This window comes from Bacteroides sp. 519, from assembly GCF_010500955.1.
Taxonomy (GTDB): domain Bacteria; phylum Bacteroidota; class Bacteroidia; order Bacteroidales; family Bacteroidaceae; genus Bacteroides.
Genome location: NZ_QVMJ01000007.1, coordinates 1 through 57,671 on the forward strand (window position 1 = coordinate 1; position 57,671 = coordinate 57,671).

41 protein-coding genes (1 of these 41 running past the window's edge) are annotated in these 57,671 nt (G+C 38.9%); 22 read left to right on the top strand and 19 right to left on the bottom strand.

Translation table 11 applies throughout. The features are described from left to right. Nucleotides 1–158: 158 nt before the first annotated feature. The gene (locus D0T85_RS08260; RefSeq protein WP_163212138.1) at nt 159–2,186 is read left to right on the top strand and encodes a beta-L-arabinofuranosidase domain-containing protein; all 2,028 of its coding nucleotides are present in this window, start codon (nt 159–161) and stop codon (nt 2,184–2,186) included. 100 nt (nt 2,187–2,286) lie between these two features. Here the strand turns inward: D0T85_RS08260 and D0T85_RS08265 are convergent, their stop codons facing one another. The 7 genes from D0T85_RS08265 to D0T85_RS08295 form a co-directional block, all read right to left on the bottom strand. Further along, nucleotides 2,287–4,278, bottom strand: coding sequence for a glucosamine-6-phosphate deaminase (locus D0T85_RS08265; protein WP_163212140.1), 1,992 nt, complete (start codon nt 4,276–4,278; stop codon nt 2,287–2,289). A 208-nt stretch (nt 4,279–4,486) separates the two neighbouring features. Further along, nucleotides 4,487–5,299, bottom strand: coding sequence for an amidohydrolase (locus tag D0T85_RS08270; protein WP_163212142.1), 813 nt, complete (start codon nt 5,297–5,299; stop codon nt 4,487–4,489). 5 nt (nt 5,300–5,304) lie between these two features. Continuing rightward, nucleotides 5,305–5,850 (bottom strand): 1-acyl-sn-glycerol-3-phosphate acyltransferase, encoded by a 546-nt coding sequence (locus D0T85_RS08275; protein WP_163212144.1) that lies wholly within the window; start codon nt 5,848–5,850, stop codon nt 5,305–5,307. A 90-nt stretch (nt 5,851–5,940) separates the two neighbouring features. Then, nucleotides 5,941–6,210 (bottom strand): hypothetical protein, encoded by a 270-nt coding sequence (locus tag D0T85_RS08280; RefSeq protein ID WP_163212146.1) that lies wholly within the window; start codon nt 6,208–6,210, stop codon nt 5,941–5,943. Nucleotides 6,211–6,368: 158 nt separating this feature from the next. Further along, on the bottom strand, nt 6,369–7,082 hold the full coding sequence (locus D0T85_RS08285; RefSeq protein WP_203558436.1) for a hypothetical protein: 714 nt from the start codon (nt 7,080–7,082) through the stop codon (nt 6,369–6,371). A 669-nt stretch (nt 7,083–7,751) separates the two neighbouring features. After that, nucleotides 7,752–8,411: a hypothetical protein gene (locus D0T85_RS08290; RefSeq protein ID WP_163212150.1), complete on the bottom strand. Its 660-nt coding sequence runs from the start codon at nt 8,409–8,411 to the stop codon at nt 7,752–7,754. 121 nt (nt 8,412–8,532) lie between these two features. After that, nucleotides 8,533–10,023: a glycoside hydrolase family 10 protein gene (locus tag D0T85_RS08295; protein WP_163212619.1), complete on the bottom strand. Its 1,491-nt coding sequence runs from the start codon at nt 10,021–10,023 to the stop codon at nt 8,533–8,535. 111 nt (nt 10,024–10,134) lie between these two features. On the opposite strand from D0T85_RS08295, the gene uvrA reads away from it, so the two are divergent. Then, nucleotides 10,135–12,894: an excinuclease ABC subunit UvrA gene (gene uvrA, locus D0T85_RS08300; RefSeq protein WP_163212153.1), complete on the top strand. Its 2,760-nt coding sequence runs from the start codon at nt 10,135–10,137 to the stop codon at nt 12,892–12,894. Nucleotides 12,895–12,992: 98 nt separating this feature from the next. Here the strand turns inward: uvrA and D0T85_RS08305 are convergent, their stop codons facing one another. The 3 genes from D0T85_RS08305 to D0T85_RS08315 are packed head-to-tail and all read right to left on the bottom strand — an operon-like array spanning nt 12,993 to nt 15,148. Continuing rightward, nucleotides 12,993–13,472 (bottom strand): hypothetical protein, encoded by a 480-nt coding sequence (locus D0T85_RS08305; RefSeq protein WP_163212155.1) that lies wholly within the window; start codon nt 13,470–13,472, stop codon nt 12,993–12,995. A gap of 1 nt (nt 13,473) precedes the next feature. Then, complete coding sequence (locus D0T85_RS08310) at nt 13,474–13,716, bottom strand: hypothetical protein (RefSeq protein ID WP_163212170.1); 243 nt, start codon at nt 13,714–13,716, stop codon at nt 13,474–13,476. Next, complete coding sequence (locus D0T85_RS08315) at nt 13,709–15,148, bottom strand: carbon starvation protein A (protein WP_163212172.1); 1,440 nt, start codon at nt 15,146–15,148, stop codon at nt 13,709–13,711. The genes D0T85_RS08310 and D0T85_RS08315 overlap by 8 nt, the downstream gene beginning before the upstream one ends. 105 nt (nt 15,149–15,253) lie before the next feature. Between D0T85_RS08315 and D0T85_RS08320 the strand changes: the two genes are divergently transcribed. Both D0T85_RS08320 and D0T85_RS08325 read left to right on the top strand, forming a co-directional pair. Continuing rightward, nucleotides 15,254–16,708, top strand: coding sequence for a glycoside hydrolase family 10 protein (locus tag D0T85_RS08320; RefSeq protein WP_163212175.1), 1,455 nt, complete (start codon nt 15,254–15,256; stop codon nt 16,706–16,708). Between the two features lie 29 nt (nt 16,709–16,737). Beyond that, nucleotides 16,738–17,172, top strand: a complete 435-nt coding sequence (locus tag D0T85_RS08325) for a DUF6078 family protein (protein WP_163212177.1) — start codon at nt 16,738–16,740, stop codon at nt 17,170–17,172. Between the two features lie 137 nt (nt 17,173–17,309). On the opposite strand, the gene mfd is transcribed toward D0T85_RS08325, so the two are convergent. Next, the gene (mfd, locus tag D0T85_RS08330; RefSeq protein WP_163212179.1) at nt 17,310–20,684 is read right to left on the bottom strand and encodes a transcription-repair coupling factor; all 3,375 of its coding nucleotides are present in this window, start codon (nt 20,682–20,684) and stop codon (nt 17,310–17,312) included. A gap of 130 nt (nt 20,685–20,814) precedes the next feature. On the opposite strand from mfd, the gene D0T85_RS08335 reads away from it, so the two are divergent. The 5 genes from D0T85_RS08335 to D0T85_RS08355 all read left to right on the top strand — a co-directional run bounded on the left by D0T85_RS08335 (nt 20,815) and on the right by D0T85_RS08355 (nt 31,073). Continuing rightward, on the top strand, nt 20,815–22,785 hold the full coding sequence (locus tag D0T85_RS08335; protein ID WP_163212181.1) for a hypothetical protein: 1,971 nt from the start codon (nt 20,815–20,817) through the stop codon (nt 22,783–22,785). A gap of 157 nt (nt 22,786–22,942) precedes the next feature. After that, complete coding sequence (locus D0T85_RS08340) at nt 22,943–23,962, top strand: hypothetical protein (protein WP_163212183.1); 1,020 nt, start codon at nt 22,943–22,945, stop codon at nt 23,960–23,962. Beyond that, nucleotides 23,949–24,854, top strand: coding sequence for a hypothetical protein (locus tag D0T85_RS08345; protein ID WP_163212185.1), 906 nt, complete (start codon nt 23,949–23,951; stop codon nt 24,852–24,854). The genes D0T85_RS08340 and D0T85_RS08345 overlap by 14 nt, the downstream gene beginning before the upstream one ends. A gap of 12 nt (nt 24,855–24,866) precedes the next feature. Continuing rightward, entirely contained in the window at nt 24,867–27,626 is a 2,760-nt protein-coding gene (locus D0T85_RS08350) for a tubulin-like doman-containing protein (protein WP_163212187.1), read from the top strand. A 3-nt stretch (nt 27,627–27,629) separates the two neighbouring features. Then, nucleotides 27,630–31,073 carry a C1 family peptidase gene (locus D0T85_RS08355; RefSeq protein ID WP_163212189.1) on the top strand — a complete coding sequence of 1,148 codons (3,444 nt, stop codon included), beginning with the start codon at nt 27,630–27,632 and terminating at the stop codon, nt 31,071–31,073. Between the two features lie 7 nt (nt 31,074–31,080). Here D0T85_RS08355 and D0T85_RS08360 read toward each other — a convergent pair whose 3' ends face one another. The 3 genes from D0T85_RS08360 to D0T85_RS08370 all read right to left on the bottom strand — a co-directional run bounded on the left by D0T85_RS08360 (nt 31,081) and on the right by D0T85_RS08370 (nt 32,503). Next, nucleotides 31,081–31,383 (bottom strand): hypothetical protein, encoded by a 303-nt coding sequence (locus D0T85_RS08360; RefSeq protein ID WP_163212191.1) that lies wholly within the window; start codon nt 31,381–31,383, stop codon nt 31,081–31,083. A gap of 164 nt (nt 31,384–31,547) precedes the next feature. Next, nucleotides 31,548–32,030: a PepSY-like domain-containing protein gene (locus tag D0T85_RS08365; RefSeq protein ID WP_163212193.1), complete on the bottom strand. Its 483-nt coding sequence runs from the start codon at nt 32,028–32,030 to the stop codon at nt 31,548–31,550. Between the two features lie 32 nt (nt 32,031–32,062). Next, the gene (locus D0T85_RS08370; RefSeq protein WP_163212195.1) at nt 32,063–32,503 is read right to left on the bottom strand and encodes a PepSY-like domain-containing protein; all 441 of its coding nucleotides are present in this window, start codon (nt 32,501–32,503) and stop codon (nt 32,063–32,065) included. Nucleotides 32,504–32,670: 167 nt separating this feature from the next. On the opposite strand from D0T85_RS08370, the gene purL reads away from it, so the two are divergent. The 6 genes from purL (at nt 32,671) to D0T85_RS08400 (ending at nt 44,905) form a co-directional block, all read left to right on the top strand. Next, nucleotides 32,671–36,378, top strand: a complete 3,708-nt coding sequence (purL, locus tag D0T85_RS08375; protein WP_163212197.1) for a phosphoribosylformylglycinamidine synthase — start codon at nt 32,671–32,673, stop codon at nt 36,376–36,378. A 134-nt stretch (nt 36,379–36,512) separates the two neighbouring features. Further along, nucleotides 36,513–40,490: a two-component regulator propeller domain-containing protein gene (locus tag D0T85_RS08380; protein WP_163212199.1), complete on the top strand. Its 3,978-nt coding sequence runs from the start codon at nt 36,513–36,515 to the stop codon at nt 40,488–40,490. Between the two features lie 3 nt (nt 40,491–40,493). Further along, nucleotides 40,494–41,030, top strand: a complete 537-nt coding sequence (locus D0T85_RS08385; RefSeq protein ID WP_163212201.1) for a chromate transporter — start codon at nt 40,494–40,496, stop codon at nt 41,028–41,030. A 44-nt stretch (nt 41,031–41,074) separates the two neighbouring features. Then, the gene (locus D0T85_RS08390) at nt 41,075–41,623 is read left to right on the top strand and encodes a chromate transporter (protein ID WP_163212203.1); all 549 of its coding nucleotides are present in this window, start codon (nt 41,075–41,077) and stop codon (nt 41,621–41,623) included. Nucleotides 41,624–42,902: 1,279 nt separating this feature from the next. After that, nucleotides 42,903–43,265: a BlaI/MecI/CopY family transcriptional regulator gene (locus D0T85_RS08395; protein WP_163212205.1), complete on the top strand. Its 363-nt coding sequence runs from the start codon at nt 42,903–42,905 to the stop codon at nt 43,263–43,265. A gap of 14 nt (nt 43,266–43,279) precedes the next feature. Beyond that, the gene (locus D0T85_RS08400; RefSeq protein ID WP_163212207.1) at nt 43,280–44,905 is read left to right on the top strand and encodes a M56 family metallopeptidase; all 1,626 of its coding nucleotides are present in this window, start codon (nt 43,280–43,282) and stop codon (nt 44,903–44,905) included. Here D0T85_RS08400 and D0T85_RS08405 read toward each other — a convergent pair. Next, nucleotides 44,886–46,085, bottom strand: coding sequence for a hypothetical protein (locus D0T85_RS08405; RefSeq protein WP_163212209.1), 1,200 nt, complete (start codon nt 46,083–46,085; stop codon nt 44,886–44,888). The two genes, D0T85_RS08400 and D0T85_RS08405, sit on opposite strands and share 20 nt — an antisense overlap. Nucleotides 46,086–46,148: 63 nt before the next feature. Between D0T85_RS08405 and D0T85_RS08410 the strand changes: the two genes are divergently transcribed. The 4 genes from D0T85_RS08410 (at nt 46,149) to D0T85_RS08425 (ending at nt 49,902) form a co-directional block, all read left to right on the top strand. After that, nucleotides 46,149–46,799: a LysE family translocator gene (locus tag D0T85_RS08410; protein ID WP_163212621.1), complete on the top strand. Its 651-nt coding sequence runs from the start codon at nt 46,149–46,151 to the stop codon at nt 46,797–46,799. A 4-nt stretch (nt 46,800–46,803) separates the two neighbouring features. Next, on the top strand, nt 46,804–47,352 hold the full coding sequence (locus D0T85_RS08415) for a DUF4924 family protein (protein ID WP_163212211.1): 549 nt from the start codon (nt 46,804–46,806) through the stop codon (nt 47,350–47,352). Between the two features lie 53 nt (nt 47,353–47,405). Continuing rightward, on the top strand, nt 47,406–48,263 hold the full coding sequence (gene rfbD / locus D0T85_RS08420) for a dTDP-4-dehydrorhamnose reductase (RefSeq protein ID WP_163212213.1): 858 nt from the start codon (nt 47,406–47,408) through the stop codon (nt 48,261–48,263). 70 nt (nt 48,264–48,333) lie between these two features. Further along, nucleotides 48,334–49,902 carry a peptide chain release factor 3 gene (locus tag D0T85_RS08425; protein ID WP_163212215.1) on the top strand — a complete coding sequence of 523 codons (1,569 nt, stop codon included), beginning with the start codon at nt 48,334–48,336 and terminating at the stop codon, nt 49,900–49,902. A gap of 114 nt (nt 49,903–50,016) precedes the next feature. Here D0T85_RS08425 and D0T85_RS08430 read toward each other — a convergent pair whose 3' ends face one another. Together D0T85_RS08430 and D0T85_RS08435 are read right to left on the bottom strand one after the other, a co-directional pair. Beyond that, nucleotides 50,017–51,294 carry a HAMP domain-containing sensor histidine kinase gene (locus D0T85_RS08430; protein WP_163212217.1) on the bottom strand — a complete coding sequence of 426 codons (1,278 nt, stop codon included), beginning with the start codon at nt 51,292–51,294 and terminating at the stop codon, nt 50,017–50,019. Continuing rightward, nucleotides 51,291–51,968, bottom strand: coding sequence for a response regulator transcription factor (locus D0T85_RS08435; protein WP_163212219.1), 678 nt, complete (start codon nt 51,966–51,968; stop codon nt 51,291–51,293). The genes D0T85_RS08430 and D0T85_RS08435 overlap by 4 nt, the downstream gene beginning before the upstream one ends. A gap of 280 nt (nt 51,969–52,248) precedes the next feature. Here D0T85_RS08435 and D0T85_RS08440 point away from each other — a divergent pair, with 280 nt between their 5' ends. The 3 genes from D0T85_RS08440 (at nt 52,249) to D0T85_RS08450 (ending at nt 55,556) form a co-directional block, all read left to right on the top strand. Further along, the gene (locus D0T85_RS08440; protein ID WP_163212221.1) at nt 52,249–52,551 is read left to right on the top strand and encodes a GNAT family N-acetyltransferase; all 303 of its coding nucleotides are present in this window, start codon (nt 52,249–52,251) and stop codon (nt 52,549–52,551) included. Nucleotides 52,552–52,585: 34 nt separating this feature from the next. Next, on the top strand, nt 52,586–52,804 hold the full coding sequence (locus D0T85_RS08445; RefSeq protein ID WP_163212223.1) for a (4Fe-4S)-binding protein: 219 nt from the start codon (nt 52,586–52,588) through the stop codon (nt 52,802–52,804). A gap of 136 nt (nt 52,805–52,940) precedes the next feature. Continuing rightward, nucleotides 52,941–55,556 (top strand): transglutaminase domain-containing protein, encoded by a 2,616-nt coding sequence (locus tag D0T85_RS08450; RefSeq protein ID WP_163212225.1) that lies wholly within the window; start codon nt 52,941–52,943, stop codon nt 55,554–55,556. Between the two features lie 105 nt (nt 55,557–55,661). On the opposite strand, the gene tdh is transcribed toward D0T85_RS08450, so the two are convergent. Together tdh and D0T85_RS08460 are read right to left on the bottom strand one after the other, a co-directional pair. Beyond that, nucleotides 55,662–56,690, bottom strand: coding sequence for an L-threonine 3-dehydrogenase (gene tdh / locus D0T85_RS08455; protein WP_163212227.1), 1,029 nt, complete (start codon nt 56,688–56,690; stop codon nt 55,662–55,664). Between the two features lie 83 nt (nt 56,691–56,773). Next, a protein-coding gene (locus tag D0T85_RS08460; RefSeq protein WP_163212229.1) for a DUF3857 domain-containing protein crosses the window boundary here: on the bottom strand, nt 56,774–57,671 show its 3' portion. The gene runs 2,864 nt beyond the window's last position; only the last 898 of its 3,762 coding nucleotides appear in the window; the start codon falls outside the window, past its right edge; the stop codon is at nt 56,774–56,776.

The following is a 57,671-nucleotide window of genomic DNA, read 5'->3' on the forward strand; positions in this document are numbered from 1 at the left end:
AAATCAATAACTTCTTGATTTTATAACAGAATTTCAAAGATCGTTTTTTATTTTCAATTTCTTTATGTCAGTTGGCACAAAGAAAGGAGGAGGTGCCCGTAGGGCGGAGGAGGAGAATTTACAATCTTATTTATTGAATTTCTTTTTATACCATTATTATGAAACAACTAATTATTATCGCACTTCTTTTATCTTCCTTATCAGTTAGTGCATCGGGCAGAATCGCCCCTCCTGATTATCCAAACAACCGTTATCCTTTGGTACAGAAACCCTATCTGGATTTACCATTGGGATCAGTGAAAGCCAAAGGTTGGCTACATGAAATGCTTGTCCGCCAGAAGGCCGGAGCAAGTGGCCACATGGATCAACTGTATCCTCACGTAATGGGCCAACGTAACGGATGGCTGGGTGGAGATGGCGATCAGTGGGAACGTGGACCGTACTGGATAGATGGTTTATTACCCTTAGCCTATATACTTGACGATAAGGAATTACAGGCAAAAGTTCAACCATGGGTAGAGTGGGCATTAGAAAGTCAAAAGGCGAATGGATTTTTCGGACCGAATAAAGACTATCCCCATGAATCCGGTATTCAGCGGGATAACGCCCATGACTGGTGGCCCCGGATGGTAGTATTGAAGATTCTTCAACAATATTACTCGGCAACCCAGGACGAACGCGTTATCAGTTTTATGAGCAGATACTTCAAGTATCAGTTAGAAACACTACCCGAAAAACAATTAGGCAACTGGACTTTTTGGGCAAGATACCGTGCAGGCGATAATTTAGATATCATATATTGGTTGTATAACATAACCGGCGAAACTTTCCTGCTCGATTTGGGAAAATTAATACACAGCCAGGCACATAACTTTATACACATGTTCTGTTGTACAGACGATTTGAAGAAGTTCAATACCATCCACTGTGTAAATCTGGCTCAGGGAATAAAAGAACCGGCCATTTATTACCAGCAAGATAGTAATAAGGAATACCTGCATACACTAAAAAAAGGTTTTGCCGATATCAAAATGTTCAACGGACAGGCTCAGGGCATGTATGGAGGCGATGAAGGACTGCATGGCAACAACCCCACACAAGGCGTAGAGTTATGTTCGGTTGTAGAAATGATGTACTCGCTGGAAAAAATAATAGGCATAACAGGCGATCAGGACTATATGGAGCATCTGGAAAAAATAGCCTTCAATGCTTTACCAACACAGGTAACCGATGATTTTATGTACAAACAATATTTTCAACAGGCTAATCAGGTAATGGTAACGCGGCATCACCGTAATTTCTATGAAGATACTAACCATGGTGGTACTGATATTGTTTTTGGTACTCTGTCGGGATATCCTTGTTGTTTCTCGAATATGCATCAGGGATGGCCTAAGTTTGTTCAGAACCTTTGGTATGCTACACCCGATAATGGTTTGGCAGCCTTGGTTTATTCTCCTTCGGAGGTAACGGCCAAAGTTGGTGGTGGTATAACCGTAAAAATGGTGGAAGATACCTATTACCCAATGAATGATAAAATACGTTTTACCTTAAATATAGAAACCAAACGTATTAAAACTGTAAGTTTCCCCTTCCATATACGTATTCCTTCCTGGTGTGAAGAAGCTGTTATCACCATAAATAACCAACCTTATAGAACAGTAAAAGGTAATGTTGTGGAAGTAATCGACCGTGAATGGAGTACTGGAGATATTGTGGAACTACACATGCCAATGGGTATTCAGATTGATGATACCTGGCACGAAAAATCCATCACAGTACAAAGGGGACCACTGATGTATGCTTTAAAGATTGAAGAAGAGTGGACTAAAAAAGACTTCACTGATAACGAAAAGAAACAATATGGTGAATCGTACTGGGAAGTAACTCCTAAAACACCTTGGAATTACGGAATACTTCAATTCGATAAGAATAAAACTAAAGAGGTATTTCAGGTTAGTGTAAACGAGGAGAAAATGAAAGCTGCTTATTTCTGGAATCTGGAAAATGCTCCAATAGAAATGAAAGTAAAAGCTAAAACAATACCCAACTGGAAGCTTTATAACGAAATGGCTGGTCCAATACCGTTTTCGGTAAGATGGGAAAACGAACCGGTTAAAGAAATTACTTTAATACCGTATGGATGTACCACATTGCGTGTATCGCAGTTTCCGGTGGTAAGGTAGCTAGTAGTTAGTAGTTAGTAGTTAGTAGCTAGTAGTTAGTAGTTAGTAGTTAGTAGTTAGTAGCGATGCCGCATGGATTCTACTAACTACTAACTACTAATTACAACGGCACATACTCCACAAACGCCTCCATAGCCTCGTACGAAGCAAGTCCTAAATCATCGTACAATGCAGCAGTAGCCCTGTTTCTGTCTTCCGAACGTTGCCAGAACAAACGTTCGTCATTACCAAGGAACGGAGCGCTTTCCATTTGCGATTGATGTTTCAGGATGGAGTTACGTTTAGCGCGCAATTCTTCCGGACTGATAGGTACAGCCATTTCAATGTTTTCAATTTCCCATTCGGCCCAAGCACCACGGTACATCCATATACGACAATCTTTCAACCATTTGGCGTTTGCCTCTTTTTCAATATCAATAGCTGCCAGAGCGGCATCCAAACATACACGGTGTGTACCATGAGGATCGGCAAGGTCGCCGGCAACAAATATCTGATGAGGCTTCACCTCACGAAGGAATTTAAGAATAACCTCTACATCGGCTTCGCTGATCGGATCTTTTTGAATCTTACCGGTTTCATAGAATGGTAAATCAAGGAAATGGCAGCGGTTAAGCGGAATATTGTTATATGTACATGCTGTACGAGCTTCACCACGACGAATTAACCCTTTCAGTGTTAAGATGTCTTTGCTATCCAGATCACCTTCTTTCTTTTCTTTAAGATATTTACGGATCTCAGTATATTTCTCGTTGATACTGGCATTACCACCGTTATCGAAGAGTTGGTTAAAGCCATTTATAAAGTGTAGGAAACGAATAACTTCTTCATCGCCAACAGCAATGTTACCAGATGTTTGGTAAGCAACATGCACTTCATGCTTCTGTTCAACCAGTCTGCGAAGGGTACCACCCATCGAAATAACATCATCATCGGGATGCGGAGAGAAGATTACCACACGTTTGGGGAAAGGCTTGGCACGTTCCGGACGATAGGTATCATCGGCATTGGGTTTACCTCCCGGCCATCCGGTAATGGTATGTTGGAAGTCATTGAATATCTTGATATTCACATTGTATGCCGAACCATACAGAGCAAGAAGCTCACTCAATCCATTCTCGTTATAATCCTTATTGGTAAGCTTAAGTATGGGTTTCTTTACAATAGAACAAAGCCACACAATTGCACTACGGATAAGTTTATCGTTCCAGTCGCACGAGGTAACCAACCACGGACGTTGAATACGTGTAAGATTGCTTGCAGCCGACAAGTCGATAGCTACATGTGCATTGTTGTGCGTTTGCAGGTACGATGCCGGAATAGTATCCGTAACATTACCTTCCACACTGGCTTGAATCATCTGAGCCTTGTTTTCGCCCCATGCCATGAGGTATATTTTCTTGGCGCCCAGAATGGTAGAAATACCCATGGTAATAGAACTTACCGGAGTAGCATCAATGTTACCAAATGTTTTGGCAGCATCATTTCTAGAATCAATATCCAAAAGAATTAAGCGGGTAACAGAGTTGATACGCGAACCCGGCTCATTGAATGCAATATTACCAACACGGCCTATTCCAAGAAGAGCAACATCAATACCACCAAAACTTTCAATACGTTGTTCGTATAAGCGGCAATATTCAAAAATAGTGTCTTTAGGAGTTGTACCGTCGGGACTGAATATGTTTTGCTTATCAATGTCCACATGGTTCAGCAGCATTTCTTTCAAAGAGTTCAGGTTACTGTTAACTGCATCCGAAGTTAACGGATAGTATTCATACAAATTGAATACAATAACGTTACGGAAACTCAGTGCTTCTTCTTTGTGTAAACGTACAAGTTCGGAATATACGCCACGTGGTGATTCGCCACCAGCCAGCGCTAATACACAAAAACGTCCACTCTTTTGTTTATCGCGGATTGTTTCGGCAATATCAGCAGCAATGTGTTTGGCACCCTCTTCAACCGATTCGTAAATGTCTGTAGGAATTTTCTCTAAACGGGTCAGAACTGACCTCTCAAATGCATTCTCGGGTTTGTAATATTTAGGGGAAACCCTGTTGAGAGTGATTTGAGAACTAAGGTTTGTTTTCATAAAATTTAGTTATGTAAGATTAAGTCAATAAATAATCTCGAATTTGCAAAGATATTAATAAGTTTTTGAGTTTTTGAGTTTATTATGGTTAATTTAGACACGGATTGCACGGATGACACGGATTTTAAAACACGGATTTAATTCATATAATTGCAAGCATTTACCCCGACAGGGGTAATATGTGCATAACCTCTCTTTTCCTCTGATATTAAATCCGTGTTTTAAAATCCGTGTCATCCGTGCAATCCGTGTCTAAAATAATCCAGCTATCAGCATCTTTCCATACCGGAAACTTCTCGCGGAATGTCTGTAGAGATTGCAAATCTATTTCAATTGTTTCAATGGCTTCTTCGTTATCTTGTACTTTTCCTAAAAGCTTTCCTTTGGGAGAATACAATACACTTCCACCCTGATAATTAAGGTCATTACCATCTGTTCCAACGCGGTTTACTCCACAAACATAACACATGTTTTCCAGCGCACGGGCTGGCAGGAGAGTATCCCATACAGACTGGCGCGACGAAGGCCAGTTTGCTGTATAAACAAGTAAATCGTACTCATTGTTTACATTTCTGCTCCATACAGGGAAGCGTAGGTCGTAACAAATCAGCAGGCAGATGTTCCACCCCTGATAATTAACGATCAGTTTTTGGTTGCCGGCAGCAAAATGGTTAATCTCATCGCCCATACGGAAAAGGTGATGCTTATCGTAATAGCAAGCATCTTTATTAGGAGTAATAAAGAATCCCCGGTTATAGTATTTATTGTTTTCGGTAGCAATAAAACTTCCGGTAATGGCCGTTTGGTAGTGCGATGCCAGTTCTTTTAAAGTACGAATAGTGTTTCCGGTTACCGGTTCGGCCAGTTGTTCACTGTTCATTGAGAACCCGGTAGAAAACATTTCGGGGAGTATAACAAGGTTGGTTCCTTCTTGTAAAGATTCTAATTTCTTTTGTAACCGGTTTAGATTCTCTTCTATATTCTCCCAGATTATATTTGTTTGGAATAGTGAGACTTTCATAAAAATCAATAAGCAAAATTCTCCGGATGCTTTCCATGGAAACCCTTGAAATAGCTCTTAATTTCAATCATATCCTTATCAATATCTCCCGAAGGGAAAAGCGATTTTCCGGCAGTTATTGTTTTGGTTTTATAATCAATACCAATAAGTACAATAGGAACCTGTGCTTTTAAAGCAATATAATAGAATCCTTTTTTCCACTCAGAGTTAGCTTTCCGTGTACCTTCGGGGGTAATGGCCAAATCAAATGTCTTTTTTTCGCTAAACACTTTTGCCATTTGGTCTACCAGCGAAGTTTTCCGGTTTCGGTTTACCGGAATACCTCCTATGGCTTTGAATATGAGCCCCATAGGAAAGAAAAACCACTCCTTTTTCATCATAAAACTAGCTTTTTTACCAATGGTTCCATAGTATAACTTGCCTATAAACAAATCAAGGTTAGATGTGTGCGGTGCAGCACAAATAACAGACTTATCATATTTTGGAACCGTGAAAACAGCTTTCCAACCCAGAATTTTAGTATAGATAAAACTATAGATTGCTTTCTTCATTCTTTATGTTACGATTAAATAGAACAAAAGGTTAAAAACCAGAAGCAATTCTTCTGACTTTTAACCTTTGTTGTTCTTAGGTGTATTTTATCAATTTAATTTTTCTAAATCATCAATAATAGCATTGACTTTAGCATTAAAATCTTCACGGAATTTTTTATAGAACGCTCTTATATTCCCCGATTCTGTATGGCTGATGCGGCTAATAAATTCATCCTGCATAAGAAGGATATCGCCCATTAACTTATCGGCTTTAACTTGATCGGTTCCCGGAATAAATTTGCTTTTCATTAAGCACTCGGCGAACAGTTCGCCTGCAATATAATTTACATTTTTTTTGAGTTCTCTTCTGCTTGCCATAGTTTTTTTCTTTTAAATGAGTTATACTATTCGCACCAAAGATATATACTTTTTATGGGTTTTGCGAATATTGGTGAGTTAAATTCAAATAATCCGGTCCAAAGTCTTAATAAAAAGAGTTTCATTATTACCTTTATTTAAAGTAACTCATTCGTATGTCAGATATCATTTGCTATTTTAACTGGGGTTCTCTTGGTGTACCACGTCTTCCTGTCATTAAGACTGACAAACACAGAATCAATGGAATACCCTATTAATAGTATTGCATCCAACTCGATAGTTGCTATATCATATCCATTGCGGCCTGTACGGTTTATCTTGCACCAAGTTGATGCATTTACAATAGAATCGGCCTCCAGCCAATCATATTTTAACCTTGAAGAATGTTCCTTATTTTGATTATATGGGTCTGTTGCGTATAGTTTGAGGTCAATCGAATCTACCTGATCCAAAGACTCTGTTGCTTTTATATAAAACCGAATATTCTTACCATTACTCACTGAATCTTGCCTTACAATTGAGACAATCTCATTCTCCAGAAAGATTGTAGGGTCATCTATAGTCCCTTTTTTACCCAATACATCTAAAGTATTAGCCCAAAAATAACTGTCAACATACCCTATATAGCATGTTGTTTCGATGAATGGAGTAATGTAAAGACAGTTAAATTCACTAATCTTGAGTTCTCCAATTTCAAAATCCAGATATAATACACGATCTTTATTATCAAGATATATATCCGAATTATATAAACAACAACGACCAGATACTGCTCCCCAATAATTCACTGTATCATTAACCACCCCTACACTCAGTTCAACAGAAAGCCCTGAAACACTTTTAATTTTTTCAGCTCTTTTGTCAAGTTTCACAGCTAATCTAATTGTATTGATGTATCCAGAAGAGTCACATGCAATGACTTTATACAATATGTCACTATTATTGAAGCTGCTGTCTGTCAAACAGAAAGACGATTCAAACATACTCCTTGACGTGTTTCTGCATCCAATAAAGAAACAGCTTGTCAACAGAAACATTAAGAGGTATAGAGAAGGTTTATAACTACTTATCAGGTTATATTCAAATTCGTTGCTCACATCTTTTTGTTTATGATTCTTTATTAATTGTCTGTAAAATTCCTATTGCTGCCAAAATTAACAAATATCTGTAAGGATAGCAACAACAGCCATATTTTAAGTTTATTGAAACTATTTGTTTTCCTTGCAAAAACTAATTCATTTCCTACGGAAATTTATTATTTTTATAACTGATATTTTTTCGTCCACCTATGGGAGAATTTGCGTCTACCCGTGGGAGAATTTGCGTATGCTCGTAGGGTACTTTTCGTCCACCTGCAGGTGGACGAAAAAGTTTTAGGTACAAAAACAATAAATTTGTGCGGAAATTGAGATAGATTTTGGGGAGATTTTGAATAGATTGCTTGCTTTCAGTTATAAAAACAATAGTGAATAAATCAATTGATTACTTGTTGGAAGAAAAAAGGATGTTTGTTTCAATGAAAAGCTGGGTAGGCAAACGCTTCACTGCGTTGCAAATAATCTTGTTGTTGCTTCAAATACAACTTCTCTAAATCTGCCCTTGAACATTTCAACTTTATACCCTTGTGTAATACATTCAAAAACTTCGTCATGAAAAGTAAAAATTAAATGTCTCAAATTTTTCCACCTCTCGGAACTATAACATGAATGCACTGAATTTATCTGTTCTTGTTCAACCAACCACTTTGAGTTAATAATTTCATGTGCTGTATATGCCTCCAAACCATGTTCGTATAATGGATGTCCGTGAATAACTTCATCATTCGGGCCACCAAATTTGTAATTAACAACATGAGTGAACTCAACTAATACTATCAAGTCCTCTATGTCCGAACTTGTATTTACAACTTTTACATAAGTTCCGTCCCAATTGGGATCTGGCTTGCCTAAATAATACACAAGAAATACCCGGTATCCATTTGATACAATATGTGGCATGGGCGCACCACTATCCCAAGTATATTCCCAATTTATAGGAACTGCTGTTTCCTCTCCTTTTTCCAAGGAAAGATTACGTTTCAGTATTTTCCGTTCTTTCCACAAGTTGTAACATGCTTGTGTGATGCTCCTTCCCGTTGACAATTTTTCAAGATTCTTTTCAATCTCAAGAAGTTGTTGCTCTATTTTTTCTATTTGGTTCATCTTAATAATTTTCAATTTCTCGGAACGTTTTGGTCAATTGTGTGAATTGTCTGTCCAAATCGTTCACTAAGTGGTAACGGGTAGGAGCCACTATCTTAAAATGATGTTGGGGAGCGAAGCACTAAAGCTTTACCTTTTTCTTTTTAATCTTAGATTCGTTGTGTAAACGATCTAATGCAGTAACCACATACTGATATTTGGTTTCACCATTTTCGTGAGGTAATAAATAGTAGTTGTTACGTGTTATTGCTACAATATGTGTGGCATCATCAATATTTATTTTCTCTTTTTTATTGAAGCGGTAAACTACATACTGTACTGCTTTATCCATTTCTTTTTTACTTTTCGGGGGTGTCCAGAATAACACATAACCATCTCGAACCCATACTGGTTTGAGTTTCTTTACCTTTTTGGGAGGCTTGTTATCAATGAAGTCGAACTGCGGAACCAAAGCCGGGTACTTATGGTATTCTGTAATCAAAGCATCCCGATATCTGCCTTCGTTATTTATAATGCCGGAGGCTGGCCAATGACAACTTCCCTGAACACTACTATATGTTCTTTGCAAAGCTATTTTACGTGGTAGCTGATTTACAGAGGGATTTTGAGGATCGGCATTCTGAATGGTGTTCGATACAGACTGCCCGATAAACAACGGACGGTTATAGCAATTAGTGGCCCACCAAGTTATCAATTCCTTATAATCAGCAGTTGGATGCCCTACATGCCAGTATATTTGTGGGATGTTGTAATCAACCCATCCTTTTTCAACCCATAATAAAACATCGGCATATAAATCATGGTAATTTTGAAGTCCATTGGTGTTGCTTCCGTTGTTATTGTCTGTTTTGTTTTGGTATATGCCAAATGGGCTAACACCAAACTTTACCCAGGGCTTAACCGAATGAATTGTTTTATGAAGCTTTCTTATCAGCCTGTTTACATTGCTTCGGCGCCAATCGGCCTTATTGGTAAATCGCTCGCCATAACGGGCGTAGCTGTCATTGTCGGGATAATCTACTCCGTTTACCGGATACGGATAAAAGTAATCGTCCATGTGTATGGCATCAATATCATAACGCTTTACTATATCGGCTACTATTTTACAAATATATTCTCTACACTCGGGCAATGCTGCATCAAAATACAATTTGTTATCGTAAGTGTAAAACCATTCGGGATGCTCATGATATATATGGTCGCTGGCCAAACTGTTTCTGACATTTGTTTTTGCCCGGTATGGATTTATCCATGCATGCAACTCCATTGCTCTTTTATGACACTCTTCGACCATAAATTCCAGCGGGTCCCATGTAGGACTGGGAGCAACTCCTTGTGTTCCTGTCAGGAAACGGCTCCAGGGTTCGTAAGGTGATTTATATAATGCATCGGCTTCAGGACGTACCTGAAACATAACTGCATTGATACCTGCTCTTTCAAGAACATCTAACTGATAAATGAGTGTTTCTTTCATTTTATCTGTCGACATTCCTTGAAACTGACCGTTTACACACTGTATCCATGCACCCCTGAATTCGCGCTTTGGATGTTCCTGCGCTTGTAACAGAAAGAGGTTTAGTGAAATAAAAAAGAATATTAATTTATAACGCATCATTGTTCAAATTAACTTAAGTAATCGCAAATATAGTGTTTTATTTACAACTGTCACATCTCTGTTTGATTATTTAATACTAACTTTGCGGACTTTCTCAATTTTCAATTTATGAAAAGTATAAATATAAAAGGAGCACGGGTAAACAATCTCAAAAATATAGATGTTAACATACCACGAAATAAACTTGTTGTTATAACCGGATTATCGGGCTCGGGAAAATCTTCGCTTGCATTCGATACTCTTTATGCCGAAGGACAACGCAGGTATGTGGAGAGTCTTTCATCTTACGCCCGACAGTTTTTGGGAAGGATGAGCAAACCCGAATGCGACTTTATTAAAGGAATTCCCCCTGCAATAGCCATTGAACAAAAGGTAAACAGCCGCAACCCACGTTCTACTGTTGGTACCAGTACCGAGATATACGAATATCTACGGTTGTTATATGCCCGCATTGGAAAAACATTCAGTCCGGTAAGTGGGCAGGAGGTTAAGAAGCACAGTACAGAAGATATTATAAACTGTATGCTTAGCTACCCCGAAGGTACCCGGTACACCATTCTTACTAAACTAAGGTTGATTGACGACCGTACCATTTCACAGCAACTCGAAATTGACCTTAAGCAAGGTTTCAACCGTCTTGAAGTAAACGGTGAAATGATCCGTATAGAAGATTATCAACCCAACGAAAAAGATACAATATACCTGTTGATTGACCGTATGGCTGTTGAAAACACCAAAGATGCAATCAGCCGTTTGGTAGATTCGGCCGAGACAGCCATGTACGAAGGGGATGGTACTTGTATGATACGTTTCTATATGCCCGATGGCACTACACAGCTTCACACATTCAGCACTATATTCGAGGCCGACGGAATTAAATTTGAAGAACCAAACGATAACATGTTCTCGTTTAATTCGCCTATAGGTGCTTGTCCTAAATGCGAAGGCTTTGGAAAGGTTATAGGTATAGACGAACAACTGGTTATTCCTAACCGGGCGCTCTCGGTATACGATGGTGCTGTTGTTTGTTGGCGTGGTGAGAAGATGAGCGACTGGAAAGATAATTTTATTCGCAATGCTGCCAAATTTGATTTCCCTATCTTTACTCCATATTACGAACTTACAGATAAAGAACGCCGTGCACTTTGGGAAGGTAACAAATACGTTGAAGGTATCAATGATTTCTTTAAAATGGTTGAAGAAAACCAATACAAGATTCAATACCGCGTTATGCTGGCCCGATACCGGGGAAAAACAACATGCCAGGTTTGCCACGGCACACGTTTAAAACCGGAAGCCGGGTATGTACGGGTAGGTGGAAAAAATATCAGCGAACTGGTTGACCTGCCAATTACCGATTTAAAAACGTTTTTTGATAATCTGGAACTAACAGAACACGATGCTGCAATAGCCAAACGTATTCTAACAGAAATAAACAGTCGCATCCGCTTCCTGATAAATGTTGGATTGGGCTACCTTACGCTTAACAGATTAAGTAACTCATTATCCGGTGGCGAGAGCCAGCGAATAAACCTGGCAACATCTCTGGGTAGCAGTTTGGTTGGTAGTTTATATATTCTTGATGAACCAAGTATTGGTTTACACAGCAGAGACACCGATAAACTTATTCATGTATTACGCCAGTTGCAGGAACTTGGAAATACGGTAGTGGTGGTTGAGCACGATGAAGAAATTATCCGTGCAGCCGATTACATTATTGATATAGGTCCCGAAGCCGGCAGACTGGGTGGAGAGATTGTGTACGAGGGTGATATGAACGATCTTCAAAAAGGTAGCAACAGCCACACTGTTCAGTACCTTCTGGGAGAAGACCTGATTCCAATTCCGCAACATCGTCGTCCGTGGAATAATTATATCAGCCTGACAGGTGCACGAGAAAACAACCTTAAAGGCATCAACGTAAAATTTCCATTGAACGTAATGACTGTAGTTACCGGAGTGTCGGGTTCGGGAAAGAGTACATTGGTTCGCGATATCTTTTACCGGGCATTAAAACGCGAACTGGATGAATGTAGCGACCGTCCGGGAGAATTTATTTCTATCGAAGGCGACCTGCACAACTTAAGGAATGTAGAGTTTGTAGATCAGAACCCCATTGGCAAATCGAGCCGCAGTAACCCGGTTACTTATATCAAGGCTTATGATGAGATTCGTAAGCTTTGGGCAGATCAACCCCTGGCTAAACAAATGGGATACACCGCCGGGCATTTCAGTTTTAACAGTGAAGGCGGACGTTGTGAAGAGTGTAAAGGTGATGGTACGGTTACTGTTGAAATGCAATTCATGGCCGATTTGGTTCTTGAATGTGAATCTTGTCACGGGAAACGGTTTAAAGCAGATACATTAGAAGTTAAGTTCCATGATAAGTCTATTTACGATATTCTGGAAATGACCATAAACCAGGCTGTAGAGTTCTTTACCGAACATAAACAAAAGAAAATTGTAAGAAGATTAAAACCTTTACAGGATGTTGGTTTGGGATATGTTAAACTGGGACAAGCATCATCAACCCTTTCGGGAGGTGAAAATCAGCGTGTTAAACTGGCCTATTACTTAAGTTTGGAAAAGGCAGACCCAACCATGTTTATCTTTGACGAACCTACCACCGGATTGCATTTTCACGATATACGTAAACTGATGGAAGCATTTGATGCTCTTATATTAAGAGGACATTCTATTGTTATTATCGAACACAATATGGATGTTATTAAATGCGCAGACTATGTTATAGACCTTGGACCCGAAGGAGGTAATAAAGGAGGATATCTGGTTGCAGCCGGAACCCCGGAAGAGATTGCCGCTTGCGAGGAAAGTTATACAGGAAAGTTTTTGCAGGAAAAGTTGTGAGTAATGAGTTTTGAGTGATGAGTTTTGAGTATTGAGTAATGAGTAGCGATGCCGCATGGTAACTCAAAACTCATTACTCAAAACTCATTACTCATCACTCAAAAATATAGTCCAAACCCAATTTTCAAACCAAACTTAGACAAATCACCATCGTCTGTATTCAATTTACAATATACAGCTGGCTCTAATGTTATGTTTCGGGTAAGGAAAAAGGCATAGCCTACCTGAGCGTTCACATTAAAATAGGTATCAAGGCTTTTTTCTTTATTCACATCGAATCCTGCACCAACGTACAAACCGTTATTGAAATAATATCTACCACCAACACCTGCCGAATATCTGTGATAATTATCTCTGGCTTCGGCTCCAACACCAACCAATAAAGCAAAATTATCAATCAGAAATGCTCCTGCTTCCAAATCAACACCTAACTTCATTTTAGTGTCTTTGCTATAACTTAAATCTAATCCTGTTATTGAAGGATTAATAAACCATTTTCCCTCACCAAAAGGTTTCGATTGTGCAACAGAACTCATTGCCAATCCTAAAAATGCCAATAGTAGTAATGACTTTTTCATGTTAATTGTTTTTTTCTTGTGAATTATTAAACACGTCGTTTTCTCGTTTCTCTTTCAGCTGTTCTTTTTTACGCAGAACTATCCATAACACAAAAACAATAACATAAGCTACTGCTAAGGTTATGTATTTCTCCGTTTCGGATATCTCTGTATTACGTGGCAGAAAATAAACTGCCATTGCAGATATATAAATAAACAAGGCCAAAGATATCCAAGTGGATTTTTTAAATTTCTTTCTACTCATATTTTTTATTGAATTTAATTCGCCAGATTATATACCATATTAAACTAATTACCACACAAACCATGCCAATAGTATAAGATAATGTTTGCGAAAGTTGGAATCCTTCGGGAGCCATACAGATATAACTAACACAAACGGCTGTCATAAACAAAGCCGGAATCATGGTAATAAGATAGGGTTTATGCTTCTGGGTTAAATATGCGGTTAATGCCCATAAAGTAAATACCGACAATGTTTGATTAGACCATGCAAAGTATCTCCATATAATATTAAAACCTTCTTTATTGCTGATGCTAAACAACAAGATACCAATAGTTACTAAAAATAATGGTATGCAAATTAACAAACGCTTTGATATCGTGCGTTGTTCAATTCCCAGGAAATCGGCAATCATAAGCCTTGCCGAGCGCAGTGCAGTATCGCCTGTAGATATGGGGGCAGCAATAATGCCTAAAATTGCAAGTATGCCTCCTACTGGTCCCAGCCAATCTTTTGATATCTTTGATGCCACATCGGCACCGGTATAAAGCACCTCTTTATCGCCTACTAAATAACTGATACCATTTTCTTTGAAAAAGTATGTAGCAGCTGCTGCCCAAATCAAAGCAACAATGCCTTCTGTTACCATGGCTCCGTAAAACACACGCCGTCCTTGCTTTTCGTGCGTCATGCAACGGGCCATTAAAGGAGATTGCGTTGCATGGAAACCGGATATAGCACCGCATGCTATGGATACAAACATCATGGGGAAGATAGCCAACCCGGTATAATTGATACCGAAGCTTTCGGTAAACTCAGGTATATCAGGACGATACCAGTACAGCATTACTAAAATGCCCACAGCCATAAAAATAAGCGAAGCTGCAAAAAGCGGATATATTTTACCTATTACTTTATCAATAGGCAATAAGGTGGCCAACACATAATACATCATGATAACAATTACCCAAAAGGTGGCATCAAGTGCCTGCGGAGTCATACCGGCTAAAAGTCCGGCAGGTCCTGAAGCAAATACTGCTCCAACAAGGATGAGCAACACAACAGTGAAAATGCGCATCACCTGTTTGGCAGGCAGTCCCAGGTATCGGCCTACTGTCTCGGGTAAACTCTCACCGTTGTTACGTAACGATAACATTCCGGCCAGGTAATCGTGTGTTGCACCTGCAAAGATTGTTCCTACAACTATCCAGATAAAAGAAGCGGTTCCAAACTGCGAACCCATAATTGCTCCAAAGATAGGCCCCAACCCGGCTATGTTAAGAAACTGAATCATGTATATTTTCCATGCAGGCATCGGGATATAATCTACTCCATCGGGATGATCAACTGCCGGAGTTTTACGATCATCGGGTTTGATAATCTTCTCTACAAACCGACCGTAAATAAAATAACCGCCAATAAGTAATAATAAACAGATGGTAAATGATAACATGATTTCTCTTCTTGATTGGGAACAAAAATAGCACTTTACCATGAATTAACATAAAGAAACGGACACTTTTACTAACTTTGTTGTTATTTATAAAAATAGTGTTTAATGAGATTATCTATTTTATTTCTTTTTTTATTTTCGGTTGTAAGTTTTACAGTTGCTCAACCTAAATATGAAGTCAGGGCAGCGTGGGTTACATCGGCCTACGGACTAGACTGGCCAAAAACAAAGGCTACTTCAGCACAAAACATCAATCGGCAGAAAGCAGAATTAATTAACATATTGGATAAACTTAAGGAAGCAAATTTTAACACAGTATTGTTTCAGGTACGTACTACGGGCGAGGTTTACTATCCTTCAAAAATTGAACCGTACAATGCACTGTTAACCGGTCGCCCAAATGGTAATCCCGGATACGACCCTCTTGCTTTTGCTATTGAAGAATGCCACAAAAGGGGGATGGAATGCCATGCGTGGATGGTTACTATTCCATTAGGAAACCGTAAACATATTCAGTCGTTGGGCAATAATACAGTGGTAAAAAAACAATCGTCCATCTGCTTACAATATAAAAACAGCTGGTACTTAAATCCGGGACATCCCGACACTAAAAGGTATTTAATGAGTTTGGTACAGGAGGTTGTTGACAACTACGACATTGATGGAATACATTTTGATTATTTACGATACCCTGAAAAAATTACTAACTTTCCGGACACAAAAGAATACAAAAACTATGGAAAAAGGAAAGATATTAATCAATGGCGCAGAGATAATATCACAGAGATTGTACGTTATTTATATAAAGGAGTAAAAGCATCAAAACGCTGGGTGAAGGTGAGCAGTTCGCCTGTTGGAAAATACAAAGATACTTCCCGGTTCACATCGCGTAGCTGGAATGCTTACCATTCTGTTTATCAGGATGTACAGGCCTGGCTTGCCGAAGGTATTCAGGATCAGCTGTATCCAATGATGTATTTCAGAGGGAATAACTTTTATCCTTTCGCGCTCGATTGGAACGAGCAGGGCAATAACCGGCATATTGTTCCGGGATTAGGTATTTATTTTCTTGACCCCAAAGAGGGCAACTGGAGCAGTGACGAAATTGAACGGCAAATTAATTTCACCCGCAAAAACAAGCTGGCCGGACAAGCTTATTACCGTGTACAATATCTGATGGAAAACACACAGGGTATATATAATGAACTACTTACCAACTATTATACAACTCCGGCTCTTCAGCCGGCTATGTCCTGGCTTGATAATATTGCCCCCAGTGCACCTTCATATATACATGTGAATCAGAATAACGGATATATCCATATAAATTGGGGAGCCTCAACTGATAGCGATAAACGCAACCAGCCTTATTATATATTATATGGTTCGGATACCTACCCGGTAGATACATCTAATCCGCAAAATATTATAGCGCAACGGATACGTAAAACCAATTATCTGTATGCTCCTGTTTTTCCGTGGGAAGAGTACGAATATTATGCCATAACTGCTATGGATAGATATGGTAATGAAAGTGAGGCAATACAGATGAAAAGATAAATTTCATAATTTAATAATCTATTGACAAAATGAAACAAGATTTTGACTACAAAGAAGTTCCCCATGATTACACGCATTGTTTACATGCACAATGTCCTCGTTCGGCCAACTGTTTGCGTTTTCTGGTAACTCAACATGCAGGACCGGAAGTCATTCGTATTCAAGTAATTAATCCGGCTCATGTTATAGGTAAAGAAGAAAACTGTTCCGATTTTCAACCAGATGTTCTGGCATGTTTTGCTTTTGGCATTACACATTTGTTTGATAAGTTGCCTTATTCAACAGCGGTTAAAGTAAGACGGTTATTATTCCTTAACCTCAAGCGAAACACATTTTATCGCATTCAACGAAAAGAACGTTTGATTAACCCGGAAGAAATATCACTTATCCGTGAAGCATTCCGGATGGAAGGTATTAAGGAAGAGCCTGTATTTGATGAACTCATTTATAAATACGACTGGTAATCAAAAACTTACAGTACCAACACTTTTTTGCCTGTGAGAAAAAAGTATCACGCCTGTGGTACAAAAGTATCACAGGCAAGATACAAAAGTGCCACAGGCAAGATACAAAAGTGCCACAGGGAAGATACAAAAGTATCTTAGGGAAGAGTAGCCACCATCTCCCTTAATACACTTACAGCAGTTTCTACATTAGAAACCGATTTAATAATCATTGAACGTTTGCCCTTGTGCTCTCGCAAGTCACTAATCCGGGGATTCTTCATCATGAACGCTATTAGTTTACCAAACGATTCACTTTGATAGTACGGACTATCTTGATTAGACACCAAAAACAATGTCATGCGGCCACCTTTGAGGAATACTTTTTCGGCTCCCAGTCGTGCAGCCAGCCTGCGAAGCGGAACAATGCGCAATAAATCTTCTGTCTCCGGAGGAACCGCACCGAAGCGGTCTTCCAAACGAGAGCGGAAGGCCTCTACATCCTTATCTAAAGTCAAGCCGTCCAGTTCACGATACAACAACATGCGTTCGCTGCTACCTGTTACATAATCGGCAGGTAATAATAGTTCCAAATCACTTTCTACAGTGGCTTCTTCAACAAACTGTTCGCCGCTTATGGTACCATCGGAAGAAATTTCATTTCCATATAACTCGGCAAACTCATTTATCTTAAGTTCCTGAACAGCTTCGGTTAATATTTTCTGGTAGGTTTCATAACCTAAATCTGCAACAAATCCACTTTGTTCTGCTCCAAGAAGGTTTCCCGCTCCGCGGATATCAAGGTCTTGCATAGCAATATGGATTCCACTTCCTAAATCGCTAAAGTTCTCAATAGCCTGTAAACGGCGCCGTGCCTCCTGAGTAAGACTTGCAAGCGAAGGGGCCAGCAGATAACAGAAAGCCTTTTTATTACTACGTCCTACCCTACCCCGAAGCTGGTGCAAATCACTCAGCCCAAATCTATGTGCATCGTTAATAATGATTGTATTGGCATTGGGTATATCAATACCACTTTCTACAATAGAAGTAGCAATTAGAACATCGTAGTCGTAATTTACAAAATCGAAGATCACTTTTTCCAGTTCTGCCGGATCCATTTGTCCGTGCCCAATAACAATACGTGCATCCGGAATGTAATGCAAAATCTTAGTTTTCAGTTCAGTAAGGTTAGCTATGCGGTTGTTTACAAGGAAAACCTGACCGTTGCGACTCATTTCGAAATTAATGGCATCTGTTATTACCTCTTCATCAAATGTATGCAATTCGGTTTGTATCGGATAACGGTTAGGTGGAGGAGTTGATATCACACTTAAATCACGAGCACCCATCAAAGAGAATTGCAGCGTTCGTGGTATAGGTGTAGCTGTCATCGTCAGGGTATCTACGTTTACTTTAAGCTGACGTAATTTTTCTTTCACACCTACTCCAAACTTTTGTTCTTCGTCAACCACCAACAGGCCAAGATCCTTAAACTGTATATCTTTACTCAACAGGCGGTGTGTACCAATCAGGATGTTAATCTTTCCCTCTTTTAAATCGTTGATAACAGCTTTTGTTTGCGCGGCTGTCCGGGCACGACTCAAATAATCTACCCGTACCGGGAAATTCTTCAACCTATCGCGAAAGTTCTGAAAATGTTGATAAGCCAACACCGTAGTTGGTACAAGTACGGCTACTTGTTTATTATCGGTTGCAGCTTTAAAAGCTGCACGAATAGCAACTTCGGTTTTTCCGAAACCCACATCGCCGCAAACTAAGCGGTCCATCGGAATATCCCGTTCCATGTCGTGCTTAACATCAACAGTGGCTTTTCCCTGATCGGGAGTATCCTCATAAATAAAACTGGCTTCCAGTTCGTTTTGCATAAAGCTATCAGGGCTAAATGCAAACCCTTTTTCTTGCCGCCGTTGCGAATAGAGTTTTATTAAATCGCGGGCAATATCTTTTATCTTGCTCTTGGTACGTTCTTTCAGTTTCTCCCATGCACCGGTTCCCAGTTTGTTTAAGCGGGGTGGCTCACCATCTTTACCCTTATATTTCGATACTTTGTGTAAAGAGTGTATCGAAACAAACACCACATCGTCATTCTGGAAAGTGAGTTTCATAACCTCCTGCGTTGTATCGCCATTGGGTAAACGCACCAATCCGCCAAATTTACCTACTCCATGATCGGTATGTACTACATAATCACCGGGAATAAACTGGTTCAACTCTTTCAACGAAAGAGCCACTTTACCCGAACGGGCTTTATCACTTTTGAGGTTATATTTATGGAAACGGTCGAACAGCTGATGATCGGTAAATATACACATTTTCAGGGTATTGTCGGAAAATCCCTCGTGCAGTGTCCGGTCTACAGGGATAAAGTCTATATCATCTCCCCTATCATTAAAAATAGCACGTATTCTATCTATCTGTTTACTGCTGTCACTACATATATATAAGGTGTATCCCTTCTGTATATATTCTTTAAAAGAGGCAGCAACCATATCAAAGTTTTTATGATATACTGGTTGAATGGTTGTATCGAATGTAAGCGTAGCATTCGGTATTCCGGTTGGCTGATTGCCAAATTCCACCCGCAGGAAGTTCAGAGCCTGCCGGCCGAATTGTTCTCCTGTAATTAACAGGTTCTTTAATTTCGATCGTTGAATAGCCAGTTCCTCTATTTCCTCGTCGGCCTTTGCAGCTTCTTTGTGTTCCATTACGTCTTTGTACAGACACTGAATCCGTTCTCGCTGCCAAAGAAAATCTTTCATTACCAGTATCGTATCATCCGGAATAAAATCAAGAAAAGGAGTGTTTTCATTTCCCGAAATGCCCAGATCGGGCACAATAGAAATACTTTCTTTTCCATCTTTAGAAAGCTGTGTTTGTACTTCGAAGGTGCGGATACTTTCTACTTCATCTCCAAAAAAGTCGATACGATAAGGATATTCGGAAGAGAAAGAAAAAACGTCGATAATGCTTCCTCGTACAGCATATTGCCCGGGTTCGTAAACATAATCTACGTATTGAAAGCCGTAGCTACGCAGAACTTCTGTTATGAAGTTTGTATCTACCTGCTCTCCTGTATGAAGTTTTAGTGTTTTGTCCTTCAGTTCTTTGCGCGAAACTACTTTTTCGACCAGCGAATCGGGATAGGTTACAATGCACAATCCTTTTTCTTCCTTCTGTAATCTATTCAATACTTCGGTACGCAGTATTTCGTTGGCTGCATCTTTTTGCCCATATTTAATGGCCTTGCGAAAGGAAGATGGAAAGAACACTGTTTTTTCGTCTCCCAATATTTGCTTCAAATCGTTATAGAAGTATCCGGCTTCTTCCAAATCACTTAGTATAAAAACAAGTGATTGATTTATTTCACCGGCAACAGACGAAAAGAATAAAGAGGCCGAAGAGGCCTGTAACCCACCACAATATATATGGCGTATATCACTATCTGATAGTAACTTTATCAGTTGCTTGTTTGGATGTTTATAATATTCCTTTTGGAGATCGCTAAGTTTCATAACAGAAAAAAGTTTGGGTGGCAACGTGCCACAACGAAGCTCTTCTAACTGAGAAGAACATAATTGGGTGCAAAAGTAGTAAATAATAGGCTCAAAATCTCTATATTTGGCAAACACAAACTGGCATATTATGAAAAAAGCGATCCTCAGCCTCTGTATTTTGCTTAGTACCATAGCCATATTCGGGCAACCTTCATACTCTTCCCGAATAACTTTTTACGGTGCCAATCTATCTGTATCTCCTTCCGAAAACATATGGGTTGCAACCCAATCCGGTTACCTGCTACATACGGAGAGCATCAATAAGTTGTGGAATTTCTGTTCCTTCGGGAATAAATTAAACTACCCTGATGAAGGTAAAGGTACTTTCCAACGAATCACATCTTTTAATAATGACACCTTAATGATATCCGAAAAAGATTTTGTTTGGTGGACAGGTAATAAGGGAGATAGCTGGGAAAAAATACAGTTTGGACATTCTAGTTGGGTTGATGCTTTCTATTATCTCCCAAACGGAAAAGCATGGATGAGTGGTTCTTCGCAATTCATTTATTATACCGAAAACTTTGGGAAAACATGGAAACAATTCGATAAAATAGAGAAAGATGGAAATCTACGTTTTCATACAATCTGTTTTGACGAGGACGAAAAAACTGGGCTGTTTGGCTCTACATGGAATGTAATTTACAAAACAATGGATAATTGCCAAACATGGCAGAAAATCCCAACTCCTTATTCGCAAGGGAAATACAAATGGAAATACAATGAATACTCAGAAACGCGCCCTGAGATAAATAAAATAAAAATTGCAGGTAATAATTATATTACTAGCCAACACCAGCGAATATTTGTTACTCGGAAAGACTCCATTGATTGGATACAATTACCCTTTGTGAGAGATTTTGAAGTAACTGTTAACGGAAACATTTATCTACTTTACAAAGACCATACTGTAGAGTTGCTTGATTGCAATCTTACACCTCTATGGAAATCAAAAGAAAGTTTACCTGAAAATATCATATCTCTTGCTGTACAAAACGAAACACTTTTCTTTCTCACTCCTCACTCTGTAGGAAAAATAAATGAGAAAACTTATCTGGATAAAGAAGCTTTTACTGATGAGTTACCCATTGAAGAGCCTTATCTGCAAGTAACTTTCAGAGGAAATAAATACGGTTTTTCTAATAAAGATATTTTGCTGTATGAAAAGGATAAATGCAAATGGAAGCGGCTTTTCTCTGGTAGTTTCATTATTGGAGATGCCACTGTTTACAAAGGTAATGTTATAGTGACTAACAACGATTTAACAAAACACTACATATTAAACCTTGAAGAAAAGCGATTACATCCTTTTTCCGTCCCCGACAAACTTTTTCCTACCGATGTGCCAATAAAAGAATTCAGTATAGAATTGGGTAGTAGAGGTTGTTTCCATCATGAAACTTCAAGAAGAACATATGTGCGGAAAGGAGACGTATTTAAATCTGATCCCTTAAAAGATACAACCGACAATAAAAATGAAATGCCCATAAGCATTAATGCTACTGTTGTAGAGACTCTGATACATGCTATCGACAGCCTAAAACATGATCGTTTATCATTTTCCGACCTTGAAATATCAGGTGATGATATTCTCAATTATCAAAAAATGATTGATGAAGAATCACAATCAACAGAAGACAGACCACCTCATTTTCTATTTGATGAATTTGAGGTATATACATTTGATGAAAATAGCGATTTCAACTTCTATAGAAACATTGTACCTCTACTTGATAGAGTGACAGATGATGTAATTGAATACATTTTTAATCCTAAACCTAATTTCTGGAGTACCACAGTTTACTGGCGTAAAATAAGCATCTGGTTAGGCAATAGTACATCTTTGGAAATAACAAACAGTGATTATAAACCCAATTTTTATTATTCGCCCTGGACAATAAAATACAATGGGTTAACTTTTAAAATAAATTCTTTTAAAATCGGCAAAATCATAAACGAACTATCAAATGGTTGTTTTCTAAGAAAAAGATATAGGGATAAAAACTATCTGCTGTTTCAGATTGCTGATTATTTTTATCAAAGGGATAATTTACAGTAGGTTCTTTGTTGGATACAGCTCTAACAGGATCAGAATACAAAGATATTGTTGAATAAATATTTTGAATCCATTCTAATATTTATCATAATTTATTCTATTTTTGCATACATAAGAAATGATTCATTGAGCATTCTATTAAAAAAGTCGAATAAATATTATGAAGAACATTCGTATTACCAAAAGTTTTTGCTGTATAATAATACTCCTATTCCTGTTCTCTGTACCTTTTATTTCTGCCCAGAACCCTCAGTTTAAATACGAGAGACGTATCTATTTATGGGATGTTACCTTATCCATGAAAGGCTATCAAGGTAACACACCCAATATATACGATGAAGTAGTAAAAGCCATCAAAACAGATATCAACAGTATTGCCGATGAAGATACCGAAATTATAGTACTTCCCTTTCAGGTAAGCATATTGGAAGAATGGAGAGAAAAAGCTACAGAAGAAGGAAAAAGAAATATCATCCAGAAGATAGAAAAATACAAAAACGATAAAATCACCAATACAAACATCTGCTACCCATTAAGTAATATAATGCAGAAATACCTAAGCAATGACAAGCGGAATGTACTGTTATTACTCACCGATGGTAAACACACACCCACAGCCGAATACCCTAAAGATTGCTTGATTGAACTTATTCGTAGCTGGTGTGAGTTTGCTTCCGAAACCGACTCGTATGCTTTTTATGTTATGCTTACCCAATTTGCCAAAGACGAAGAACTGATTAGAGTTATTAGCGAAACATGCAGAATAAATGCTGTAGAAGGCACCAATATAAACTTCATAGAACTTTATCCTTACACCATTGGCAAATACAATATTAAAGATGATGAGGGAAAAACATGGATGGCAAAAGTAGAATGTAAAAAACACGTTCGCATACCCGATGGCATAAAGATAAAACTGAAAGCAATTGATGATAAATACTTTGATGTAGATACAATTGTTGACCTCAGGGATAATAACTTCAAGTTTAACCTGCGTCAACGGTATACATACGAAGAATTGCAGGAACTGCTACCTCATGAAGAGAACAGGCATGTACGAATTGCCATATCTATAGCAAACCAACAAGACTTCCCTCTGGTTTCTTTATTATTGGACGAAATTGACTTTGAATACGTTTACAAACCCGAAAAAACACTCAAGATATATGTACAGGACTAAATGGTTACCCGCATTATTACTCGTTTTTCTACTCTTTTCCTGTAATAGCGAAAAAACAGATAACTCTACTCTTTGGGGTGAAACAACATATTATTCTAACTTTCTTTTCTATAAATACGATCCTGTAATTATGGAAAAAACATTGCGGCTGGAATTTAACAACAATGCACGTTCGGTTACTGGTGTAAAACTTGGTATCTTCGAAAAAGATGATAAAGACAAACTACAGCCTGTTAAACAAGGCATCCGGCTTTACAAGAACGGAGAGCCCTGTTCTGGTAACGAATTTACAGTATCGGGCAATGAAGAAGAAGCAAGAATCGGAATTGAATTCCTATCCGATGCACGTGAAGGAATACATAAATGGTATTTCAAAGTAATAGACGATGGAGGACTGGATCGAATTAACGACTCCGAAATATCAGCAGAGCCCAAACCTGTACTTCTGGAACTGCGGGCAAAAAAGGCAGATATATGGAATCCACTGGCACTTACATTTACATGGTTGCTTATTATCCTTGTAGCCATATTACTGTTATGGATGCTGGTTTTACGCAACCTTGTTTATCCACGATTCAAAGTAGGAGCATTTACTGTAACCGATCCTTATTACAGCATGCGCCGCTTACGGGGATGTTATAAATTGGTATGCACCAGTAAACCGGTTAAACAATCTGCCCTAAGCAAATTATTTAAAGGTACTGTTATATACGAGGTTAATCCTTTCTGGACAAAAGACTGGGTTATTATACCCCGCGACTCTTCGTCTATAAAGCCAATCGGTACACCAGAGTACACATTCGAGCCTTACACTGTGAGCCTGCGCAAAGCTACAGAATACAAGGTTACCAATAACAAAACCGGAGAAAAATTGATACTAATAATAAACTAAATAGAACAACTTATGGCTACAAAACTAAGAAGGTGTCTTTACATCGGTCTGGGAGGCACCGGCATGAACGCCCTGCTGCATACCAAGAAAATGTTTATAGAAACTTATAACGGTAAAGTGCCACCAATGATCGGCTTTCTGGGAATTGACACCGATGGTGGTGCATACAAAAAAACACTAGACTCAAAGTACGGGGCAGTTTCACTGTCGCCCTACGAACAACGTTCTATAGCGTGTCGTGATGCAAAAGCTATTTACAACCTGCATAAAGACGAACATTTTACATGGATGCCCGAAGAAAACGAAGGGGCTATTGTAGCCATGGAAATCGGTGCCGGACAGGTAAGAACAAACGGACGACTGGCCACAATTATCAACAGCAGTCATGTAGAAACTTCTATATTACAAGCACTTAACAACATACAAAAAAGCACTCATTCGGATAACCGCGAATACGAACTTCTATCTAATAATGTAGAGATACACATGGTGTTTTCCATTTGTGGCGGTACAGGTTGTGGTGCATTTATTGATTTGGCTTACTTAATTCGCCGGGTAGCTCCACAATGTAAGCTTACCGGCTATGCTGTGATGGCAGATGTGTTTGAGTCTATGGTTCCTTCGGGTCCGGCTATGGCCAAAGTGAAACCTAATGCCTATGGTGCCGTTATGGATCTGGATTGGTTGATGCATCTTCGTCCCAGTTCTCCTCCTATCAAGTTTGATTACATTACACATACCATGCAGGTAAGCGAACGCCCGTTCAATGCAGTAATGTTTATCGATAACAAGAACGAGAACAATGATGTATACACCCATGCCGACCAGTTAACCGAAATGATTAGTCTGGCCCTTGTTATCGCCGCCGGACAGCTATCTGTTGCTGCTGCCAGTGTAAGCGACAACATCGAGAAGTATTATGCCGACGGGTCTATGGATATAGCCGACAAAAAAGCATGGGCGGCAGGTATGGGAGCCTGTGAAATTGTATTCCGAGGCAAAGATCTCTCCGAAATATATGCTATTAAATCGGCTCAACGCATCATTCAACGATTGATGAATGGTTGTAACGATGTTGATACCATTATAAACAACTGGATAGATTCACCCGAAGTAAACATCCGCGAAAACAACGGCCGGGATGATGTTATTGATTTCATCTTAAAAAAAGAGCCCAAAATACCAATGGTATCTATCAATGACCCATTGAATGCCAAACCCGAAACAGATATGTATATTGCGTCTGCCATGCCGAAGGACGATGCGGTTAAAGGTAAAATACAAGAACTTTCGGAAAGAATTAAAAAAGAGTTTATCTCATTATTAATTAAACAAATCAATCAGGAATGCGGACTAAGCAATGCAGAAGACATTATATTAGGGCTGCAAAAGCAACTGCATGTATTCCTGAAAGAGATGAAAGAGGAACTGGAAACTTTCGAAAACACCAAAGCCTCCAAACAACAAGCCATAGAAATAGCTGTAGACAACCTTTCGCAACTGGAAAGAAAGATGTTTGTAATTGGTAAATCAGGCAAAAGAGAAAGTTTGATTGAAGATGTTATTGCTGCTACAATGTTATATACTATTTCCGAACGCGAAATCATCCGTCGCCGGGCAGCCATTACTTTCTATACCGGGTTGCAAGCTACATTAATGGATGAATATACCCGCGTTGGAAATATCAAACGTTTGCTACTCACCGTCAACACAGACCTTACTACCCGGTTGGCCGAGGTTCATAACCTGGTAGGAAAGAAGTCACAGACCTTTATGATTGACTTGGTAGGCGAAGCCGCAAAAAATGTATATGTTGAAGATAATGAACTGAACATACCCGAATTTGTTCGGAAGCTCAACCTGCCAAACAGTCTTTACGATCTTGATGGAAAAGATGTGGCCGATGTAAAAGCCGCCTTATTCTCGTACACTGAAAACCTTACCATTGCTAAAAAGTGGGAGAAAACCACCATTGACGACATTATCGACAAAATGCCCGAGGATGAATTCGAGCATCTGATGCGTATGGCAATCAACAAGGCAATGCCGTTGTTCCGGAAAGATTATCAGGGACACATACCAGGAACTCAACTGTATGAAGGATACTTTGTAGGTGTACCCGATAAAGGCAACAGCCGTTTCACTCGTAACGATGCTTTCAAGAACAAACAACAGGGTGCTACTTCCATTGACTTTATATCGTTGGGGATGGATGATCATATCATCATCTACCGTCAGATTGGTGTTATACCTGCTTATGCTATTGCATCTTTAAAAACTTACGAAGAAAAATACAATAACTGCCGTACCGTATGTCATTTCGACAAGAATGTTCTTATCCGCATGAACAGAGAAGAATACTCGCTAATGCCAAAACAACAAGACGATGATACTTTGGAACTGTGGATATATGGATTAATCTTCGGGTTGATAAAGAACGAAGATAACTCTTATTATTACAAAAGTCAGTTGAATGGCGATCCTTTGTTCGACAACTGGGTTAAGATGGGTATTCAGTACAGAGACGAAGCTTTTGAATACTTCAAACACAACAAATCGAGCATCCGTAGGGAATTCAACGAACAGATTGAAGATGAGCAACGTAGTAAAGGTTTAGATGCTATGCAAGAATTGAAAGCAGACGTTAAAGCCAACTACCTTGAAAAATATTCTCAGATCAATATGTCAAGAGAAGAACTTACCAAGCGTGGAAATGAGAACATAGCCGATTTAATCCGCAAAGAGTTGATGTTTGTACAAAAGAACTTATAATTTATGCGACATTCTGTTCATTTAATGTTCGGTAGCGAATTTGAGAAAGCAATACGCGAACTTAAAATATACATTATCAAGTATGGGGAAGAAGAAATTTCTCCATACTTTACCGCCTTGCTTTGGGAGAAAGAAGATAACGGAACTGTTAACCTCTCTTCCATTCAGGCAATAGCCGAAGATCCGGATGCCCCCTTTGTATCAGGTCTGCAAAATCACTATACGGTAGACAAGAACAAGGAGGGAACATTTCCGGCAAAAGAACAGAATGTACATATAATACACTATTTTGATACACTGTACCGGAATACAATAACCATTAATAATCCGGGAGATTTTAAAAGCCTGCATCTATGCATCTATCTCCCGCTTTATGATTATCAGGCCTGGCAGCAATGCAAGGAACTTATTGACATTGTAAAAGGGCTCTCCATCAGTTATCAGATTGATATAATGGGGCTGGCCGCCGATACTGCCTTTGTGTTTACTCCCGAAGATAAGAAGGAAACACTTGCCGTACAGCGAAAAGATCATACGCAAACAGCAACACGCGTTTTAAACGAAATTATTACTTATCAGAAAGAGAAACAGGGAAATATAGCCAACTTCATACTGTTGCAAAATTGTCAGCGTGACGGTCTTTCCCTCAAATTGGACCTTGAGTCTTTTACCCGTATTATCGGAGAAACCGCATTGTTAAGTATTGAGCATTACGCAAAAATATTTATTCCTGTGCCTACCGAGGAATCTCCCATCAAAGCACTGGGGCTATCCGTATTAAACTTTGACAAATACTACTTTGTGCAATATCTATTACGACGTACCTATCTCCATATAATGGACAGAGAAAAGGTTACTGATGTTAAAGTGGATATAGCTAAAGTTGCCGGCATTACACAAGAAAAACTAAAAAGTAAAACAAAAATTGTTTCGGATTTCTTTGAAAACAAAGTAAAACCGCTACTAAACCAAAAGATTGATCAGGAAAAGATAATCATTACCATCACTCCACAACTCAATGAACTTATTGAAGCAATGAGTGATGATTTACAGTCTTTTATAACAGATACGGAGTTAACTCTACCCGAAAAAAAGGCCACATTGGCTACCTTATTGGGGATGGACGATCCTTTGTTAACCGGCTATGCCTTCAACCAGTCGCAACTGGTTATTGACGATCTGGACATGGAAGCTGCGGGCATTTTCATTGATGCCAACAACGCTTTAAGAAATACTGAATTGCCGGAAAGAGCGGTGCTTTCGGAGTCGGAAGATGTACACTTACCTCTAAAGGAAATAAAAAACATCCGGGAAGAGTTGCGGCAGTCTACTACCTTTATTCGGGAAAAAGAAGAACAACTGGAAAAAATTAAATCTCAGAAGGAAGACTCGGAAAAGGCCGATCAACGACTTACCGAAGATGGTTTCTTTATTTACGAAGGACGCAAATACCGTTTGCAACCCAATGTTATAAAGGAGCAACCGTTGGCCGATACTTACATGCCAAAGAAACTTAATTCCGGAAGTATTGATTTACGATCTGGTTTTACTGCAATAAAAGACCAGGGCTCGCAAGGAGCATGCTCGGCTTTCGCAATGGTAGGTATCTATGAATATATCCTGAAAACCAATAAAGCTTCCGATCCGGATTTAAGCGAAGCATTTGTATATTACAATGCCCGTAAAAAGAATGAAAAGCAACATTTGGACGAAGGGTCTAATTTTTATGACAGTATTGCATCTTTAATGATTGAAGGTGTATGTACCGAAAAGAAATTCCCCTACTTGAAAGAAGTATTCAACCAAGAGCCTCCGGTTGAAGCTTATGAAGACGGAGCCACACGATTGGTTAAGAAAGCCATGAATGTCAATGTCAATCTGGACGATATACGCTCGGCATTAATTGAAGGTTATCCTGTAGCTATTTCCATGAAACTGTACGACTCTTTCTCTGCCGACACTACCGGATTTGTTTTCCGCCCAACCGAAGAAGAGATAGCTTCGGGCACATATGGAAACCATGCAATGATTATCTGCGGTTTCAGTGATGAAAAGAAAGTTTTTATTATCCGCAACTCATGGGGAACCTCTTTTGGCGAGAACGGCTATTGCTATTGTCCGTATTCTTATGTTGCCGATAAAGAATTACTGAACATGGCTTGCATAATAACCGAAGTAGGTTCCGGATTTACTGCCACAGGCACAACCGGAGAAAAGAAAATGCAACTATACTTCGATACTACGGATGCCAACATAAACTATTCGATCACCAAGAACCTGATTGAAGAAGAAAAATACCGCGTACAAGTTCTTTCGGGATTAGACAACAGATACAGGCAAACGTATTACTCTATCATGGGTAAACTGGGAAACAACAGCCTACGCAAACGTCTTATTACCGGAACTGAAGAACGTTTACAGGAAGAAGCAGAAAACTTTCTGCAACAAAGAACGGTAGCACAAGTTGATAAGGATAACGCACTTTATGAGTTTAAGAAACTCACCCGGCATACTGGGGTTTATATTATTTCGGGTGTTCTTTTCATCTGGGCTGTATTGATACTTATGTATTCTATCTTTACATTCAAAGAAGTGGTAAGTGCCAACTCAACATGGTACTGGTTGGCTGCCTCTCTATTATTGATAGGGCTTCTGTTTCTGTACTTTCCCTATAGAAAAAAGAAATACCGCCTGCTTAAGGAAGAATGGGAAGCAAGAATCACGCAACTGGGTGTTCAGGCTGATAAGAAAAAAAGAGAAGCCGAAACTGTAAGACTGCGCATGCACCTTGCAGGTATGGTGCTTGATCGTTTATTTAATTTGCAAGACCGTTTGAAAAGTAAATACGCCGTTATGCAATCTTTCCTTGGAAATTTGGTTACGTGGTATCAGGAAGAGGAAAAAGGAATAAGTACAATGGACTCAACTACCAAAGATCCCTTTATTTCACTTATTTCCAACGATGTGCTTGATAAGTATTTCGAAAAGAATAAAACACTCATTGCTGCCGATCTGAAATTATCTGGCTTCCTTACCAGTTATACAATTAATGAAGAAGGTATCCAAACGTTTAAGAAACAAATTAAACAGTCTGTCATTAAATCCATTCTTAATGTAATTGATGACTTCAAAATATACAGTCATATATCGCAGGAAAAGGATTATCCCTATTTGGATAATAAATACGCCAGCATAGATAAGCTTTTACCCATACTGGACGAAAAGTCAAAAGTATTTGTGCAACTTACTATGGAATCTGTAATGGAGAGCCCGCATAAAGTTGTATTTATCCGCACAGATGAACAGCGGGAAAAGAATAACTGGAGCAACAAGTATCCTTTGTTATTTATTGTCAGTCCATCATCGGAAAGGCTTCATTCACGATATAAAATTATGGTTATCAGGGTTATGAATCTGGATGTAGCGGATGTTATGATTGCACAGTGAAGGTATTTCACAATTCAAATTTAGCAAAAATATACTTCAACAACTGATCATCAATATCCTGCAAAGGTAATTCCGCTATTAAATAAGGCGGATATCCTTTGCCAGAATATACCACATCATATTTTTCAACTTCTTTATTACGTATCCTCAGTAAATAAACTTTTTTACCGTTACAGCAGTAAAAGTCTATTTCAATTGCATCAGGTACCGGATTCGGAATTTGGTGAACATCAATTATTTTCCATTCATCAAATTGTCGGTCGTAACCACCCTGATAAGTTGCTCTTTTCTCGAACTCTTTGATTTCCATTTATTTGCGTTTTACTTTTTGACTATTTCCCTTATAATAATCTACTTACAAACTTAAATAAAATCTTCGATTTATATGGCAGAACACTAACGTTTTCAACACACTTTTCTCCCGGTAGGATAAAGCTTTTCTCCTACCGGGATGAAATATGGTGAAAGATAAAGTTATTCCGGCCAATGAGTATCATCCGTATTGGTTACATCCTTTTCTTCTATCAGTTCGCCATCAACCGAGAAATAGAGGTCCATTTCCTTGTTACCCTGTTCAACTTCAATAACATACCGGGTTGCTTTCGACGGATATTCAAGCATATCCACATCGTCAACTCTCCATGTGCTGTATTCGCTGGCTTCTAAAGCAGTAAGTACAGCTGTTGGTAAATCAGTTTTCAAGAGTTCGGTCTCAGTCATAATCCATTTAGCTGCTCCATCAAACCACACATCAAGGTCTTTGTTACCAACATAACAATCGGCAACATAATAAGCTTTTGCCCTCTCCCACTCTATTGCTTTTGCATCGGGAAATTTAGCACTTAGTGCTTCTGTAAAAATCTGATCCGGTTTTAAATCGTCATCGTCACTACATGAAGTAAAAACAAACAAAGTTGTTGCTAACAAGGCCAAAGCCAAAAATTTAAGTTCTTTCATAATTTAACTGGTTTTATGTGAATGAAAAGTATTTAATCATCTAATCTTTTAAACGTTCCGTTTTTATCAAATTTCAAACTAAGATCATTATTCAGTTCTACCTCATATCCGTACCTGTCGCGTTCAATCTTAGTTATGAAGTTATTAGCGAAATTGTTGTTTGTATACTCCCTGATTTTCAGAGGAATAATATTGGCTGGTACTTCCTGCCTTTTTGTATCAACCTCTTTCCAGTTTCCTTTACTGTCAAACTCAATTTCTACACCATTAGTCAACACTACCTCATATTGCTTATACAATATAAATTCATCATCAATCTTAATATAAGACACTTTCGACTCCGGAAAATGCCGGCTTATAAAATCACGGGCCTCTGTTGGCAGTCGTTTTTCGTCTTGTGTAACAATCTCTTTGGCATTCATAAATGGCACAACCATCATCGCCATTATTAATGTAAACAATACTTTTTTCATAATTATTTGTTTTGTTACTGCAAAGAACAACATCAATTCGGGAAAGATTTGGGAAAAAACTATGTTATGGAGTTTTTTTGTTTTTTTATATCTTTCCTCTATAAATCGAAAATTTTATCTAAGTTTGCAGTGAATTTTGCAAAACCTCAATTTAACAACAAAACATCATGATTTTTTTCTTCAGAACTTCTCCCGGGAATGTAATTGCAGTTGAAAGCAATAACACACTAAATCAGGAAGATAACAAGAAACTTTGTTGGCTTTTCGGCAATGCCGAAACAGAAAAAGAAGACAACCTACATGGTTATTTCATTGGTCCCCGCAAGGAAATGATTACACCATGGAGCACAAATGCTGTGGAAATCACCCAAAACATGGGGCTCAATGATATTACACGCATAGAAGAATACTACCCTGTAAGGGATGAAAATGCAAGCTATGACCCAATGCTGCAACGTATGTATAAAGGATTGGATCAAAATATATTCACCACGAACCGCCAGCCGGAACCTATTCTGTATATCGACGATCTTGAATCGTATAACGAGCAAGAAGGTTTAGCCTTGTCGCAAGAAGAAATTGACTACCTTAAAAAGGTATCAACTGATTTAGGACGGAAACTTACCGACTCTGAAGTTTTTGGATTTGCACAAATAAACTCGGAACACTGCCGCCACAAAATATTTGGAGGTACATTTATTATTGATGGACAAGAGATGGAATCTTCTCTTTTCCAAATGATAAAGAAAACAACACACGAAAATCCCAATAAAATAATCTCGGCATATAAAGATAATGTAGCCTTTGCCGAAGGACCGGTTGTAGAACAGTTTGCCCCAGCCGATCATTCTACTTCGGATTATTTTATAATCAAAGATATCAAAACTGTAATCTCGCTTAAAGCAGAAACCCATAACTTCCCTACAACTGTTGAACCATTCAATGGAGCCTCTACCGGAACCGGTGGCGAGATACGCGACCGTATGGCAGGTGGAAAAGGATCGTGGCCTATCGCAGGTACTGCGGTATATATGACATCCTATCCACGCACCGAAGAAGGCCGCGAGTGGGAAGAGTTATTGCCTGTACGCAAATGGTTGTACCAAACACCCGAACAAATACTTATCAAAGCATCTAACGGAGCTTCCGATTTCGGAAACAAATTCGGTCAACCGCTCATCTGCGGATCGGTGCTTGCTTTTGAACATCAGGAAAACAATACTTTCTATGCATACGATAAAGTAATTATGCTGGCCGGAGGTGTTGGTTATGGTACACAACGCGATTCATTAAAAGGTAAACCCGAAGCCGGAAATAAAGTAGTTGTTATTGGTGGCGATAACTATCGTATTGGCTTGGGAGGTGGTTCGGTATCGTCGGTAGACACCGGCCGTTATAGTAGCGGCATTGAATTGAATGCCGTACAGCGTGCCAATGCCGAGATGCAAAAACGTGCCAACAACGTTGTACGTGCACTGTGCGAAGAAGACGAAAACCCAATTGTATCTATCCACGACCACGGTTCGGCCGGACACGTAAACTGTTTGTCGGAATTGGTAGAAGAAAGCGGCGGTCTTATTGATATGAGCAAGCTCCCTATTGGAGATAAAACCCTATCGGCCAAAGAGATCATTGCCAATGAATCGCAGGAACGTATGGGATTACTCATTAAAGAAGATGCCATTGATTATGTACGCAAAATTGCCGAACGCGAACGTGCACCAATGTATGTAGTTGGCGAAACAACCGGCGATCATCGTTTTGCTTTTGAACAAGCTGATGGAGTTCGCCCATTCGATCTGTCGGTAGACCAGATGTTTGGCTCTTCACCCAAAACATATATGAGAGACAATACTGTGGAACGTCATTACGACAACCCGGTATACGAAACCTCTAAATTACATGAGTATCTTACCAATGTGCTTCAACTGGAAGCTGTTGCCTGTAAAGACTGGCTCACCAATAAGGTAGACCGCTCGGTGACCGGAAAAGTTGCCCGCCAGCAATGTCAAGGCGAACTTCAGTTACCATTGAGCGACTGTGGTGTAGTTGCCCTTGATTACCGTGGCGAGAAAGGTATTGCAACCTCCATCGGACATGCTCCGCAGGCTGCCCTTTCCGATCCGGCTGCCGGTTCTGTACTTTCCGTATCCGAAGCATTAACAAACCTTATCTGGGCACCGCTTGCCGAAGGTCTTGATAGCGTTTCGCTCTCGGCTAACTGGATGTGGCCCTGTCGCTCTCAGGAAGGAGAAGATGCCCGTTTGTACACTGCTGTTAAAGCACTGAGTGATTTCTGTTGCTCACTTCAAATCAATGTTCCCACAGGTAAAGACTCTTTGTCTATGACTCAGAAATACCCCGACGGTAGCAAAGTAATTTCTCCGGGAACTGTTATTGTTTCGGCTGGTGCCGAAGTATCGGATATCAAGAAAGTTGTATCTCCGGTGCTGGTTAACGATAATAAAACTACACTTTATCACATTGATTTCAGTTTCGATACATTGAAGCTGGGTGGTTCGGCTTTTGCCCAATCACTGAATAAGATTGGTGATGAAGTTCCAACCGTTAAAGATGCAGAGTATTTCCGCGATGCATTCCTTACCGTTCAGAAACTGATAGACATGGGGCTTATTCTTGCCGGTCATGATATCTCGGCTGGTGGTATCATTACTACCTTGCTCGAAATGTGTTTCGCTAATGTTGAAGGCGGATTGGAAATTAACTTCGATAAAATAAAAGAAGAAGATATTGTAAAAATCCTCTTTGCCGAAAATCCAGGAATTGTTATTCAGGTAAAAGACAAGAATAACGATGAGGTTAAGAAGATACTGGAAGATGCAGGCGTAGGTTTTATAAAAATAGGTAAACCAACAGACGAACGTCATATCCTTGTTTCAAAGGGCGATGCTACTTATCACTTTGGTATTGATTATATGCGCGATGTTTGGTATTCGTCCTCGTATCTGCTGGATCGTAAACAATCTATGAACGGTTGCGCTAAAAAGCGTTTCGAAAACTACAAGATGCAACCGGTAGAGTTTGCATTCCCTCCACAGTTTACCGGAAAGTTATTACAATATGGCATATCAGCCGATCGTCGGACTGCCAGCGGTGTGCGTGCAGCCATCATCCGCGAAAAAGGAACCAATGGAGAGCGTGAAATGGCTTATGCACTTTATCTGGCCGGATTCGATGTAAAAGATGTTACCATGACCGACCTTATTAACGGACGCGAAACATTGGAAGACATCAACATGGTAGTATATTGTGGTGGTTTCTCTAACTCGGACGTGCTTGGCAGCGCCAAAGGATGGGCAGGTGGATTCCTCTTCAATACAAAAGCCAAAGAAGCATTAGACAAATTCTATGCTCGCGAAGATACATTGTCATTGGGTATTTGTAATGGTTGCCAGTTGATGATGGAACTGAATCTTATTAATCCGGAACACGAGAAGAAAGGTGCCATGCTACATAACGATTCGCATAAATTCGAATCATCGTTTATTAATGTGGTTATTCCTACCAACCGTAGTGTTATGTTTGGTTCGTTAAGTGGTAGCAAACTTGGTTTGTGGGTAGCACATGGCGAAGGCAAATTCTCATTGCCGTACGAAGAGGATAAATACAACGTAGTTGCCAAATACAATTACGATGAATATCCGGGTAATCCCAACGGCTCCGACTATACTATTGCTGCACTGGCAAGCGCCAACGGCAGACATCTTGCAATGATGCCTCACCTTGAGCGTGCCATCTTCCCCTGGCAAGCTGGTTGTTACCCTGCCAACAGAAAAGATAGCGACCAAATTACTCCATGGATAGAAGCATTTGTAAATGCAAGGAAATGGGTTGAGGAAAAAGCTGGCAAGTAACTAACTGTCAATTCGTATAAAACCTCTTATAAAGGGGTGTGTTAAAAGAACTTCACTTTTAACGCACCCTTTTTTGCTTTTAAAAAAAATTGTTACTAGCTTTGTTCCTTCCGACAGTAAAATACTTAGACCAAATGATAAAAAGACTCTATAGCTATATTTTATTCTTATATTTGTTTCCTCTTCTCTGCGTTGGACAAGTATATAAGAATATAGGAATAGAAGATGGATTGAGCAGTAGAAGAGTATATGCCATTCAAAAAGATAAAACAGGATTCATGTGGTTTCTCACACACAGAGGAATTGACAGGTACGACGGCAAAATATTTAAGCAATATACACTTACTGTTGATGGCAATGAAGTAAGTTCGCTTCAATACCTTAACTGGCTTTACACCGATAGCGACGGGGTGCTTTGGGAAATAAGTAAACGTGGTATTATATTCAAGTATAATGAAATAACCGACAGTTTTGAGGTAGCCTATCAATTACCCAAAGATGCCGGAACTCAAGCTTCCTTACCCATAAGTTACAGTTTTATCGACAACAACAAAAATATATGGCTGTGTAGCGAAGAAACCGTATATTTATATAACACTGTTAGCCAGGAAGTACAAAGCTATGAAACAAATATTCTAGGAAACATCACCTTTATTTGTCAGTGCAAGGATAATTACTATTATATTGGTACCGATAATGGCATTCATAAAGCGGAATTACAATCGGGTTCCCTTCAATTTATTCCTCAGCCACCGCTCGACGACAAGCAACTGATGGTTAACTATTTACATTACGACCAACCATCCAGCCAATTGTTCATCGGCACCTTTCAAAAAGGGCTTTACATCTTTAATCTTGCCACAAAAGAATTTATTGAAAAGCCCCAAAACATATTTACCGACATTACAATTACCCGGATAGCCTCGCTCAACAACAATGAAGTACTGCTGGCTACTGATGGTGCAGGTATATACAAACTAAATACAACAACCTACGAAACCATTCCCTACATAGTCGACGATTATCACAAAAACAATTCTATCATCGGTAACACCATTGCCGATATGTATATTGATGATATGAGTAGAATATGGATAGCTAACTTCCCGATGGGCATTACTGTTAGAGACGATCGATATTCTTTTCATAAAACATATACCCACTCGGGAAACAAACAATCATTAATTAATAACACAGTAAACCAAATTTTTGAAGACAGTGAAGGCGATCTTTGGTTTGCAACAAATAATGGTGTATCCTTTTATAATGAAAAGACCCAAAAATGGCATTCTTTTTTGAGTACTTTTAATACGGAATTTAAAGGCAAAAACAATGTATTTTTATCTATCTGCGAAGATAAACCGGGAATAATGTATGTTGGCGGACATAGTTCGCACATATACAAAATAGACAAACACAAATTAACAGCCGAAATAGCCTCGCACGAGATATTTCCACAAGACCTGATTAAATCAGACAAATACATACGTTCTATCATCAAAGGACATTTGGGCTCTCTCTGGATTGGCGGTCACAGCAATTTGAAAAGAATAAGGATCTCACAATCGGCTACACTGTATCCCGATCTTAAAAACATAAATGTTTTATTAGAGAAAGATAAAAATTCAATTTGGGTAGGAACCGCTACCGGATTATATTTACTGGATAAGCACAGTGGTAAATCCATAAACATTGAGTTGCCGGTGTTGTCGAGCTATATCTATTCCTTATATCAATCGGATAATGGGAAATTGTACATCGGTACTAACGGATCGGGTTTTTTGATATACGACATCAACCAAAAAGAATTTGAACACTTCCACAGAGATAACAGTCCGCTGATATCTAATAACATATACACCATATTGGCGCATAACGAAACCATTATTCTGAGTTCCGAAAGCGGATTAACCAGGTTGTACTATCCTTCGAAAGAAGATTTTCATAACTGGACCCGCGAACAAGGACTGGCCACCAATCAGTTTTATCCCAGCTCGGGTGTGGTAAGAAAAAATGGGAACTTTATATTTGGTACAGCCGATGGAGCTATTGAGCTAGACAGGTTTATTCAAATACCTACCGAATATCCTTTAAAAACGATAATAAGTGAATTGCAGATATTAGACAAATCGGGGAATACTATATCACTTGACCAGAACATCAATGAAATAACAACATTAAACCTGAAACACGATCAGAATATCTTTTCAATAAGATTGTCAGCCATTAATTACGACTATCCATCGGATATTCTTTTCTCATGGAAGTTGGAGGGTTTTTACGATGAATGGACCACCCCTTCGCCAAACAGGTTAATTAGTTATGCCAACCTTAATCCGGGCAAATACAACTTGCAAATACGCACCCGGTCAAAAGAAAATAACAAAGTAATAAAAGAAGAACGGAGCATTAAAATAACTGTTGAACCACCTTTCTGGAAAAGTTCCTGGTTCATTATTATTTATGTTTTAGCAGCTATAGGCATAATCTATTTTGTGTCGCGTTTGCTATTCCTGAAGAAACAGAAGAAAATATCCGAAGAAAAATTTGAATTCTTTGTTAACACTGCCCATGACATCAGAACACCACTTACACTGGTTAAAGCCCCACTGGATGAGATAGTAAGCAGCGAGCAACTGACTCCCGAAGGAACCAGAAACATCAATACTGCCCTTCGCAATGTTAATGTATTGTTAAGGCTAACTAACAACCTGATTAACTTTGAGCACATAGATATATATTCGTCGGAAGTATTTATAGCCGAACACGAACTCAATACATTAATGAAGGATATAGTAAACTCCTTCCAGGCATTTGCTGCGGTTAAACAAATAACGCTTGATTACAAAAGCAATTTTACATTCCTGAATGTATGGTTCGATAAAGAAAAAATGGATTCTATTATCCGCAATATTATATCGAATGCTGTAAAATATACACCTTCGGGTGGAACGGTTAAAGTACGTGCATACGATTCTGCCGGCCATTGGGGCATAAAAATAGAAGATACAGGAATTGGTATCCCTGCTAGCGAACAGAAAAAGATTTTCAAAGATCATTTCCGTGCTTCGAATGCAATAAACTCTAAAATAACCGGATCGGGTATGGGAATGGTACTTGTTGGACGCCTGGTTAAATTACACAAAGGAAAAATTGCGCTTCGAAGTGTTGAAAAGGAAGGAACTACCATTCAGATTTCGTTTCCTAAAGGTTACGACCACTTCAAGAAAGCACATCTGGCAATGCCTTACAAAAAAGACATTCAAGCCCCGGAAGAGTATATTCCTATACAGAATTCGGCGCCAATAAAAATAAATACAAGCGGAAAAAAGATTCTGATTGTTGAAGATAACGATGAATTACGCGCTTATTTACAGCAAACACTGGGCGATGAATATCATGTTCAAACTTGCGAGAATGGTAAGGATGCTTTGTTTATTGTAAAAGACTATATGCCCGAACTTATTATTTCGGATATAATGATGCCCGAAATGCAAGGAGATGAAATGTGTGCAATACTTAAAAAAGACATTGACACATCGCACATTCCAATTATTTTGCTAACGGCGCTCAACGATGAAAGAAATATTATTAAAGGTATTCAAACAGGAGCCGACGAATATATTGTAAAACCCTTCAATATAGGGATTCTTAAAGCAACAATTGCCAACCTGTTAGCAAACCGCGCTCGTCTTAAAAGTAAATTTGCCAATCTGGACATGTCCGAAGAGGAAGATGACAACGGAAGCTGCACAAAATGTCAATCGGATCTTGACTGGAAGTTTATCTCTTCAATCAGAAAAATAGTTGAAGACAACCTCAGTGATACTGAATTCAATGTAGAAACATTGTGTTATCATATGAATATGAGCCGCACCAGCTTGTACAATAAAATAAGAGTTCTTACAGATAGTGCGCCAAGCGATTATATACGTATTATTAAATTAAATAAAGCTGCCGAATTCCTGAAAGAAGGAACATATTCTATCACCGAAGTATCAGATATGACTGGTTTTAGTGATGCTAAATATTTCCGCGAAGTATTTAAAAAATATTTTGGTGTAAGTCCTAGTAAATACAAAGACAGCAAAGAAGAAAATAAAGAGAAATAGGGAATGAATATATATTTGCAACTATTTGGCATATTCTGCAAAATAGGGTTATTCACTATTGGCGGAGGTTATGCCATGGTACCGCTTATTGAAGATGAGATAGTAAGGAAAAGAAAATGGATTGCTCAGGACGACTTCCTCGATCTGTTAGCCATTTCGCAATCGGCTCCGGGGGTATTTGCTGTAAATATATCCATCTTTATCGGTTACAAATTACGCAAGATAAAGGGCAGTTTGGTTACTACCTTGGGTGCTGTTCTTCCTTCTTTCATTATAATACTTACCATTGCTATATTCTTTAATAACTTTAAAGATAATGCAATAGTAGAACGTATATTTAAAGGAATACGTCCTGCAGTTGTTGCATTAATAGCCGCCCCTACTTTCAATATGGCAAAGTCTGCCCGTATTAATCGGTACACTATTTGGATTCCGGTAGTATCTGCTATCCTTATCTGGCTATTCGGTTTTTCGCCTATCTGGATTATTGTAGGAGCAGGAGTTGGAGGCTACCTCTGGGGAAGAGTGGTTAGTAAATAGTAGTTAGTAGATAGTAGTTAGTTAGCCAATAATTTTCAATTTAAATGATTTATTTAGAACTCTTCTATACCTTCTTTAAAATAGGTCTCTTCGGATTCGGCGGTGGATATGCAATGTTATCCCTTATTCAGGGCGAGGTAGTTACCCGGCACAATTGGCTCACAGCCCAAGAGTTTACAGATATCATAGCAATCAGTCAAATGACACCTGGTCCTATAGGAATTAACTCTGCTACCTATGTGGGATACTCATCTACAGGTAGTGTTTGGGGATCCATTGTTGCAACGTTTGCGGTAGTACTTCCATCGTTCATTATAATGTTGCTAATTAGCCGTTTCTTTCTTAAGTATCAAAAACATCCTGTTGTTGAATCTGTTTTTCAGGGATTAAGACCTGCAATTGTGGGACTTTTGGCTGCTGCCGCCCTAGTATTAATGAATGAAGACAATTTTGGTTCACCAACGAAAGACTTGTACACATTTATCATCAGCATTATACTCTTTATTACCGCTTTTATCGGCACCCGCAAATTTAAAATAAACCCTATTTTAATGATTGTAGCATGTGGTTTAGCTGGCCTTTTGCTTTATTAGTACATACTCGTCTGGTTCAGTTAGGAGCTGAATTGAAACGCTGAGTTACGCTAAGTTACGCGGAGTTTTAGTTTGATATTATGATGAATACTTTAAAATTATGCCGCATGGGTTCCCCCTCCTTGGCTAAGGGGTGCCCAACGGGGTGGTTGGTGTACATACAACACAATGTTTTATACACTATGTTTGGTAGTCCAACCACCCCGCCCTAAAGGCCACCCTCCTTATCCAAGGAGGGGAATTCCATGCGGCATCGAAATAAAAACTCCGCGTAACTTAGCGTAACTTAGCGTTTCAATTCCCAAACCCTTCCCAGAAGTTTAAAATACAAATTTTGTCGTCATTCAACACGCGGAGGATTTATTCTACTGATTAACAATGCGTTAAATGCGTGTTGAATGCCGTGTTGAGAAACATTATTACAACTATTTCGTCACGCTTTCAACACGCTTTATTTTGAGCTTTGACCTCTAACAATAGTAGGGACTTTCCGATAGAAAACCCTGTACTCTTCCGCATAATAATCCACTATTTTCCATAAAATAGTCCATATTTCTAAGCAAGCTATATAGCATTGGGGTTCCGGTCTATATAGATGAGTGCCTTCGATCTATATAGCACCGACCTCTCGATCTATATAGCATCGACCCCTCGATCTATATAGAAAGATATTTGAACTGTACTTTTCTCCCGGTAGGATAAAGCTTTTCTCCTACCGGGATGAAGCGTTCATCCTACCGGGAGAAACCGTTTATCCTACCGGGAGAAAGGCTTCATGCTACCGGGATAATACAGGTTAAACAGAGTACGAACTAATTGTTATCATGTTGCATTTTTATAACTCCCTGATTTTTAGCAACCAACAAAAACAGCCTAGTGATAGCAGTGGTAGATATTTTTTACTATCACTGCATCTATCACTAAATTAATTAACTGTTTATCAGAATGTTATCACTGCTAGTGATAGCAGTGATAGCAAAATGGCGAAAAAACATTTTCTGAGGGATTTGCAATTTGGGCAATTTGGGTGTACGACAAAAGCGAAGCCTCCGTGTTCAGCACAAGGAAAAGCTCAGTGTTTCTGTGCCTCTGTGTTTTATTTCAATTCCAATCTGATTTGAACCAAATTGATGAAGCATGAATAATACAGGTTAGATACTTTGCCAATCTACTGCTAACAATAGTTAAACTACTGCATTAATTAGTTAATCAACTATCAACAATAGTTGTTTGTTTAAAACCAATCACTACATTTGCAGTATAACTATACAATATTAGTATGAAACGCTTAACACCCAAAGAAGAAGAGATAATGAATATTTTCTGGAAAGAAGGATCTAAATTTGTAAGGGAATTACTAGCCTATTATGATGATCCCAAACCACACTACAATACTGTATCTACATTAGTGAGGGGATTAGAAGAAAAAGAGTTTCTTGCATACAATGCTTATGGGAACACCTATCAATACTATCCTCTTATCAGTGAAAAAACATACAAATCTTCCACATTAAAAGATTTGGTTGCTCACTATTATAACAACTCGTACACAAACGTAGTATCGACCTTTATAGAAGAGGATGGAATTTCGCTCGACGAATTGAAAGAACTCATTAAAGAAATAGAGAATAAACGAAAGTAATAAAAGTAGCCGATATGGGTGCATTCATATTATATATACTAAAATCCGGTTTCTGTTTGATTTTGTTTTATCTGTTTTACAGACTGGCAATGAAGCAAACTACTTTATTCCGATTTAATCGGCTAACAATTCTGATTGGATTTTCTATTTGCTCATTACTACCTTTGGTACAACTAAATATACAACAGGAATTGCCGATTCAAACCAGTTTGAAAACCATAGAAACGTTTCTTGTAACAAATAATGAATCCGAAAGTACTATTATACAAACTGCACCCGAAGATCAGATAGAAAACTCTTATTACCATCAAAAGCACATAAGCTGGAAACATGTACTGTTTGGTATTTATCTTTTGGGCTTCTTTGCTACTTTTCTGCATTTCATGTTGTCAACTGTACAAATGATCGGCCTAATCCGGCAATCCGAAAAAATTAAATATAACAACTACACACTAGCCATAAACAACCAAATAACCACATCTTTTAACTGGGGACGTTTCATTGTACTTTCTCAAAAAGATTATCTGGATCACTCGCATGAAATTATTCTGCACGAATCTATGCACTTACGTTATAATCATACGTTGGATTTATTTATTACGCAGTTCTTCATCATACTGCATTGGTTTAATCCGGCATGTTGGTTGTTGAAGCGTGAGTTACAAGAAGTTCATGAGTACGAAGCCGATAATGGCGTAGTTAACACTGGCATCGATGCAACGAGATATCAACTTTTATTAGTAAAAAAAGCTGTTGGCACAAGGCTCTACTCTATAGCCAATGGTTTTAATCACAGTAAACTTAAAAACAGAATTACCATGATATTAAAAGAAAAAACGAAAAAGCACGCGCGACTCAGGGTTCTGCTTGCAGTTCCTTTATTAACATGCGTATTGTATTTATTTGCTCAACCGCAAATGATGGAAATTGTAGCAACAAGCAATCAGGAAAAGCCAGTTGGCAAAAACAGTGAGACTGATTTGTTTGAATACGAAAAACTTGTTCACGGACGTGTACTTAACGATACGGAAAGAAACTACGAAACTGCTTTTATATTTGTAAACAAGAACGATAAGTTGATGTTTAATAATGATTTTGTAACAATTGAAAATCTGCCTAATAACATCCGGCTGTTTGTAGAAAATGAACATAAAAAAGCAATCACCGGAAATAAAAAAGTAAAAGCTGTTGTTATAACATTTATATACGACAGAGGTAGTAGTTATAAGTGTATCGAAAAAATCAAATCAATTGTTTCGGAACTATCTGGAGAGTTCAAAGAAACACTTATTAAAACAGAGGCCGATGCAAATGATCCTGATAAACTTTATCCGGTATTGTTATTCACAAGCTTTCCTAAGAATTATGGAGCAACAACTCCCAGTAAAACTACAGATGACAAAGTGCTGACAGGGGTAAAGATTACGATTAATGATGTGGAAAACAATTATACCCGTGTATTAGAAAATTTTACGTTCGATTCATTAACTTCCGAACTTAAGAAAGCTGTTAGCAATCCTGGTGCAACACCAACAATACATATTAATGCTGCACCCGAAACTAAAATGGGGGTAATTACGGATATAAAACAGGCAATACGAGGGGCGTATATATATTCAATCACATATTGTCCGCTATAGGTTCACATACTATCCAAGCATGATAATGCGAATGCGGAGTAACAGGGATTAAAGGTTGATACCCCTTAATTACTCTACCATTTAAGATTTGAAGTGGATGTTCATAAGATAATTGCTCCACAGTTTCCAATAGTTTTTTATGTTCAGGATAATACTCTATCCTGAACATACCTTTGGAAGTTTCGTTTACAAAACGATCGTAAATGATACGAGACGTCATTCCCATGTTCATCCTCAGGTTTACTTCTACACATGGATGAATCCGAAAAAGGGGGCTTTCCTTAAAACTGCATATCATCATGTCTACTCCCAGATATCCACAATATACACCTGGCAAAATTCTTTTGAACTCTTCAATCAAAGCATGTTTTATTAATTCAAGGTTTTCTACCGGAACATATTCTGCCAAATATTTTTCTATCTGAATATCCGGAATCAGTATATTACCCATATATGCACCACTTAATGTGGTTTGGAAAAATGAATACCCGGCAAAACAAATATCGCCTGCTTCGTTAGCCTTAAATTGCATGGCAAAATCTATCACTTTATTGTATAAAGGTTCTACCACTACCCCACCCTGCTGTTTTATTATGTTTTCGCACCAATGCTCAATGTGATACGTAAATACACCTTTACACCAATTCAACCCTTTACCACTACCCGATAAAGGTGCTTTTAGAACACAAAACTCATGCCCTTCTACAAATTTACGTATTTCAGCAATATCTGTGTAGTAATAAGATGTACCGCAAAACGCTTGGTTAAAAATTAACTTTTGTAGCAACTCAACAGCAAGTTTCCTGTGCGAATATTGCCGGATCTGTTCCAATCGATCGCCCGAAGGAAGATTATCTGCCGGAATACCCAACTGAGATAACCGATTTGAGATTGCAGGATTCCACCCCCATGGTGCGAAAGAATAAGCTGAATAAAGCCGACCCATTTCTACTGCCGGACAGATAGACGGAAGATGTGGAAATTTCTGTTTCACATCATCCAAAAAAGCTTGATTAAAAGCAGAAGGAGCCAGAACTATATCGTCTTCATCGCCATACCACACCGGTAGTAAAGCCAAATCTGTTGCCAACTGCCTAACATTAACAGAGGGCATATAATTAGGATCAAAGTTGGCCAACGCCAGGTCGTGATCCGGATTAAAAAGGTAGAGCTTTCTCATAAACACCACAAAAATAAGAAAAATGGATTTTTGATTATCGCAAAAATATGCGATATTTGCAAAATGTTTCAGATTACCATACTTGACTTATTGGTAAAGGGCTTCATTGTTGGCGTAGTGATTTCTGCTCCAATGGGACCAGTAGGAGTTCTGTGTATTCAGCGTACCTTAAATAAGGGGCGCTGGTATGGTTTTGTAACAGGACTTGGAGCATCTATTAGCGATATAATTTATGCTTTACTCACTGGTTATGGTATGAGTTTTATCTTTGATTTTATAGAAGCCAATATATTTTATCTCCAGCTTTTGGGTAGTATTATGCTTTTGGCATTTGGTTATTACACCTTCCGAAGCAACCCGGTAAAAGCCATCCGTCCGGTTTCGCACAGCACAGGCACCTACTTCCACAATTTCATAACAGCCTTTTTTGTCACCCTCTCCAATCCGCTTATAATATTCCTTTTTATCGGTTTGTTTGCACGATTAACTTTTGTTCTTCCGGGAATCACGGTTGCTGAGCAACTAATAGGATACATTGCAATTTTGCTGGGGGCAATAACCTGGTGGTTTGGAACTACTTTCTTTGTAGATAAGGTGAGAGCACATTTCAATGTACGCGGATTGTGGATGATTAACCGTATTATTGGAGGCATTGTTATAATAGTAGCATTATTCGGACTCATATTCACGCTATTAGGAGAATCTTTATACTAAGAATATGTACATAGCCCAACAACTAAAAGAAAAGAATATAGCCGAGTACCTTATTTATATGTGGCAGGTAGAAGACATTATACGTGCCAACAACCTTGATATCAACCAAATAAGGGATAACATAGTGGCTCAATACACGCAGATACAAGAGGCAGAGCGTGTTGGTTTATTAAATTGGTACCAGGACCTTATAAATATGATGCGCGATGAAAACGTTATCAGTAAAGGGCACCTTCAAATAAACAAAAATGTTATAATCAATCTTACAGATCTGCACCAAAGATTACTAGCATCGCCTAAATTCCCTTTCTATCATAGCGCCTATTACAAAGCACTTCCGGTTATTGTTGAGTTAAGAAGCAAAAGCGGTAATACCGAAGAGCCTGAATTAGAAACCTGTTTCGAAGCATTATATGGAGCAATGTTACTTAAACTTCAACAAAAAACCATCAGCACAGAAACAACTAAAGCATTAGAAAACATAAGTAGTTTTTTATCCATGCTAGCCAATTATTACGACAAAGATAAAAAAGGAGAATTGGATTTAAATTAGAATATTAATCACCTGTTAGTAGACTACTAGCTACTAACTACTAATTACCAAATATGAATGTTTTAATTACCGGAGCCAATGGACAATTAGGAAACGAAATGCGTGTACTTGCAGATCAATATCCATACACTTACTTTTTTACTGATGTAGCCGAGTTAGATATTTGTGATGAAGAAGCAGTAAACATTTTTTTCAAAACCAACTCTATTGATGTTGTAGTTAACTGTGCTGCCTATACTGCTGTAGATGCAGCCGAAGACAATCGGGAATTAAGTGATAAGCTAAATAACATAGCACCCGGCTATCTGGCAAAAGCTGCACAGAGAAATGGCGCATCTATAATTCAGGTATCAACCGATTATGTATTCAACGGTACCAACCACATTCCCTATACCGAAGACGAGCCCACCTGTCCGGCATCAGTTTACGGATCAACCAAGCTGGCTGGCGAAATAAATGTATTAGAGAATTGCGAAAAAGCAGTAGTTATCCGTACAGCATGGCTTTATTCCATTTACGGCAATAACTTTGTAAAAACAATGATACGCCTCGGACGCGAACGAGACACCCTTGGAGTTATATTCGATCAGGTTGGCACCCCTACCTATGCCAATGATCTGGCCAAAGCCATATATGCAATCATAGAGAAAGGAGTGGTGAGAGGTATATACCATTTCAGCAACGAAGGGGTATGCTCCTGGTACGATTTCACCAAATCCATACATCGCCTGGCCGGTATAACTGGATGCAAAGTAAATCCTTTGCATACAGCAGATTATCCTACCAAAGCTGCACGCCCTCATTATTCGGTATTAGATAAAACAAAAATAAAAGAAACCTATAACATTGAAATCCCACATTGGGAAGAAAGCCTGAGTAATTGCATTAAAGTTTTGAGTTATGAGTTATGAGTTTTGAGTATCTGCAGAGAAAACTCATAACTCATAACTCAAAACTCAAATCTCAAAACTCAAAACTAATATGAACGAAATAGAAAGAAGACGAACCTTTGCCATTATTGCCCATCCTGATGCGGGTAAAACTACATTAACAGAAAAATTATTGCTTTTCGGTGGACAGATTCAAGTGGCTGGTGCCGTAAAAAGCAACAAGATAAAGAAAACAGCTACCAGTGACTGGATGGAGATTGAGAAACAACGTGGTATCTCGGTAACTACTTCCGTCATGGAGTTTGATTATAAAGATTATAAGGTAAACATCCTTGACACCCCCGGTCACCAGGACTTTGCCGAAGACACATTCCGTACACTAACCGCTGTAGATAGTGTAATTATTGTGATAGATGGTGCCAAAGGGGTGGAAACGCAAACGCGAAAACTGATGGAAGTCTGTCGTATGCGTAAAACTCCGGTTATTATCTATGTGAATAAGATGGACCGTGAAGGACAAGATCCGTTCGACTTGTTGGATGAACTGGAAGAAGAACTGCAAATAGCGGTTCGTCCACTTTCATGGCCAATAGATCAGGGAATAAGATTTAAAGGAGTGTATAATATCTACGAACAAAAACTCGACCTTTACCAATCGTCAAAGCAGGTGGTTACTGAAAAGGTTGCGGTAGATATTAACAGCGAAGAGTTAGACCGCCAGATTGGCGAAGGGCTTGCCGGAAAGTTACGTTCCGATCTTGAGCTGATTGCCGGCGTATATCCTGAATTTGATAAAGAGGAATACCTGAGAGGGGATTTGGCTCCGGTATTTTTCGGTTCTGCCTTGAATAATTTTGGAGTGCAGGAGTTATTAGATTGTTTTGTGGAGATTGCTCCCAGTCCTCGCCCCGTGCAGGCAGAAGAGCGTTTGGTACAACCCGAAGAGTCTAAATTTACCGGTTTTATCTTTAAGATAACAGCTAATATCGATCCCAACCACCGTTCGTGTGTGGCTTTCTGTAAGGTTTGTTCGGGCAAGTTCGAGCGTAATGCACCCTACAAACACATACGGCACAATAAAACACTTCGGTTTTCGTCGCCCACCCAGTTTATGGCACAGCGTAAGGCAACTGTAGATGAGGCTTGGGCCGGAGATATTATCGGTTTGCCCGATAGCGGTGGCACCTTTAAAATTGGCGATACCCTGACCGAAGGCGAATTGCTTCACTTCAAAGGATTGCCTAGCTTCTCGCCCGAAATGTTTAAGTACATTGAGAATGCCGACCCGATGAAACAGAAACAACTGTCCAAAGGTGTCGATCAGTTAATGGATGAAGGTGTTGCTCAGTTGTTTGTTAACCAATTTAATGGTCGTAGAATTATTGGTACGGTGGGGCAGCTTCAGTTTGAGGTTATTCAGTACCGCCTATTGCACGAGTACAATGCTTCGTGTCGTTGGGAACCTGTAAGTTTGTATAAAGCTTGTTGGATTGAAAGTGATGATCTGGAAGAACTGGAAGCCTTCAAGAAACGCAAATACCAATATATGGCCAAGGATAAAGATGGTCGTGATGTTTTTCTGGCCGACAGTGGTTATGTATTACAAATGGCTCAAATAGATTTTAAGAATATAAGATTCCATTTCACAAGCGAGTTCTAATACTAAAACGCTGATTTTTTGTTTTTCTATTGATATGAATGCCCTCTGGGCATTAGATGCAGTCCAGATTGTATGCAGTTGCCCGTAGGGCATTCATATCAATAGAAAATAATATTATTGAGCGGCTGCCCTATGCAAACTAAAGCAATGCATTCCCTGCCATTTATATTCGAGAACCAGATTATACGAAGCAGCTATGGTTTGCGCAATAGAAAGCCCTAAACCTAATGATTCTTTATTCTCTGTTTGCGGATGATAAAAACGCTGGAATATTTTATCCCTTTCTAAAGGAGCATCACCACTGTTTTTTATAATCAGTCCATTCGTATTTGTTTCAATAGTTATTTCACCGTTTGGTTTGCTATGCGACAACGCATTCTTTAAAAGATTTGTTACCAGAATCTGGGCCAGATACTCATTGCACTTTATTATAAACGAATCATTTCCTGCATAATTTATCCGGATTCTTTTCTCTTCATAAACGTCTGTCAAATCGGGTAAGAGTGCTTCTATTATTTTGTTTATATCAACATCATCCATCCCATCGTACTGCTTATTCTCTATTCTGGATAGTAATAGCAAAGATTGATTTAGTTTAACAACCCTGCCTAAAGTTGTATATATACTATCAATTTCTTCCATCTGTTTTTCATTCAATAAGCCATCCTGCACCAGAAGTTCTATTTTATTCCGAACAATGGCCAATGGGGTTTGCAATTCGTGCGATGCATTCTCAATAAATTGCTTTTGCTGTTGATAAGCTTTAAAACTGCGATTACTCATATCAATTGCAGCTTTACTCAATTCCTGAAATTCCTTGATTGTAGTTTCATTATTCAACTCTGGTACCTCCTTACCCGGCTGAATTTTCCTTAGCCAGTCCATTAGTTTATCAAGAGGATTGAACGATTTCTTTAAAACAATCCGGGTAATGAGCATCAAACTGATGAAAAGCAATATAAACAGAGAAATCAGGTAAGCAAATATTGCTTCAATCATGTCTTCGCGTTCAAGAGTCGATATTTTCAATTCCAGTTCGTAGTATTGTCCGTCGGGCATCCTGAAACAAGACATCATCACCCTTACCGGTTCATGTTCATCCTCTGTTTGTATATACACTGTTGAGTCGTAGAACCTTGTTTTATAGTCTTCGGCTTCGACATCAGAAATCGGACGAAACTGATACAAGGTCATTATATTACCCGTAGTATTCAGAATAGTAGGATCATCTAATGCCATGTTTATCAGTATATTCTGATAATTTTCAAGTGAGTCATCTGTTTCATCAGTTACCTCCTCAATTATGGTATAGTAAAAAAGGATTCCCCAGCCGGTTAATATCAGTAACAAGAAAAGAAGTAATTTCCAATATGTATAATGTAGGAGTTTCATAACTCTGTTAATTTATAACCAAATCCGTATACAGCAGTAAGTTCTACTGTAGCTTCGGCCTGTTTCAATTTCCGACGAACGTTTTTCACTTGCGAATAAATAAAATCAAGACTATCTACCTGATCTACATTGTCGCCCCAAACAGATTCTGCCAAACTCATTTTACTGATAACCCTACCCGGATTAATTACAAAATAGTACAACAGATCAAACTCTTTGCGCGTTAAAACCAAAGGGGTACTACCAATAGATACCTCACGCTTATCGGGCCAAAGTGTTAGATTGCCCAAAGATACTGTAACGTCGCCTTTTGTAGATTTTCGTCGGATTACTGATTTGATACGGGCATTTAGTTCTGCCAGATAAAACGGTTTGGTAAGGTAATCATCAGCTCCCAGTTCTAACCCCTTAACTTTATCGTCCAACGAATCTTTTGCTGATATAATTAATACACTATCGCTACGATGCAGTTTCTTCAACTCTTCCAGAATATCTAATCCACTGCCACCGGGTAACATAATGTCCAGCAATATGCAATCGTAATCATAATCATTAATTTTATTCAGTGCCGAGTTATAATCGGTAGCTTCCTCTACCAAAAATTTCTCTTTCAACAACGATTCGCGAATGATTTGTCGCATATCCGGTTCATCTTCAATTATAAGAATTTTCATATTGGTGCTTTTGCGGTTAATATACAAAGAAATAAAATAATTTGGGAATATTTCTGGAATTCTGTGTGAATTAAAACACAGAGACACAGAAACACGGAGCTTTTCCTTGTGCGGAACACGGAGGCTTCGCTTTTATCGTACAAAACTCTGTGTTCAGCACAAAGAAAAGAACTCTGTTTCTCTGTGACTCTGTGTTTTAATTTTAGTTCAAATCAGCCCCAAACTGAACCAAAACACAACCATAGTTGTTAAGTAATAAATCAAATTATCACTTTATATCATGAAACAAGATTATAAACTAATAAACAACACAGAGAAACTTCAATATGAATTCCATATTAACAGACATGTACCACTCATTGAATACATTGTTAACAAAGATGGAAACATTTGTCTTACACACACAGAAGTGCCCACTGCTTTAGGCGGAAAGGGAGTTGGAACCCAACTTGTAGAAAAAACGCTGGAGGAAATTGGCAATCGGGGTTTTAAAGTAATCCCCATTTGTCCTTTTGTTGCAAAATACATAAAAAAGAACCCTATGTGGAAGAGTATAGTTGCCGAAGGGATTACCATAAGATAAGTAATTAATAAAAACATATTAAACCTAAAAACAAATGGAAAAAGTTCATGAATACTCAAATGGTGAGATTATTATTTTATGGAAACCGGCCCTATGTACGCATGCCGGTACATGTGTAAAAACCTTGCCTGCTGTATATAATCCGTGTGCACGCCCATGGATAAAAGCCGAGAATGCCACAACCGAAGAATTGAAAGCGCAAATAGAAAAATGTCCCTCGGGTGCATTGAGCTACAAAATAATTGAAAACTAAAAGTTGAAAATTGAAAATTACTATGCAGATTTGATTAGATAACTAAACTACCTATGGCTATTTTTTATTTTAGATAATAAATAATACCTTTGCTACATAGTAATTTTCAATTTCCAACTTTCAATTTTCAATTTAAATGAAGACCTTAATCTCTATCTTACTTCCTATTATTATTTGTGTAGGATGTAAAAACTCCCCTCATTTCATTTCTGATACTTCTATCAGAGAACAAGTTGCTAACGATTTTGAAGCCAAGCAAAATGCCTTACCTCATGGTAATCTATTCGAAGTGTTTAAAGAATCACTTTCTGATATAGAAAGAGAAGCTTTAACCTTTTTGTATGCATATATGCCTATTGGCGATGTTACAGATTACAGTGGTGAATTCTATTTGCAAAACATCCGTTCCGCATTTCGGGTAAAAGAAGAAATGCCTTGGGGAAAAAACATTCCGGAAGAGATTTTCCGCCACTTTGTGCTCCCCGTACGTGTGAATAATGAAAACATGGACGATAGCCGTATGGTTTTCTATGAAGAGCTGAAAGACAGAGTGAAAAACCTATCGCTTTATGATGCTGTTCTTGAGGTAAACCATTGGTGTCATGAAAAAGTAATTTATACTCCCTCCGACTCGCGTACCAGTTCTCCGTTAGCTTCGGTACGTACTGCTTACGGCAGATGTGGCGAAGAGTCGGTGTTTACGGTGGCTGCTTTGCGCTCCGTAGGTATTCCTGCCCGCCAGGTATATACGCCCCGTTGGGCACATACAGATGATAACCACGCCTGGGTAGAAGCCTGGGTAGATGGTAAATGGTATTTTTTGGGGGCTTGCGAACCGGAACCTGTACTCAACATGGCATGGTTCAACGAACCTGCTTCCAGGGGAATGTTGATGCACACCCGTGCCTTTGGCCGCTATAACGGCCCCGAAGAGATAATGGAAGTTACCAACTGCTTCACCGAGATTAATGTAACCGACAATTATGCTCCAACTGCCAGCATAAATGTAATTGTACAAAACACAAGTGGCGAAACGGTTAAAGATGCTCAAGTAGAATTCAAAATTTACAATTATGCTGAATTCTATACCGTAGCACGTAAAAAGACCGACAAGAACGGAACTGCTTCATTATCTGCCGGTAAAGGAGATATGCTGGTTTGGGTTACACACAACAATAAGTTTGGTTATCAAAAAGTATCGTTCGGAAAAGACAGCAATGTAACCATTGTATTAGATAAAACGCCGGGTGATTGTGTAGATATTGAGATGGAAGTTACTCCGCCTGCCTCCCACCCTATTCCTGTTGATGTTACTGAAGAGCAAATTGCCGAAAACGCCAAACGTTTGCTTATGGAGGATGAAATACGCAATAAATATGTTTCTACTTTTTACACGGATAACAAAACAGATAATCGTTTTTTGATTGCCAGTAGAGGAAACTTTGCGGAAATAGAAAAATTTATCAACACCCTTACCGATGAAAACCGTTCGGCAGGCATGGAGTTGCTGAATATGATTTCGGCCAAAGATTTACGCGATGTCCCTTCGGATATACTTCTGGATCATCTGTTAAATATCCCATATAGCCTACTTGATTCGCAACTCGCTACTTATATTTTAAGCCCAAGGGTAAGTAATGAATTGCTTACTGCTTACCGTTCTTTCTTTCAACATGCTTTTGATGAAGAACAAATAAAGAAATTTCAAAACAACCCTCAGTTACTGGTGCAATGGGTAAAGGAGAATATTGAAATCAATGATAACCTAAACCCGCAACGGATTCCGGTTATGCCTATGGGAGTTTACAAAGCACGAGTTGCCGATACTCATTCGTATAATATATTCTTTGTTGCTCTTGCCCGTAGTTTCCACATTCCGGCACGTATTGAATCTGTTACAAGAAAAGTACAATACCACATTAACAACACATGGGTAGATGTTGATTTTGAAGCTTCGGCGCCTGTTATTGCTGCTCAGGGAGAACTAACGGCTTCATACAATCCTATCAAAACGCTGAGAGATCCTAAATACCACAGTCATTTCACTGTTGCCAAAATTCTTTCCGATGGTAGTTTGCAAACTTTAAACTTCCGCTCGGGCAGCGTTGATATGGGTATTGGCAACACATGGGCTCAAATGTTACGCAAGCCTCTTGCTATGGACGAAGGCAATTATTTACTGGTTACAGGTAATCGCATGGCAAAAGGAAATGTTTTGTCTCAAATTACATCATTCAATATTCAACCGGGCAAAACGGCACATATACCATTAGTAATGCGAGAAAATCCGGAAGATATTCAGGTTATAGGTAGTGTTGATGCCGAAAAAACTTTCCGCCGGGTTGATGATAATCAGGAAACCAGTATTTTGGCTACTACCGGACGTGGATATTATGTAATAGGTGTACTGGGTGCGCGTCAGGAACCAACCAACCATGCCATGAGAGATATTGCTGCTGTTGCAAACGAACTTAATGAATGGAACCGCGGAATAATCTTGTTATTTAAGAATGAACAGGAATGGAATAGTTTCGACACTAACGAATTTGGTCAATTACCTACTACAGTTACTTATGGCATTGATGAAGATAATAAAATCACTAACATGATAGCCTCGGCTATGGAAATATCCAACACCAATAATCTACCTATATTTATTATAGCAGATACTTTTGGAAGAGTAGTGTTTGTATCGCAAGGATATACAATAGGATTGGGTGAGCAGATGTTGGGGGTGATTGGAAAGATTTAATTTATTAAGCCTACCCCGGGTTACGCTTTGCTTTGCTCACCCGGGGTTATGCACATATTACCCCTGTCGGGGTAAATGCTTGCAATTCCTACTTTGTGTTCTAATTTACGATTCCCAATCCAGAATTACCTTACCACTTTCTCCGCCATCCATGACTTCGAACCCTTTCTGGAAATCATCTACAGAGAAGCGGTGTGTAATAATCGGTTCCAGGTTTATACCGGAGATAAGCATTTGTTCCATCTGATACCAGGTTTCCCACATCTCGCGGCCATAAATTCCTTTCAGGGTAAGGGCTTTGAAAATAACTTTATCCCAGTTAATGGCTGTTCCCGCTGGTTGAATACCCAGCAAAGATATTTTAGAGCCATTATACATATTATCCAACATTTCGTTGAATGCTTTGGGCGAGCCCGACATTTCCAAACCGATATCGAAACCGCTCATATTGAGTTGTTTCATAGCCTGCTCTACTGTTTCACCTCTTTTGGGGTTAATGGTAAGTGTTGCACCCATCTTTTTGGCAATCTCCAAACGATTATCACTCAAATCGCTCACAACAATATAACGTGCTCCGGCAAAACGGCAGATGGCTGTTGCCATAGAGCCAATCAATCCGGCTCCGGTAATCAAAACATCTTCGCCTACAACGGGGAATGATAAAGCGGTGTGAGTAGCATTTCCAAAGGGGTCCATGATACTTGCCATATCATCCGAAATGCGGGGATCAAGTTTAACAACATTCTCGGCAGGGATAGAGAGGTATTCGGCAAATGCACCGTCACGATTTACACCAACACCAATGGTGTTTGCACAAACATGTTTCTTACCACGGCGACAGTTACGGCAGTGTCCGCAAGCAATATGTCCCTCACCGGTTACACGGTCGCCAATTTTAAGATTCTTTACCCCTTCGCCCATATCAACTACCGTACCAACATATTCGTGGCCAATAGTCATAGGGGTTTTAATGGTGCGTTGCGACCAATCGTCCCATCGGTAGATATGCAAATCCGTACCGCAAATAGCTGTTTTTTTAATTTTGATTAAAACATCGTTTACTCCTACTTCGGGCATAGGAACATCTTCCATCCAAAGGCCTTTTTCGGGGCGTAATTTTACTAAGGCTTTCATTATCAGCGATTCTTTATTAAGGTTATAAATATGACATCAAAGGTAATTGATTTTTAGAAATGGTGTTCTATTTGCATGAGAATTTATATTCCATACGACTTGTTATCTGCTTCGCTTAATGCATGCATAAAGTTTTTAAAACTATCATATTCCTGCGGAGTAACTATCTCGGTTTTCAGCACCAATTTTCTATGTACCCGAAGTGTGTTCGGCGTGCTTAAATCATATCTCAAGGAATAAACGGCATTAGCACACTCCAGAAGAACATCTTCAGGAATTTCTAACATTTTTCTTCCCTCGGGCAAAGTTATCGTTATTGTTTCTTCACAGATATCTTCCATAAAATACTGCCACAGCTCAAGCGGATATTTGCGGGATTCTAATGAAAACTCCTCAAGAGATGGAATCTGGTCATTCCATTGTATTTTGAATATCTTCATGCCGGCAATTGCCTGTACCATGTTTTTTGCTTCTATCTCAAAACTATACACAGCTGTGCCTTTTAAACTGGTAAGGTCATCAAATACCAGATTTCTTACTTTTATAGGAGTTGTATAATCCGAAGCTATATTTTGCGTTAGTTGTTTCAACTGTTCTTCGGCTCCTAAATCAGCATACATGTGTCTGATACCAGACGCAGACGCCCCACTGCGCGTTGTTGTAGTTTTGGTTATTACATCTGTTTCGTTAAAATGCATACTTGTTTCGCGTTTGGTTGTGTTCAAAGAGCGAAACGGCATATCCATTACCAAAAGCTTATCGCTTGTGGATTCATTGCCATAAGGAATAGGAAGTATAGGCGATTGTAAATCGAAACTGTGTGTTGCTCCAAATGGTAGCTTGTTATCTGTTAATTCCAGATAGTACGTTTTGCCATCAACTTTTAACTGAGCAATACAATGATTAAAACCATTTGAAGGTAACGGTAATATGTTCCGTCCATTGTCTCGTGTAAGAATCAATACCAGATTAGCCTCTATT

What these genes read in the sequence shown, in the direction of transcription:
- D0T85_RS08260 (WP_163212138.1), top strand. Translation starts at nt 159, where the DNA reads ATGAAACAACTAATTATTATCGCACTTCTTTTATCTTCCTTATCAGTT.
- D0T85_RS08265 (WP_163212140.1), bottom strand. Translation starts at nt 4,278, where the DNA reads ATGAAAACAAACCTTAGTTCTCAAATCACTCTCAACAGGGTTTCCCCT.
- D0T85_RS08270 (WP_163212142.1), bottom strand. Translation starts at nt 5,299, where the DNA reads ATGAAAGTCTCACTATTCCAAACAAATATAATCTGGGAGAATATAGAA.
- D0T85_RS08275 (WP_163212144.1), bottom strand. Translation starts at nt 5,850, where the DNA reads ATGAAGAAAGCAATCTATAGTTTTATCTATACTAAAATTCTGGGTTGG.
- D0T85_RS08280 (WP_163212146.1), bottom strand. Translation starts at nt 6,210, where the DNA reads ATGGCAAGCAGAAGAGAACTCAAAAAAAATGTAAATTATATTGCAGGC.
- D0T85_RS08290 (WP_163212150.1), bottom strand. Translation starts at nt 8,411, where the DNA reads ATGAACCAAATAGAAAAAATAGAGCAACAACTTCTTGAGATTGAAAAG.
- D0T85_RS08295 (WP_163212619.1), bottom strand. Translation starts at nt 10,023, where the DNA reads ATGCGTTATAAATTAATATTCTTTTTTATTTCACTAAACCTCTTTCTG.
- uvrA (WP_163212153.1), top strand. Translation starts at nt 10,135, where the DNA reads ATGAAAAGTATAAATATAAAAGGAGCACGGGTAAACAATCTCAAAAAT.
- D0T85_RS08305 (WP_163212155.1), bottom strand. Translation starts at nt 13,472, where the DNA reads ATGAAAAAGTCATTACTACTATTGGCATTTTTAGGATTGGCAATGAGT.
- D0T85_RS08310 (WP_163212170.1), bottom strand. Translation starts at nt 13,716, where the DNA reads ATGAGTAGAAAGAAATTTAAAAAATCCACTTGGATATCTTTGGCCTTG.
- D0T85_RS08315 (WP_163212172.1), bottom strand. Translation starts at nt 15,148, where the DNA reads ATGTTATCATTTACCATCTGTTTATTATTACTTATTGGCGGTTATTTT.
- D0T85_RS08320 (WP_163212175.1), top strand. Translation starts at nt 15,254, where the DNA reads ATGAGATTATCTATTTTATTTCTTTTTTTATTTTCGGTTGTAAGTTTT.
- D0T85_RS08325 (WP_163212177.1), top strand. Translation starts at nt 16,738, where the DNA reads ATGAAACAAGATTTTGACTACAAAGAAGTTCCCCATGATTACACGCAT.
- mfd (WP_163212179.1), bottom strand. Translation starts at nt 20,684, where the DNA reads ATGAAACTTAGCGATCTCCAAAAGGAATATTATAAACATCCAAACAAG.
- D0T85_RS08335 (WP_163212181.1), top strand. Translation starts at nt 20,815, where the DNA reads ATGAAAAAAGCGATCCTCAGCCTCTGTATTTTGCTTAGTACCATAGCC.
- D0T85_RS08340 (WP_163212183.1), top strand. Translation starts at nt 22,943, where the DNA reads ATGAAGAACATTCGTATTACCAAAAGTTTTTGCTGTATAATAATACTC.
- D0T85_RS08345 (WP_163212185.1), top strand. Translation starts at nt 23,949, where the DNA reads ATGTACAGGACTAAATGGTTACCCGCATTATTACTCGTTTTTCTACTC.
- D0T85_RS08350 (WP_163212187.1), top strand. Translation starts at nt 24,867, where the DNA reads ATGGCTACAAAACTAAGAAGGTGTCTTTACATCGGTCTGGGAGGCACC.
- D0T85_RS08355 (WP_163212189.1), top strand. Translation starts at nt 27,630, where the DNA reads ATGCGACATTCTGTTCATTTAATGTTCGGTAGCGAATTTGAGAAAGCA.
- D0T85_RS08360 (WP_163212191.1), bottom strand. Translation starts at nt 31,383, where the DNA reads ATGGAAATCAAAGAGTTCGAGAAAAGAGCAACTTATCAGGGTGGTTAC.
- D0T85_RS08365 (WP_163212193.1), bottom strand. Translation starts at nt 32,030, where the DNA reads ATGAAAGAACTTAAATTTTTGGCTTTGGCCTTGTTAGCAACAACTTTG.
- D0T85_RS08370 (WP_163212195.1), bottom strand. Translation starts at nt 32,503, where the DNA reads ATGAAAAAAGTATTGTTTACATTAATAATGGCGATGATGGTTGTGCCA.
- purL (WP_163212197.1), top strand. Translation starts at nt 32,671, where the DNA reads ATGATTTTTTTCTTCAGAACTTCTCCCGGGAATGTAATTGCAGTTGAA.
- D0T85_RS08380 (WP_163212199.1), top strand. Translation starts at nt 36,513, where the DNA reads ATGATAAAAAGACTCTATAGCTATATTTTATTCTTATATTTGTTTCCT.
- D0T85_RS08385 (WP_163212201.1), top strand. Translation starts at nt 40,494, where the DNA reads ATGAATATATATTTGCAACTATTTGGCATATTCTGCAAAATAGGGTTA.
- D0T85_RS08390 (WP_163212203.1), top strand. Translation starts at nt 41,075, where the DNA reads ATGATTTATTTAGAACTCTTCTATACCTTCTTTAAAATAGGTCTCTTC.
- D0T85_RS08395 (WP_163212205.1), top strand. Translation starts at nt 42,903, where the DNA reads ATGAAACGCTTAACACCCAAAGAAGAAGAGATAATGAATATTTTCTGG.
- D0T85_RS08400 (WP_163212207.1), top strand. Translation starts at nt 43,280, where the DNA reads ATGGGTGCATTCATATTATATATACTAAAATCCGGTTTCTGTTTGATT.
- D0T85_RS08405 (WP_163212209.1), bottom strand. Translation starts at nt 46,085, where the DNA reads ATGAGAAAGCTCTACCTTTTTAATCCGGATCACGACCTGGCGTTGGCC.
- D0T85_RS08410 (WP_163212621.1), top strand. Translation starts at nt 46,149, where the DNA reads ATGTTTCAGATTACCATACTTGACTTATTGGTAAAGGGCTTCATTGTT.
- D0T85_RS08415 (WP_163212211.1), top strand. Translation starts at nt 46,804, where the DNA reads ATGTACATAGCCCAACAACTAAAAGAAAAGAATATAGCCGAGTACCTT.
- rfbD (WP_163212213.1), top strand. Translation starts at nt 47,406, where the DNA reads ATGAATGTTTTAATTACCGGAGCCAATGGACAATTAGGAAACGAAATG.
- D0T85_RS08425 (WP_163212215.1), top strand. Translation starts at nt 48,334, where the DNA reads ATGAACGAAATAGAAAGAAGACGAACCTTTGCCATTATTGCCCATCCT.
- D0T85_RS08430 (WP_163212217.1), bottom strand. Translation starts at nt 51,294, where the DNA reads ATGAAACTCCTACATTATACATATTGGAAATTACTTCTTTTCTTGTTA.
- D0T85_RS08435 (WP_163212219.1), bottom strand. Translation starts at nt 51,968, where the DNA reads ATGAAAATTCTTATAATTGAAGATGAACCGGATATGCGACAAATCATT.
- D0T85_RS08440 (WP_163212221.1), top strand. Translation starts at nt 52,249, where the DNA reads ATGAAACAAGATTATAAACTAATAAACAACACAGAGAAACTTCAATAT.
- D0T85_RS08445 (WP_163212223.1), top strand. Translation starts at nt 52,586, where the DNA reads ATGGAAAAAGTTCATGAATACTCAAATGGTGAGATTATTATTTTATGG.
- D0T85_RS08450 (WP_163212225.1), top strand. Translation starts at nt 52,941, where the DNA reads ATGAAGACCTTAATCTCTATCTTACTTCCTATTATTATTTGTGTAGGA.
- tdh (WP_163212227.1), bottom strand. Translation starts at nt 56,690, where the DNA reads ATGAAAGCCTTAGTAAAATTACGCCCCGAAAAAGGCCTTTGGATGGAA.